General features: G+C 46.8%; 62 protein-coding genes and 1 riboswitch (2 of these 63 only partly in view). Of the genes, 2 read left to right on the top strand and 60 right to left on the bottom strand.

Going from position 1 to position 57671, the window contains the following annotated elements:
- The 44 genes from Q0V21_RS18985 to Q0V21_RS19200 all read right to left on the bottom strand — a co-directional run.
- Positions 1–1702: the 5' portion of an S-layer homology domain-containing protein gene (locus Q0V21_RS18985; protein WP_301880104.1), read on the bottom strand. 2204 nt of this gene lie to the left of the window's left edge; only the first 1702 of its 3906 coding nucleotides appear in the window; its start codon is at positions 1700–1702; its stop codon lies beyond the left edge, outside the window.
- 166 nt (positions 1703–1868) lie between these two features.
- The gene (locus Q0V21_RS18990; RefSeq protein WP_285075797.1) at positions 1869–2996 is read right to left on the bottom strand and encodes a glycosyltransferase family 4 protein; all 1128 of its coding nucleotides are present in this window, start codon (positions 2994–2996) and stop codon (positions 1869–1871) included.
- Between the two features lie 407 nt (positions 2997–3403).
- Positions 3404–4162 carry a WecB/TagA/CpsF family glycosyltransferase gene (locus Q0V21_RS18995; protein WP_079350337.1) on the bottom strand — a complete coding sequence of 253 codons (759 nt, stop codon included), beginning with the start codon at positions 4160–4162 and terminating at the stop codon, positions 3404–3406.
- Between the two features lie 6 nt (positions 4163–4168).
- Complete coding sequence (csaB, locus tag Q0V21_RS19000) at positions 4169–5416, bottom strand: polysaccharide pyruvyl transferase CsaB (RefSeq protein ID WP_301880105.1); 1248 nt, start codon at positions 5414–5416, stop codon at positions 4169–4171.
- The gene (locus Q0V21_RS19005) at positions 5392–7413 is read right to left on the bottom strand and encodes a DUF5693 family protein (RefSeq protein ID WP_301880106.1); all 2022 of its coding nucleotides are present in this window, start codon (positions 7411–7413) and stop codon (positions 5392–5394) included. The genes csaB and Q0V21_RS19005 overlap by 25 nt, the downstream gene beginning before the upstream one ends.
- A 239-nt stretch (positions 7414–7652) precedes the next feature.
- Positions 7653–9374 (bottom strand): phospho-sugar mutase, encoded by a 1722-nt coding sequence (locus Q0V21_RS19010; RefSeq protein ID WP_024632704.1) that lies wholly within the window; start codon positions 9372–9374, stop codon positions 7653–7655.
- A 57-nt stretch (positions 9375–9431) separates the two neighbouring features.
- Entirely contained in the window at positions 9432–9863 is a 432-nt protein-coding gene (fabZ, locus tag Q0V21_RS19015; RefSeq protein WP_024632705.1) for a 3-hydroxyacyl-ACP dehydratase FabZ, read from the bottom strand.
- 483 nt (positions 9864–10346) lie between these two features.
- The gene (locus Q0V21_RS19020) at positions 10347–10568 is read right to left on the bottom strand and encodes a DNA-directed RNA polymerase subunit beta (protein WP_301880107.1); all 222 of its coding nucleotides are present in this window, start codon (positions 10566–10568) and stop codon (positions 10347–10349) included.
- A gap of 12 nt (positions 10569–10580) precedes the next feature.
- On the bottom strand, positions 10581–11420 hold the full coding sequence (locus tag Q0V21_RS19025; protein ID WP_024632707.1) for a flagellar hook-basal body protein: 840 nt from the start codon (positions 11418–11420) through the stop codon (positions 10581–10583).
- A gap of 593 nt (positions 11421–12013) precedes the next feature.
- Entirely contained in the window at positions 12014–12898 is an 885-nt protein-coding gene (locus Q0V21_RS19030; RefSeq protein WP_301880108.1) for a flagellar hook-basal body protein, read from the bottom strand.
- 102 nt (positions 12899–13000) lie between these two features.
- Positions 13001–13999 (bottom strand): rod shape-determining protein, encoded by a 999-nt coding sequence (mreB, locus tag Q0V21_RS19035; protein WP_024632709.1) that lies wholly within the window; start codon positions 13997–13999, stop codon positions 13001–13003.
- 219 nt (positions 14000–14218) lie between these two features.
- Positions 14219–14506 carry a sporulation transcriptional regulator SpoIIID gene (spoIIID, locus tag Q0V21_RS19040; RefSeq protein ID WP_024632710.1) on the bottom strand — a complete coding sequence of 96 codons (288 nt, stop codon included), beginning with the start codon at positions 14504–14506 and terminating at the stop codon, positions 14219–14221.
- Between the two features lie 171 nt (positions 14507–14677).
- Positions 14678–15415, bottom strand: a complete 738-nt coding sequence (locus Q0V21_RS19045) for a M23 family metallopeptidase (protein ID WP_024632711.1) — start codon at positions 15413–15415, stop codon at positions 14678–14680.
- Between the two features lie 890 nt (positions 15416–16305).
- On the bottom strand, positions 16306–17652 hold the full coding sequence (spoIID, locus tag Q0V21_RS19050) for a stage II sporulation protein D (RefSeq protein ID WP_301880114.1): 1347 nt from the start codon (positions 17650–17652) through the stop codon (positions 16306–16308).
- Between the two features lie 467 nt (positions 17653–18119).
- Positions 18120–19466: a UDP-N-acetylglucosamine 1-carboxyvinyltransferase gene (murA, locus tag Q0V21_RS19055; RefSeq protein WP_024632713.1), complete on the bottom strand. Its 1347-nt coding sequence runs from the start codon at positions 19464–19466 to the stop codon at positions 18120–18122.
- A 520-nt stretch (positions 19467–19986) separates the two neighbouring features.
- Complete coding sequence (locus Q0V21_RS19060) at positions 19987–20244, bottom strand: DUF1146 family protein (RefSeq protein ID WP_024632714.1); 258 nt, start codon at positions 20242–20244, stop codon at positions 19987–19989.
- A 603-nt stretch (positions 20245–20847) separates the two neighbouring features.
- Positions 20848–21252, bottom strand: coding sequence for a F0F1 ATP synthase subunit epsilon (locus tag Q0V21_RS19065; protein WP_079350329.1), 405 nt, complete (start codon positions 21250–21252; stop codon positions 20848–20850).
- A 59-nt stretch (positions 21253–21311) separates the two neighbouring features.
- Entirely contained in the window at positions 21312–22715 is a 1404-nt protein-coding gene (atpD, locus tag Q0V21_RS19070; protein WP_024632716.1) for a F0F1 ATP synthase subunit beta, read from the bottom strand.
- A gap of 96 nt (positions 22716–22811) precedes the next feature.
- Complete coding sequence (gene atpG / locus Q0V21_RS19075; RefSeq protein ID WP_024632717.1) at positions 22812–23684, bottom strand: ATP synthase F1 subunit gamma; 873 nt, start codon at positions 23682–23684, stop codon at positions 22812–22814.
- A gap of 170 nt (positions 23685–23854) precedes the next feature.
- Complete coding sequence (gene atpA / locus Q0V21_RS19080; RefSeq protein ID WP_024632718.1) at positions 23855–25369, bottom strand: F0F1 ATP synthase subunit alpha; 1515 nt, start codon at positions 25367–25369, stop codon at positions 23855–23857.
- Positions 25370–25385: 16 nt separating this feature from the next.
- On the bottom strand, positions 25386–25934 hold the full coding sequence (locus Q0V21_RS19085; protein WP_079350327.1) for a F0F1 ATP synthase subunit delta: 549 nt from the start codon (positions 25932–25934) through the stop codon (positions 25386–25388).
- The gene (gene atpF / locus Q0V21_RS19090) at positions 25931–26419 is read right to left on the bottom strand and encodes a F0F1 ATP synthase subunit B (RefSeq protein WP_079350326.1); all 489 of its coding nucleotides are present in this window, start codon (positions 26417–26419) and stop codon (positions 25931–25933) included. The genes Q0V21_RS19085 and atpF overlap by 4 nt, the downstream gene beginning before the upstream one ends.
- A gap of 114 nt (positions 26420–26533) precedes the next feature.
- Entirely contained in the window at positions 26534–26758 is a 225-nt protein-coding gene (gene atpE / locus Q0V21_RS19095) for a F0F1 ATP synthase subunit C (RefSeq protein ID WP_017691934.1), read from the bottom strand.
- A 78-nt stretch (positions 26759–26836) separates the two neighbouring features.
- Positions 26837–27655, bottom strand: coding sequence for a F0F1 ATP synthase subunit A (atpB, locus tag Q0V21_RS19100; protein WP_024632721.1), 819 nt, complete (start codon positions 27653–27655; stop codon positions 26837–26839).
- A gap of 45 nt (positions 27656–27700) precedes the next feature.
- Positions 27701–28078 (bottom strand): ATP synthase subunit I, encoded by a 378-nt coding sequence (locus tag Q0V21_RS19105; protein WP_079350325.1) that lies wholly within the window; start codon positions 28076–28078, stop codon positions 27701–27703.
- Positions 28071–28325, bottom strand: a complete 255-nt coding sequence (locus tag Q0V21_RS19110) for an AtpZ/AtpI family protein (RefSeq protein WP_079350324.1) — start codon at positions 28323–28325, stop codon at positions 28071–28073. Before Q0V21_RS19110 ends, Q0V21_RS19105 begins: the two co-directional genes overlap by 8 nt.
- A gap of 186 nt (positions 28326–28511) precedes the next feature.
- Positions 28512–29669, bottom strand: coding sequence for a non-hydrolyzing UDP-N-acetylglucosamine 2-epimerase (gene wecB, locus Q0V21_RS19115; protein WP_079350323.1), 1158 nt, complete (start codon positions 29667–29669; stop codon positions 28512–28514).
- Between the two features lie 38 nt (positions 29670–29707).
- Positions 29708–30337, bottom strand: coding sequence for a uracil phosphoribosyltransferase (upp, locus tag Q0V21_RS19120; protein WP_024632725.1), 630 nt, complete (start codon positions 30335–30337; stop codon positions 29708–29710).
- A 426-nt stretch (positions 30338–30763) separates the two neighbouring features.
- A complete protein-coding gene (locus tag Q0V21_RS19125) occupies positions 30764–32011 on the bottom strand; it encodes a serine hydroxymethyltransferase (protein ID WP_301880124.1) in 1248 nt (415 codons plus the stop codon).
- A gap of 38 nt (positions 32012–32049) precedes the next feature.
- Positions 32050–32643: a TIGR01440 family protein gene (locus tag Q0V21_RS19130; RefSeq protein WP_301880125.1), complete on the bottom strand. Its 594-nt coding sequence runs from the start codon at positions 32641–32643 to the stop codon at positions 32050–32052.
- Between the two features lie 139 nt (positions 32644–32782).
- Positions 32783–32864, bottom strand: a riboswitch (ZMP/ZTP riboswitch).
- A gap of 84 nt (positions 32865–32948) precedes the next feature.
- Positions 32949–33521, bottom strand: coding sequence for a low molecular weight protein arginine phosphatase (locus tag Q0V21_RS19135; RefSeq protein ID WP_079350321.1), 573 nt, complete (start codon positions 33519–33521; stop codon positions 32949–32951).
- Positions 33522–33644: 123 nt separating this feature from the next.
- Positions 33645–34205: a manganese efflux pump MntP gene (locus Q0V21_RS19140; RefSeq protein ID WP_024632729.1), complete on the bottom strand. Its 561-nt coding sequence runs from the start codon at positions 34203–34205 to the stop codon at positions 33645–33647.
- Between the two features lie 133 nt (positions 34206–34338).
- A complete protein-coding gene (locus Q0V21_RS19145) occupies positions 34339–34851 on the bottom strand; it encodes a hypothetical protein (protein WP_079350320.1) in 513 nt (170 codons plus the stop codon).
- Positions 34823–35299 carry a HipA domain-containing protein gene (locus Q0V21_RS19150; RefSeq protein ID WP_301880128.1) on the bottom strand — a complete coding sequence of 159 codons (477 nt, stop codon included), beginning with the start codon at positions 35297–35299 and terminating at the stop codon, positions 34823–34825. Before Q0V21_RS19150 ends, Q0V21_RS19145 begins: the two co-directional genes overlap by 29 nt.
- 43 nt (positions 35300–35342) lie before the next feature.
- Positions 35343–35633, bottom strand: coding sequence for a hypothetical protein (locus Q0V21_RS19155; RefSeq protein WP_301880129.1), 291 nt, complete (start codon positions 35631–35633; stop codon positions 35343–35345).
- Between the two features lie 126 nt (positions 35634–35759).
- A complete protein-coding gene (locus Q0V21_RS19160) occupies positions 35760–36956 on the bottom strand; it encodes an L-threonylcarbamoyladenylate synthase (RefSeq protein WP_301880130.1) in 1197 nt (398 codons plus the stop codon).
- Between the two features lie 240 nt (positions 36957–37196).
- Complete coding sequence (spoIIR, locus tag Q0V21_RS19165) at positions 37197–37859, bottom strand: stage II sporulation protein R (protein ID WP_094938881.1); 663 nt, start codon at positions 37857–37859, stop codon at positions 37197–37199.
- Positions 37860–38126: 267 nt separating this feature from the next.
- Entirely contained in the window at positions 38127–39686 is a 1560-nt protein-coding gene (locus tag Q0V21_RS19170) for a glycosyl hydrolase family 18 protein (RefSeq protein WP_301880132.1), read from the bottom strand.
- Between the two features lie 781 nt (positions 39687–40467).
- Entirely contained in the window at positions 40468–41688 is a 1221-nt protein-coding gene (locus tag Q0V21_RS19175) for an FtsW/RodA/SpoVE family cell cycle protein (protein ID WP_301880133.1), read from the bottom strand.
- A gap of 217 nt (positions 41689–41905) precedes the next feature.
- Complete coding sequence (locus Q0V21_RS19180) at positions 41906–43126, bottom strand: FtsW/RodA/SpoVE family cell cycle protein (protein ID WP_024632734.1); 1221 nt, start codon at positions 43124–43126, stop codon at positions 41906–41908.
- An 85-nt stretch (positions 43127–43211) separates the two neighbouring features.
- Positions 43212–44096, bottom strand: coding sequence for a peptide chain release factor N(5)-glutamine methyltransferase (prmC, locus tag Q0V21_RS19185; RefSeq protein WP_301880630.1), 885 nt, complete (start codon positions 44094–44096; stop codon positions 43212–43214).
- Positions 44097–44120: 24 nt separating this feature from the next.
- Entirely contained in the window at positions 44121–45188 is a 1068-nt protein-coding gene (prfA, locus tag Q0V21_RS19190; protein WP_024632736.1) for a peptide chain release factor 1, read from the bottom strand.
- 559 nt (positions 45189–45747) lie between these two features.
- Positions 45748–46848 (bottom strand): redox-regulated ATPase YchF, encoded by a 1101-nt coding sequence (ychF, locus tag Q0V21_RS19195; protein ID WP_301880136.1) that lies wholly within the window; start codon positions 46846–46848, stop codon positions 45748–45750.
- 107 nt (positions 46849–46955) lie between these two features.
- Complete coding sequence (locus Q0V21_RS19200; protein WP_301880137.1) at positions 46956–47204, bottom strand: hypothetical protein; 249 nt, start codon at positions 47202–47204, stop codon at positions 46956–46958.
- Positions 47205–47288: 84 nt separating this feature from the next.
- Here Q0V21_RS19200 and Q0V21_RS19205 point away from each other — a divergent pair, with 84 nt between their 5' ends.
- Positions 47289–47471 carry a helix-turn-helix domain-containing protein gene (locus Q0V21_RS19205; protein WP_301880140.1) on the top strand — a complete coding sequence of 61 codons (183 nt, stop codon included), beginning with the start codon at positions 47289–47291 and terminating at the stop codon, positions 47469–47471.
- 240 nt (positions 47472–47711) lie between these two features.
- On the opposite strand, the gene Q0V21_RS19210 is transcribed toward Q0V21_RS19205, so the two are convergent.
- The 7 genes from Q0V21_RS19210 to Q0V21_RS19235 all read right to left on the bottom strand — a co-directional run bounded on the left by Q0V21_RS19210 (position 47712) and on the right by Q0V21_RS19235 (position 51127).
- The gene (locus Q0V21_RS19210) at positions 47712–48131 is read right to left on the bottom strand and encodes a LytTR family transcriptional regulator DNA-binding domain-containing protein (protein WP_301880141.1); all 420 of its coding nucleotides are present in this window, start codon (positions 48129–48131) and stop codon (positions 47712–47714) included.
- 15 nt (positions 48132–48146) lie between these two features.
- Positions 48147–48275 carry a cyclic lactone autoinducer peptide gene (locus Q0V21_RS19215; protein ID WP_101749467.1) on the bottom strand — a complete coding sequence of 43 codons (129 nt, stop codon included), beginning with the start codon at positions 48273–48275 and terminating at the stop codon, positions 48147–48149.
- Positions 48276–48280: 5 nt separating this feature from the next.
- Positions 48281–48733 (bottom strand): accessory gene regulator B family protein, encoded by a 453-nt coding sequence (locus Q0V21_RS32880; protein WP_367620535.1) that lies wholly within the window; start codon positions 48731–48733, stop codon positions 48281–48283.
- Between the two features lie 70 nt (positions 48734–48803).
- Positions 48804–49394, bottom strand: a complete 591-nt coding sequence (locus tag Q0V21_RS19220) for a hypothetical protein (RefSeq protein ID WP_301880145.1) — start codon at positions 49392–49394, stop codon at positions 48804–48806.
- 88 nt (positions 49395–49482) lie between these two features.
- On the bottom strand, positions 49483–49815 hold the full coding sequence (locus Q0V21_RS19225) for a YolD-like family protein (RefSeq protein ID WP_301880146.1): 333 nt from the start codon (positions 49813–49815) through the stop codon (positions 49483–49485).
- A gap of 204 nt (positions 49816–50019) precedes the next feature.
- The gene (locus Q0V21_RS19230) at positions 50020–50637 is read right to left on the bottom strand and encodes a glycoside hydrolase family protein (RefSeq protein ID WP_301880147.1); all 618 of its coding nucleotides are present in this window, start codon (positions 50635–50637) and stop codon (positions 50020–50022) included.
- Between the two features lie 25 nt (positions 50638–50662).
- The gene (locus Q0V21_RS19235) at positions 50663–51127 is read right to left on the bottom strand and encodes a phage holin family protein (RefSeq protein ID WP_301880148.1); all 465 of its coding nucleotides are present in this window, start codon (positions 51125–51127) and stop codon (positions 50663–50665) included.
- 186 nt (positions 51128–51313) lie between these two features.
- Here Q0V21_RS19235 and Q0V21_RS19240 point away from each other — a divergent pair, with 186 nt between their 5' ends.
- Positions 51314–51859, top strand: coding sequence for a stalk domain-containing protein (locus Q0V21_RS19240; RefSeq protein WP_301880149.1), 546 nt, complete (start codon positions 51314–51316; stop codon positions 51857–51859).
- Here Q0V21_RS19240 and Q0V21_RS19245 read toward each other — a convergent pair.
- The 9 genes in view from Q0V21_RS19245 to Q0V21_RS19285 are tightly spaced (at most 54 nt apart) and all read right to left on the bottom strand, a layout consistent with a single transcriptional unit that may run on beyond the window.
- The gene (locus Q0V21_RS19245; RefSeq protein WP_301880152.1) at positions 51856–53751 is read right to left on the bottom strand and encodes a phage tail protein; all 1896 of its coding nucleotides are present in this window, start codon (positions 53749–53751) and stop codon (positions 51856–51858) included. The two genes, Q0V21_RS19240 and Q0V21_RS19245, sit on opposite strands and share 4 nt — an antisense overlap.
- Positions 53748–54335 (bottom strand): macro domain-containing protein, encoded by a 588-nt coding sequence (locus Q0V21_RS19250; protein ID WP_301880631.1) that lies wholly within the window; start codon positions 54333–54335, stop codon positions 53748–53750. Before Q0V21_RS19250 ends, Q0V21_RS19245 begins: the two co-directional genes overlap by 4 nt.
- A gap of 19 nt (positions 54336–54354) precedes the next feature.
- A complete protein-coding gene (locus Q0V21_RS19255; protein WP_301880153.1) occupies positions 54355–54873 on the bottom strand; it encodes a phage distal tail protein in 519 nt (172 codons plus the stop codon).
- A gap of 54 nt (positions 54874–54927) precedes the next feature.
- Positions 54928–55059, bottom strand: a complete 132-nt coding sequence (locus Q0V21_RS19260) for a hypothetical protein (protein ID WP_301880154.1) — start codon at positions 55057–55059, stop codon at positions 54928–54930.
- Between the two features lie 50 nt (positions 55060–55109).
- Positions 55110–55397, bottom strand: coding sequence for a hypothetical protein (locus Q0V21_RS19265; protein WP_301880155.1), 288 nt, complete (start codon positions 55395–55397; stop codon positions 55110–55112).
- An 11-nt stretch (positions 55398–55408) separates the two neighbouring features.
- Positions 55409–56569: a tail fiber protein gene (locus tag Q0V21_RS19270; RefSeq protein WP_301880156.1), complete on the bottom strand. Its 1161-nt coding sequence runs from the start codon at positions 56567–56569 to the stop codon at positions 55409–55411.
- A gap of 13 nt (positions 56570–56582) precedes the next feature.
- Positions 56583–56978, bottom strand: a complete 396-nt coding sequence (locus Q0V21_RS19275; protein ID WP_301880157.1) for a phage tail fiber protein — start codon at positions 56976–56978, stop codon at positions 56583–56585.
- Positions 56979–56983: 5 nt separating this feature from the next.
- Positions 56984–57541 (bottom strand): phage tail domain-containing protein, encoded by a 558-nt coding sequence (locus Q0V21_RS19280; RefSeq protein WP_301880632.1) that lies wholly within the window; start codon positions 57539–57541, stop codon positions 56984–56986.
- Between the two features lie 8 nt (positions 57542–57549).
- On the bottom strand, positions 57550–57671 hold the 3' end of the coding sequence (locus tag Q0V21_RS19285) for a phage tail tape measure protein (RefSeq protein WP_301880159.1). It continues 4333 nt past the right edge of the window; only the last 122 of its 4455 coding nucleotides appear in the window; its start codon lies off the right edge, out of view — the gene reads right to left on this strand; its stop codon occupies positions 57550–57552.

Raw genomic sequence — 57671 nt, forward strand, 5'->3', positions numbered from 1 at the left:
CACCATTGACCAATAACTGGCCAACAAATTGAGGAGATTGCAATGTACTAAATCCTACAAACTCACCATCTACCTTCAATGTTTGCGTTACTTTAGAATTGAATGAATAGGTCTGTCCATCATACAAGTTAGCTACATAAATATAACTTTTAGATGAATATGATACAGTCACATCATACGATGGGTCTGGCGTTGAATAATAAAAACGAATCTTTTGCGTACCATTGGCCAAATTTTTCACCAAATAGACAGCTTGCTTGGATGTCAGCGTAGGGGGAGTTGTAAACACAGGCGCCTCAATGGTTAATTTCGTTGCACCCGTAGGCAAATATTCTCCGATTGGCACTTCTGCTCCAATATCCTGACTGGATTCCACCATAATATAAAAGCTTTCTTTGTCAATCTGTGCATTATTCAAAGCAACTTTATTCGTCACTGCACCACCATTGTAATCCGGAAGGTAGTACATGTTCGTAATCGCTTTTACCCCTGGAGCATAAATGAACTTCCCTTGATAACCGGAACTGAAGTTGCCAAACCCAACAACAGCGTTGACCGTTTGATTCTTGAGAATTACTGCTGGTGTTGCTCCATCTGTTTGTAACGGATATGCATTGGTTGTTGTGAACGTTACTATACGATATTCCGGTGTAGATCCGTCTGGACCTGGAATAATAATTTCTGTTGGATCAATAAAGGTCATGGTCGTTCCGTTCACTGTGAACGAGCCCACGTCCTTGAATGTGCTGTTGCTTGCCGCGTATGGCAACACCACTTGTACTTCAAGTTGTGCTTGTGCAGCTGTTGTAGAGAACGTTGGTATATTATCCAGAACGGACTTACTGTCTGTCGTACTTAACATCACGTTGAGGGTAGAGAACGGCTGATCCTTGTCATAATAATAGACGGCACGCTCGGTAATCACTGAATCTGAGCCATTCGCAATCTTAAATTTCAAATTGTTCAATCCGGCCTTCAGCTTCAATTGTGGTGTGAAAAATGTCCCGTTCTGAAGCAAAGAGGAATCAAGCTCTTCTTCTCCATTCAGAGAAACGGTGACCTTATTCGCATTTTGCACTTTACCTTGAACAGATACGAACTGTGTATTTACAACGGTCTGCGATCCTTCATTTAGACCATACGATGTGTTAGAACCCGTGCTTGGATCAGTGAAAATTTTAAAATCTTGAATAAAAGGAACCTGATCATAGAGTACATAGAACGTATCTGAACGCTCTACTGAACCTTGACTACCGTAGAACGTGATCCGATTGAACCCGGGGAACAGAGTAAGATTGTTGGCGGAAAATTTATTATTACCCGCGGTGCTTGCAGTAACTGTGCTTGTATTGGAACGTGTGGCATCTGGCTCCCATTTTGTCTTATTGCCTTCTACAACGGAGTTTAGTTGCTCCACTTTAACCCGCATCGTATCTTTTGATACAAATGCATAAGCACCTGTTATTGTAATTGTCCCTGAAGTCGTTTGATAAGCCAAAGACCGGGACAGAAATCTCGTATTAGCTGAATCATCCAAATTAAGATCAGATGTGTTACTAATCAGAGTATTGTCTGGTGTAAAATAGGTAGTCTGTGCGTTGGCAGCCGAAGCAACGGAACCACCGAATAGACCTTGTGGGAACAATGAGAATACCATAGCGACCAACATGATCCATGCCAACGGCCGTTTCTTTTGTTGCATTACGTATCATCTCTCCTCTTTTTAAGTCAGTTACCGTTATATATCGGTCGAAAGGTTCCAATTATTTAGTAAAAACAGCAAAATAAACAAAAAAACCCTTGTCCACGAGGGACAAGAGTTGGGTCTGAAAGAATATTCAATAAGATCAGTAAACGAGCGTTTCTATTTAGGATTTCGAGCGGGTTTCCGGGTTCATCTTAACACGCATTCGCATCAGGAAGTTAATAACAGGCCTTCTGGTTTTGCTTACAAGTCCGATGACTTCTGCTCCGACCTGGAGGAAGAACATCATGATACAGATCACGACGAATGTTACCCAGTTGGCTTCGAACATCGCAGCGGAAGATTGGATAATTGCCAGTACACCGAAGAATGCGGCAATACCGTAGATGATCAGCACCGTTTGACGATGACTGAATCCAAGCTCACGCAGGCAGTGATGCAAGTGGCCTTTATCCGGTGAGAAAATCGGTTTCCGTTGTACCGCACGACGAATGATCGCGAAGAAGGTATCCGAGAGCGGCACACCAATAATGATCAGCGGTGTAATAAAGGATACGACAGCAATTTGTTTGAAACCAAGCATGGATAGCATTGCCAGAGAGAAACCAAGGAATAGCGATCCCGTATCCCCCATGAAGATCTTGGCTGGGTGGAAGTTGAAGAACAAGAATCCAACAATACTACCGAGAAGCACAAGGCACATCAAGGCAATCATCATATTACCCATCAGGAAGGACATCACAGCAATGGTACCAATGGCAATACCGGATACACCGGCGGCCAGACCATCCAGACCATCAATCAGGTTAATCGCATTTGTTACACCAACAATCCAGAGGATCGTCAGCGGAATAGACACCCAAGCTTCCAATGAAGAGTATGCATCCTGAAAAGGAATGTTGACGAAGTCTACGCGAATATTGAATCCGAATACGACTACAGCAGCAGCTATAATTTGTCCAAGCAGCTTCACTTTGGCTGACAGTTCAAAACGATCATCCAACGCACCAATCAGTACGATGATCGAGCCACCAATCAGAAAAGCACTGACAAAGCTCATATCTCTTGTAGTAAACCATGATGACACAAAAGGAAGCAACGCAGCAACCGTAATAATAAAGGCCAGGAAAATTCCTAAACCACCAAGACGCGGCATAATCCGAGTGTGCACTTTACGCGCATTCGGCGTATCCATTGCTCCAATTCTGACTGCGAACTTTTTGACAAGTGGTGTCAGGGCAAGAGCCAGTCCCATTGACACGATAAATCCAATGATAAAGATCGCTACCATTTGAACATTCGACCCCCAATTATAATACCTGTAAGAAATTATAAATCCCCTGATCTCTTTTTATATATAAAAATGTTTTGTTAGTCATTTTTGAAAACTTGTTACACGATAACGAAGAGGGCAAGGAAAACCTGTAGAAGCGAAGCGTTCGCCTGAAAGCTTTCTGAAAGAAAGCTACTTCGAAAGCATACGCTATCACCTGATTTCACCCTCATAAAAGGGTAATAAAAGAAATCTGGGGATAACAGCGATCGAAAGGTTGCCTTGCTATCGTAGTTGCTCAGTGTAACGTTTTAATTCAAGCAGTACGACACATGTAATCCGGAATGAATTATACGCTGATCACAGCCGAAATGCCAACCTCAATTTTTAGCAAAAACGTGCATTTTACGCGTAATAGCCTAATTTTAACGGACTTTAGTCACGTTTTCTTTGTCCCGCATCACTTTGATGGCGAATTTCGGAAGTGCAAGCATTCGGCCAGCCCGGCTAGGTTCGCGAAGCAGACGGTAAAACCATTCCAGTCTTAACTTTTGGAACACTTTAGGTGCACGTTTGGTTCTCCCCGATATCACATCAAAGCTGCCTCCAACCCCCATGGTAACGGGAATTTGAAGCACGTCTTTGTACTTGTGAATCCACGGTTCCTGCGTATCTGCCCCACGTGCAACAAACAGAAGATCAGGTGCAGCTTCACGGATGGAAGCGACAACCTGCTCGTCCTCAGCCGGACCAAAATAACCGTCACGATAACCTACAATTCGAATCGCCGGATATTGCTCTTGTAACCGAACTGCCGTTTCTTGAATCACGTCGGGTGTGGAACCGAGCAGATACACGCCCCACCGATAGTTTTCTCCAACACGCAGCAATTCATGTAAAAGCTCAAATCCAGGCACCCGTTCTGCCACAGGCTCCCCACAATAATTGGCAGCCCATACAACGCCTGTTCCATCGGGAACAATCATTTCAGCAGACTGCATAACCTTCATCATTGCCGGATTCTCCAGCGCGGCCATGACCATGATCGGATTAGCTGTGATGACTTGGTGCGGCTGCTTCGTGAGCACTGCTTGGCGTAGAACCTCCACCGTTTCTTTCATCGTTAATTTGGAAAAAGGAATACCATAGATCGAAACGGTAGGTATTGGTCCGGTCTGATTCATCTTATTTCACCCTTTGCGGCCTAAATATTTAATAATTTGCTGTGCAGGCACTCTGGCCTCCTGCTTCAATTCGGTAATGCTTTCTTCATGTTCCTTCAACCACTGTGAACGCTGATCCAACAGGTGAGCCACCGTTTTCGCCAGTTTATCCGCATCCAGCGCTTCTGTACTGCCCACGGATTCACTATCCAAACGCAGCATGAACTGATCGATCTTCGGATCATACGAGATACCAACGGGTGGGACATACTGTGAAGCTGCATAGATCAGACTGTGCAGACGCATGCCGATAACGACATCACAATTACTGACTTCCTGCAGCATTAGCTGTGGATCAGTGAGATCCTTGGTAATGCTAACTTCGCTGCCCTTGTTACCCAAATCACCGAGCATTTCCATGACAAAACGTGAAGCCTGTTCATCATTAGGCAAGTGAAATGGCATAAAGCGCAAGTGAACGGCCTTTTTGGAGCATAGCTTCTTCAAACCAGCAGCAATGGCTGTGAGCTCTTTACGATCCGATTCCCAGAAACGCACGGAAATGCCGATCACCGGGAGTTTAGTATGAACGCTTGCTCCCTTAGCATTAACCACGATCTTCTCGGTAGAAGTTGTTTGCTCAGTAGATTTTTCAGATGATTCTTCAAAAGGAGTTTCAGCTGAGTTTGAAAGTTCGATATTCGGTTTCACAGAACTTGCATCTTCCGTTTTAGCCTCAGGCAGTGGCAGACCCATCACCGGGTCAGGGACCACATGAATCTGATTCCACTGCAATCCGAGCCCACGCAAATATTCAGCGGATTGTTCATCACGCACAGATACATAATTGCAGGCCTTGAAGACCGAACGAATCATTGGATTAAAAATTTTGCGATTTACAGGTCCAATACCCTGCGCATAGATAAATGTTGGCTTTTTCAACCATTGGGCCAGTTTGATGACACCCAAGTAGTAAGGGATGGATTTCAGTCCGGTTGCATCCTGCAGCAGACTTCCTCCTCCGCTAATTAAACCATCACTTTCCTTGATCGCTTCGCGAACCTCCTTCAACTTCATCCGATGTACTGAACGTACACCGTACATTGAAGTGGTCGACTCCGGGTCACCGGAGAGCACAATCGGCTCAATCGTGACGTTCGATCTGTGGCTCTCCTCTTCCAGCGCGGTCAAGATTGACTTAAGTACCGCTTCGTCTCCGCTGTTGTTGAATCCGTAATATCCCGAGATGACTAACTTTTGAGAAGTGGTGACCATTTTTTCCAACATCCTTCCGCTACTTGCCACACACCCACAGCAACGATACCGAAGATTAAGCCAAGTCCCAATCCCATCACTCCACGAATGAGTGACAATACAGCTGGCGTATGGATATGCGCGAACGTATCCACCATGGACAATTGTCCAATTGCTGCAATAATGAGCACAAAGATGACTTTACGATATTTTAAAGCGGCGAACACGCCAACGATAAACAGCGGGTGTCCCAGCATAAATTCTTTGAATCTTGGCCGCACGCCGAATGTATCTTCCAGTGTTGTACGCAGGAACATCTCGAATGGTGTAACCGAACCCGAGTTGCCTGTACGGCTCAAATAATAGTATCCAACCACAGCAGCAACCAATGCCAATACAACCATTAATACGTTAATCGGTGTACGCAGAATCTCCTTAATTTGTTTAATGGAGAACGTACCCGAACCACGGTAAAACAAAATATAAATCGCAACAAGCCCCATCGGTGCAAAGTGTAACAGGCTCACGCCTCGGAACTGGTTGATCACCAGACTGTACGTAATGCTGTTCAGCAATGCGATGACAAAAGGCACCGCCAGGAACGAAAGAATCGACGTTCTTACATATAAGAATATCGTTTGTGCCAATCGACGACCCGCTGAAGCGTCAGGCTGACGCTGTTGCTGATAGTTCACTGTACGAACCGCGAGCACCATCGCAATGGTTGGCGCGCTAATTGCGACCAGCAAGGCAATTCCTTGCTCCAGCAACGTCGGTTTGAGCAAGAATAAACCGGCACTACCCACCAGAGCCAGAGCAAATACCAGCAATGTAAGCAGTGGTACAAAATAGGAAACCATAATCGTAATCATTGCGATTGCACCAATCAGGGCAACCAGCTTGGCATAACGCTGAATGGAAGAATCTTTAACCGTGAACGCTTCAGCTTGTCCCAGTTCGTAGCCATGTTTCCCCATACGTTCAATCGCATGACCAGGTTCACCCAAACTATTGATTAGATTATCAATTGGATTGGTGATCATGGCTTTGGCTGTATTCCGACTTGGCGAAGCATTCATATAGAGCATACGAATGTTGCGGTCTTTGGTAGCCAAAACAAAACGGTCAGCAATAGTGTCTACATCCAGATTGGCGTCCCCGTCACTTAAGGAGTACAGACGAGTTACATTGTAGTCAATTTTATAGGAGAGAGTCTCAAAACCGGATTGTGGTTTCTTCAAATTCTCAATAGCCGCCAGACCAATATGGTGCTTATTCAGCAACTGAGCGAACATATCGAGACTCTTCATCTCTGCATTATCATTGTACCCTTTCACAGCATCGCCATCAAACAAGATGCGCTTTACCCCATTCTCTTCGAAGAAGGTAAGCAGGCGTTCCATGGATTCCTGATTGTAAGGAACGCTGTCTGAAATCCGCGGCAAAATGTAAAATCCTTTATCACGCAGCATCTTCACGGCAACTGGATCTGGCTGCAAAGGCTGCATGTTCGCATTCTCCGGTGGAGTCTGCAATATTAAGCCGCTACGACCTTCATATTCCCATGGAACCACAGGAATCTCCCGATCGGCGAACGTTTGTTCAATGATAGGAGTATACGTTTGTGCATTTTCCTCGTTGGTGAACAGCACATACGTGTAATTATCGTTAGAAGGAATGACATTTTTAGTCATATTCGCAATATCCTGCCCGTTATACACCATCAGACGGCGGGACTTCTTCAACTCATCCAGTGTACTTTCGAACACCGCCATGGTTGTCACTCCGGCATCTTTCAAACGAGTCAGCTGCTCATTCATGAAGTCTTGCGGATGGGCCTGATAAGCCGAAATATCCAATAGACCCCGATAATTGAAGACAAGCTCCACCTTTTTGGCGGAAGATTCCGTCTGCACCCGATCACTGATGACAGGGATGGAAGCAATCAAACCGATAATGACAACAATCCACAGCCACTTCCGGGAAGCGGTATTCCAATAAAGCCATTTTTGACGCACTACATGTACCTCCTCAAGTGTTGGAACCAAATACACGTTCAGCTCATGATTTTCATTGCAATATAGTGAATAAATACCGGATAAACACAGCTTGTGTTAACCAACGTGCATCTATCCGCAATTCATCCAAAATAGACATAGACATTCACCCTTTTTACCTAAAAGAAAAGCCCCTCCGCCAACCAACCTTACGGTGCGGAGAGGCTTTCTCATGTTCTTGCTCAGTACTGCATTCGTATTTATTGTGCGTCTACACGCGTCATCACTGTAGTTGCCAGACGTTCGATACGGCTTTCCGCGTCTTCCAAGCTCTCTCCACGCACGGCGAAGTACACTTTAATCTTCGGTTCTGTTCCCGAAGGACGCAGGCAGAACCATGATCCGTCTGCCAAAATATATTTCAGAACGTTCTCTTTAGGCAAGCCATCCAAGCCAAGGGAGTAATCCAGCACATCTTGTACAGCGATACCGGCTACTTCTTGTGGCGGATTGGAACGCCAGTCGGTCATTTTCGCCTGAATTTGAGCTACGCCATCCTTGCCTTTCAGCGTACGGGACTCCAACTTCTCCAGAAAATATCCGAATTGGCTGTACAGCTCTTGCAGGACATCATAGAGAGTTTTGCCTTGGTTTTTATAATAAGCAGCTGCTTCAGCAATCAGCATCGCCGCCAGGACAGCATCCTTGTCACGTGCGTAGCTGCCTGCCAGGTAGCCATAGCTTTCTTCATAACCGAACAAGAACGTATGACTGCCGGTTGCTTCGAACTGGTTCATTTTTTCACCGATATATTTGAAGCCTGTCAGGGTGTTCATCACTTCTGCACCGTAATGCTCGGCAATGACCGCTCCCATCTCGCTGGTTACAATCGTTTTGACAACCGCGCTGTTTTTAGGTAGTTTACCCGTCTCTTGCAAGCGGCTTAACACATAATGCACCATGATGGCTCCGGATTGGTTACCTGAGAGTACGAAATACTTGCCATCATTATTTTTAACTACCGCACCCATGCGGTCTGCATCCGGATCTGTACCGATCAGAATGTCCGCACCCACGGATTCACCCAGCTTCATTGCGAGTGTGAACGCTTCGCGTTCTTCCGGGTTAGGGGATTTCACAGTTGAAAATTCAGCGTCTGGTTGTTCTTGTTCTGCTACAATGTGAACCTGCTCGAAACCGATTTGTTCCAACACACGTCTTACAGGCACATTTCCTGTTCCGTGCAGAGGAGTGAAGACGATTTTGAAATCACGGCCGACGCCGGATTGAATCAGATCACGACTGAGACTCAGGCTGGCAACTGTATCAACAAATGCCTGATCTTCCTCTTCTCCAAGCCATACGAGCAATCCTTGGGCTTCGGCTTCTTCTTGCGTCAGCTTTTTCACATCCGCGAGGGAAGGAACTTCCTGAATGTATTGGATGACTTTCTCCGCTTCGTGCGGTACCAGTTGGCCACCCTCATGGTTGTACACTTTGTAGCCATTGTATTCAGGAGGATTATGACTTGCCGTCACCACAATACCGCCGGTTGCTTGCAGATGACGTACACTGAAGGAAAGCTGAGGCGTAGGACGCAGGGAAGTAAACAGCTTAGCTACAATGCCATTCCCAGCCAGAACCAGGGCCGCATCCAGTGTGAACTCAGGTGAGAAATGACGGGAGTCATGTGCGATCACTACAGAAGGCTTACCTTCTTTGTCGCCATGTTGCTCCAGCAAATAACGCGCAAACCCTTGCGTTGCACGACCCACGGTATAACGATTCATCCGGTTGCTTCCCGCTCCAATTACACCACGCAATCCACCTGTACCAAACTCCAGATTTCTGTAGAAACGATCTTCCAGCTCTTTCGGCTGATCCTGCAAATCACGAAGCTCCTGTTTCGTCGCTTCATCAATCGAAGCATCCTCCAACCACTGCTGCAATGTTTGTGCTGCTGTTCCGCTTAACTGTTCCATTCCTGCAAACCCCTTCCTTCTATATAAAATTCAATTGAGTTCTGAACTATACAATCATTAGCTTGGGTCAGACAGTGCGAACATGATCTCGCCTTCAGCTACCACTTTGTCGCCCACTCTGGCTGTAGCTTTGCCTTTACCAATGGAACCTTTAAGACGCGTAATTTCCACTTCCAGCATCAACGTATCTCCAGGCACAACTTGTCCACGGAAACGGAAATTATCCAGTCCCGCCAAAAAGCCGATTTTGCCTTTGTTGCCTTCCAGATTAAGAATGGCTACTGCACCAACTTGTGCCAGTGCTTCTGTAATCAACACACCCGGCATAACCGGATACTCTGGAAAATGACCAATGAAGAAAGGTTCGTTAATGGTTACATTTTTTAATCCAACGGCACGTTTGCCATCCTCTAACTCTACAATCTTGTCCACCAGCAAAAATGGGGGACGGTGCGGAATAATTTCTTGAATCTGTTTGATGTCGAGCACAGTGTAATCTCCTCTCAGGGTCATTTATATGAGAATTCTCCATCATGGACTGACGTCAAGCGCAATAGCGGTCGTTACGGTTACGGATCGTTCTTTCGATCGCTGTTGTCCCCGAATTTTCTGATACATTTTAGAGTGGTCTAAAATTCGGTGACAAAGGCGAGCGCTTCGCTTCTTCTGAACGATTCCGTCCCCTCCACTTACTTTAGTGCGGAAGCCGTCAACCCCAACATGATCAAGTCGATGCTCATATAAATGTGGTTTTCATTTAATTGTGTATGAAAAGCATATTTTCAGTTAACACTAGTTATATCCTTCATGACTGCAGTAGTGAAGGTTGAGATAAGGGGTCTCTCTTCGCGATGACGAAAGTCTTTCGCAGGGGAGGCCTCTTTTGCTGTGAAACGTCATCCATCATTATACTGTTTTCAACGCCAAAAAGAAAACTCCTGCCTGCGCAGGAGTTTCGCATATATCGTTCATCTACGGAGCGAACACCAAATCATATACATGTTCCCATGTACTCCACTGCAATACGGAACCGATATCCTGTTTGCCCAGTACCACGTAGCCAGCCACCAATCCGCCAGCGAGGGCAAGAACAAGCAGGACCGGAACCAGAAACCATCTTGCGATGCGCCATCCACTCTTCTTCTTGACTTTCGTCTTATCCGGCTTGCTGTTCTGCTGCTGTGTATCTGTCATCACATTCACCTTTTATGCTCTCATATTGTTGGCGAGACCCGCCATGGAATCACTGGATGTTAACGCACGTGCCGCCAGTTGGTAAGTTCGCTGTCCTTGCATCAGCAAAGCCATCTCCTGGGTCAAGTCCACGTTGGATTGTTCAATGTAGCCTGCACGAATCATAGCTGTCGCTTCACGTGTAGCAGCATTGGCTCCAAATACATCATTTTCGGTTAGACCAGCATCCAGACCAAACAAGTTATCTGCATACTGCACAAGCCCTTCCGGGCGCTCGATATCAACGAGTTGCAGTTGGGCACCAATCGTTGCATTGGCTTCATTGCCACGACGGATCAACAGATTGCCTTTTTCATCAAAAGCAACCTTGCTGTTATTCGGTGCCGTAATGCGATTACCTTGACGATCCAATGCAAAATGGCCTTCCCCATTGACCAATACCATCATGTCTGGTGCATTGGGATTCGTTTTGGGTCTTGTATCAGGGACAAAATGGAATGCGCCTTGACGCGTCCACATTTTCTCACCATTTGCTTCAACGGCAAACATCGCATTGCCTTCAATCGCCAGATCGGTAGGGTTGCCTGTCTCATTGAGCGTACCTTGAGTCATATCCTTTGTCACATCCGCTAAACGTACGCCAAACCCGAGATTATATCCCATTGGGGTTGAGCGTCCATCCAGCTTATACTTATCCGGCTGCTGCTGCACTCGGGTCAGTACATCCTCGAAGGCTGCTTGCTTACTCTTATAGCCTGCCGTATTCACGTTGGCAATATTATCGGAAATGACATCCAGACGCTGCTGTATTCCGGTCATGGAGACCATTGCACTAATCATGGAATTATTCATTCGGTGGTTACCCTCCCCTGGTTCTACCCTCCCAAACACTCCCTGGTAGGGAGGGCCCCAGATGGCGCTGCCCTCTGGACTCCCGAAACAGGCGGAGTAGGTAAGTAAGGTACGATCTTGCTAAGTGACGGTGGTATGTGTGCGCCGCGACTGCCCAGCTATGATTCTCGCCATGGTTTCACATGGCTGAATCACAGCTGGGCACGCTCTTTATGCTGCGGGTAGCTCCGCGTGGTCTCTCCTTGCTTTGCTTCGCAAAGGACTGTCGAGACCGTCGCTGCGCTAAGGGTACTGCTGCGCAATCTCGCATAGGCTCGGCTGCGTTTAGGCTTTACGCTCCGCGTGGTCTCTCCTTGCTTTGCTTCGCAAAGGACTGTCGAGACCGTCGCTACGCTAAGGGTACTGCTGCGCAATCCTCGCATAGGCTCGGCTGCGTTCAGGCTTTGCGCTCCGCGGGTCTCTCCCTGCTTTGCTTCGCAAAGGACTGTCGAGACCGTCGCTGCGCTTGGATTACCGCTTCGCGTGAGCCTCTCTGCTTTGCTGCGCAAAGGGCGTTTGGCTTTTCGCTACGCGGTTATATTGGTATGTCGGCGTTATACACGCCCAACTTCATTAACCGCTTTATCCAGACTACGGTCGTAGAATTGTACGACCTTCTGGTTCGCTTCATATGCACGGAATGCGGCGTTCATATCCACAGTTGCCTGTGATGCATCCACATTGGAGCCTTCCAGGTAGCCCTGACGGATCTGCACATTATCACCGGCAGCCAACATCCGTGCAGTTGCTCCATTCTGATCATTCAGGCTGAAATTACCATCACCTTGACGTACCAGTTGGTTGGGTTGATCGATGACGCTGATTCCCAATGTAACTCCTGTCGGTACACCCGTCTCTGCATTGACAAGACGACCTTGCTCATCCACTTTAAATTGGTCTACTGCACCTGTCAACACAACGGGTTGTCCATTATTATCCAATATCTGTGATCCCGTTGAGCTCAACAGCTGTCCTGTTCCTGTAACCTCGAAGTGACCATCACGCGTATATCTTGTGTTACCTTCTGCATCCTGCACTGTAAAATACGCTTGAGGCTGGTAGGTTACTGTACCATCAGCCCGTACAAATTTGCCTGAACCGTCAAACGAGATAGGTTGTCCTGTCTGTGGATCATTCACGGCCAGATTGGACGAAATGGAAAAATCACTCTTTTGCCCAGTTTCCATAATGGCTCCCTGCAAATTCATGGACAAACTTTCTTCCGCGAACACACCCGTGTTCAGCTTGCCCAGCCGCTTCGTCGGAAGATTGGCATCTCCGCCTACCAACGTAATGAGCATTTCCGGAAAAGAACGGCTTACGCTGTTCACTTGTTTATATCCCGTTGTGTTCATATTTACGATATTCTGCGTTGCGGTGTCATGGCGGCGTTGCTGCGTAATCATTCCCGCCGTAGCGGTGTACAGACCTCTTAACATGTATTAACCCCTCTCCTCAAGCGCTTGTCCTGCATAACAGGATAACTGCTTGTCCGTTCTTCTCCCGAGCCTGGGCGAACCTTTGCTTTTTATATCGGCAGATTAGAACTTTTTCTTAACCACCTGATCCAAATTATTCAACATAATGCCTGTACCTTTGACGACACAATGCATCGGATCCTCTGCAACCCATACCGGTACATGCAATTCATTGGACAACAGTTCATCCAATCCGTTCAGCAAAGCACCCCCGCCTGTCAACACGACACCTCGATCAATAATATCTGCTGACAATTCTGGTGGCGTCCGCTCCAATACCGACTTGGCTGCAACGATGATGGATTGCACGGAATCCCATAGCGCTTCCTGCACTTCATTTCCCGACACCGTTACGGTAACAGGCAACCCGGATACCATATCCCGTCCGCGAATGTCCATCTCCGTCTGACGTCCGCCCGGATGTACCGAACCAATCGCAATTTTGAGGTCTTCGGCTGTACGTTCACCGATCATGAGCTTGTATTTGGCTTTGATAAACTTGGTAATCGCTTCGTCGAACTTGTCCCCTGCGACTTTAATAGAAGAGGCGGTGACTACGTCGCCCATAGACAGGACTGCAACGTCAGTCGTTCCGCCGCCGATATCCACGACCATATTGCCGCTCGGCTGAAAAATATCCATTCCCGCACCGATCGCTGCCGCTTTCGGCTCTTCTTCCAGAAATACTTCTTTGGCACCGCTGCGCTCAGCAGCCTCACGGATAGCCTTCTGCTCCACGGAAGTAATGTTGGTTGGTGCACAGATCAAAATACGCGGGCGGCTGTGCCAGCTTCTTGCTCCCACACGATTAATGAAATGTCTAAGCATTGCTTCCGTAATTTCGAAGTCCGCAATAACACCGTCACGCAGCGGTCTAATGGCAACAATGTTACCTGGAGTACGCCCCACCATACGACGCGCTTCTTCCCCAACAGCAAGGACCCGCTTCGTATCGCTTTCAATGGTCACGACGGAAGGTTCATCGAGGACAACCCCACTTCCTTTCACGTGAATAAGCACGTTCGCCGTGCCAAGATCAATACCGATATCCTTGCTAAACATAAAAGAGCCCCCAAAGTGATATTATTTGGTCAGCGTATCCTGTGAAAAAGAGTCCCTTATCACGTCACCGCTCGTTCGACAAAGTGCAACATATATATGTAAAAATCGGGCTGATAAGATGTCATAATTCGATCCTGTACCAGCTTTTAACATATCATACTTCAGGGGAGGGATTCAATGCATGTGTGAGCTTTTTAGCCTACGTCTTTCCGCAGGTCCTTACGATTTAGCCGAAGCCAGCACCTCGCGTTTTTTACCGCTTGTTTTTTTGTATTTAATTTTGGTCGCTTCACCGCCCCGCAAATGACGGATGGACTTGTGATACTCCAGAATGTGTTTCACCTGGTCAGCAAGATCAGGGTTAATTTCCGGCAGACGCTCCGTCAGATCCTTATGCACAGTACTCTTTGACACGCCGAATTCCTTGGCAATGGTACGGACCGTATTCCTCGTCTCAACAATGCAGCGACCAATTTTTATGGTCCGTTCCTTGATGTAATCGTGCACGCTCCCGCCTCCCTACTGTGTGGATAGTTTGGTACATTATATGAGGAGCATGCCTATATATTCGCGGTTTAAAGGTGTGACAAGCTTCGAAGGTCCCATTATTTTCTGAAAAGCACAAAAAGAGCAGAGGAGAATTCCCTCTGCCCGTCATGTTGCTGCGATAAAAATCATTTATTTTTCCGGAAGATATCCTTGCGGGTTAACCGGTTGTCCGTCTTCGTAAACTTCAAAGTGAAGGTGGTTGCCCAGCGTTTTTTCCAGTTCATTGACGCCAGCCGATGCAATTGCATCTCCTTGCTTCACTTCATCATCCTGTTTTACTTTGACGTCAGCCAAGCTTTGGTACACGGTTTTGAGGTTATCACTATGTGTGATTTCCACAACTTGACCTGTCAGCGGGTTTTGTTCAACCCGGGTCACTTTTCCGCCGAGTGCTGCTTTGACTTCAAACGTTTTGTTATCCCCGCGTGCCAGATCTACACCCGTGTTCGGAATAAATGTGTCATTGTACTGCACCATCGCTGCTTCATGTTCCTCCGTAGACGCTTCGTTGTCATAGAAAGGTTTAACTACCGAAACTTCTGAAGGAACCGCTACCGGCCATACAAAATTCTCCGACTTTGCAACAACTTCCACACTTTCCTGCTCTCCGTTTACCGCTGTTCCTTCTGTGCCCGATGCGCCTGTTTCTACTACCCCACTCGTAGGATCCGAGTTCAGCGTTTTTTCGCCTGTGCCCTGATAGACCCACACTAAGGTTAGTATAATGCCTGCTGCTGCGATGTAGGCTGCCGGGAAGACCCAACGTTTGGACATTGCTCTTCTCCATGAAGAGGGCTGGCTAGCCGGTACTCCTTGAGTTGTTTTAGGAGTTTCTTCTTGGACTGTTTTTTTGTTTTGTTCATTCATCTTGATCACCTCAGTAACAAGTGTTACCGGGTGCAACTCTTTTATACACGCGCGACTCTAATTATTTTCACGAAACTTTCAAAGAGTGCTATATAAGGCGAGATTGGGGTGTTACACTGGACCACTCCGCGTTCAGAACAACCTTTCGACCGCTGTTACTCCCAGATTTCTTCTATCACCTTCTTCAAAGGTGAAATCCGGGAGTAAAGGCGGACGCTTCGCTCCTACAGGTTTTTTCTGAACTCTCCGTTCCGGTGTAACTATGATCAGCCTGATATAGCCAAGTCTTGAAGGCTCCGGAAAGGGGGGCGGTAGAGAAACCTGGATTGGCTGTAATGGCCGATCCTTCTATGAAATGAGTTGATGAAAGCAATTTAACGTGATTATAGGTGGATGAGATTAGCTCTATTTCGCGATATAAGATGTCTGAGAATCGTTAGAGTGTTCCGGTAGAGTAGCAAGAAGCGAAAGAGCAGGGCGGCAGAGGCCGCTCTAATGGTTATTTCTACCGCACAACAATTCGAGAGCAATCTACTACCGGAAACTTCCTAACAACACTGTGCATTTTATTGAAAAAAGAACACTATTCCCAGCAGATTTTACTAAAAGCATCTAACGAACCTGATCAGCGCTATTGCGGCATTTCACGTCCGTTGGGTCATATAACGAATCTCAGAAACGCTATTCTCTGGATTACTGGGATATTTCGATGTAATTGCAGCTTTTCTGCGGAATTAGCTTCTCTGAGATTCGTTAGAATTTCTATTGTTCAACATAAGGCCTAATAAGATGTTTGAGATTCGTTAGCCCTCCAACCGGGAAGAAGGAGAGCCTACATAGATCACTGTTAAACAACTGCTTATCTCCTTATATTCATTCGTTTCAGTTTCCTACTTCGATGCCAGCATCTTGGATGCCTGTCCGAAGGAGATACCGGTGTAGTAGTGTTTGAGAATCTGGGTCGCGGTGTGACCCTCCTGTGCCATGCCGTTGGCTCCCCACTGGCTCATACCCACCCCGTGACCGTATCCATAGGTTGTAAGCTGAACCTCATCCCCGTCCGTCTTCCAACTGAACTGGCTGGATCTCAGCCCAAGCAGCTTTCGAACCTCTGGCCCGCTAAACGTTTTTCCTGCAATCTGTATCTCCTTAATCCGATGGCCCTTTGTAGTAGATAAAACTTCCATCCATGAGCCACTCTGCTGAGCTGTAACCGGGATGGAGCTCGCCCCGAGATTCAACTTCTGGAGAATCTCACTGCGCTTCATTGTAATCGTTTCTTCAAAGCCTGGAGCCAGGTTTTTATCCCACGGACTACTTACACTTTGCAGGTAAGGTACAGGGTTGCCCCATACATCCTCTGCATTTTCCGTATATCCATTACTTGTGGAGAAAAAGGAGGCGGTAATCGCCTTGCCCTGATATGTCATGACGGCATCCTGGCTTTCACGAACAGCCTGCTGCAGCTTCTCCCATTCCTTCGCTTTCCCCAGGCGCGTCCAGTCCGCTTTTACTTGTTCAGGTGGTATAAACACCTGATGACTCACCGTATCCGTCACATCGGCTCCTCCTGAAGGTACACCGCTTGTATCGTTTGCCGCCAGCCTTCTTACGATAAATGTCCTGGCTGCAATGGCCTGCGCCTTTAGAGCTTCCAATCTGAACTCAGCTGGCATCTCGGCAGCGACCACTCCCGTAACATAATCTTCAAGTGGCAGGTTCATCGTCGTACCGGTTGCAGACAGGTACACCCTCACCTTAGGTTCTGGGTAGGTTACTGGCACCGCTGGCGAAGGTGCTGGAGTCGTTATACTGCCTGTACCAGGTGGGACAGGGATCGGTTTAACAGGATCATTCGCCCGCGGCCAGACCAGAATGGCGGGGATCAGCAACGCGAGAGCCAGTACTGCAGAAACAGCCGCTGCCGGCTGCCAGCGAGTGTTGTTCTTGCCCCATCTGCGGCCTCGGCCAAACGTACGCATTCGTCGGCGCTTCACACGACGAAACTGGTCCAATTCAATGACGGGCATGTGTACCCGCATTGCAGCTTGCCCGGCTGACTCCTGTTTCGGGCCAGGCCGTCTAGGAGATGTTCGTATCGTTTCTTCTGGGACAGTTCTGATGTTCGTTGAAGCAAGCTTGTCTTTTTCCACACCGAAACCAGCATTCCCTTCAGGTTCCTTCACTTGTGGACGAGGCACAAGAGGTACCTTAACCTGCACACGGGCTTCTTTCATTTTAATATAACCCTCCGTTGTCCATGGCCGGTCAAAGTGCCGGTCCTTTTGTTCAAATCCATAGTTTAGGGTATGAGCCTGCCCGATCTGATAGAACCTGATTTAAGAGAAACGAAGGCATTCCATATGTGGTTACTTCTAACTTACTCCTGTTATGTATTATTCAAAAACGTTGATCTGTCGCGGTATTCCGTTACATAGGGCACGCCCCCTCCCACTAAAAGCATGCTCTTTCATTCTGTTCAGAATTGGTACAGAATATGATGTTATGCTATATAAGTTAGGACCAGCTATTAATAGAATCAGGTACTGATTCAGTGGATCGTAGAACATAAAAAAAAGCCAAGCCATATGGCTTAGCTTTCGAATTTAAATTAGTTGACGGGAGATGCTCTCGTAACCACAATTCACACTGATTGATGTGTGATTGATCCTACGCAGAGCAACGACCATCGTCCCAGTGGACGTTAAGCCCAGGTCGGTTGTACTTTGAACATCGGTACTTCTTCCCCGACTTTTTCGTTCGATGCTTTAACTGCATCCAGCTTAGGCTCTTCCACCGAAATACGATAAATGTCGGCTCCGAGTCCGTTAAGCTTCTCAGCGAGATGGACGTAGCCACGGTCGATGTGATGAACACCGCCTACTTCTGTTGTACCTTCGGCAACAAGACCCGCAATAATGAGTGCGGCACCCGCACGCAAATCGGTAGCTGTCACTTTGGCACCCTTCAGCTTGGCATTACCCGTGATGATGGACGAACGTCCTTCAACTTTGATCTCCGCATTCATCAACTGGAATTCATCCACATGCATGAAGCGATTTTCAAAAACAGTCTCTGTCACAACACTGGTTCCCTCAGAAGCAAGCAAGAGTGCCATCATCTGGGATTGCATATCGGTAGGGAAGCCTGGGTATGGTAATGTTTTCACATCCACAGCCTTGAGCGGACGATCCGCAATAACGCGAACGCCATTCTCGTCAGGATGAATTGTTACACCCATCTCTTCCATCTTCGCAATAACAGAACCCAAATGGTCTGAAATCGCACCTTCGATATACACATCGCCACCGGAGATTGCAGCAGCAGCCATGTAGGTACCTGCTTCAACCCGATCCGGAATTACCGTGTGCTTCACACCAGACAGTTTCTCCACACCTTCGATGCGGATGACTCCTGTTCCGGCTCCCCGCACTTTGGCACCCATTCCATTCAGGAAATTGGCAAGATCCACAATCTCTGGCTCTTTTGCCGCGTTCTCCAGAACAGTTACACCTTCAGCCAATGTTGCAGCCATCATAATATTTTGAGTGGCACCAACGGAAGCCACATCCAGATAAATTTTCGCGCCACGCAACCGTCCTTGGCTGCGAGCTTCTATATAGCCTTGGCCCAAGCTGATCTCAGCGCCCATGGCTTCAAAACCTTTCAAATGCTGATCAATTGGCCGTGTACCGATGGCACATCCACCAGGAAGTGAAATTCTTGTATGACCCATACGCGTCAACAATGGCCCCATGACCAGAAAAGACGCCCGCATTTTACTTACCCATTCATACGGTGCCTCACAGGAAGTAAGTTTCTCCGCATTTACGGTAATCACTTCGTCCCGGTATGTAACACCCGCTCCCAGCGATTCCAACACCTTGTTAATCGTCATCACATCGTCTAGAGGAGGAGCGTCAATAATAACGCTTTGTCCTTCTTCCCCTAAGAGAGAGGCAGCGATGATCGGAAGAACAGAATTTTTAGCGCCGCTAACTTTGACACTTCCGGTCAACCTTTTGCCACCGCGGACGATAAATTTGCTCATCATGGTTCCCTCCGCGCTTTTATTCCCTTTTCTTCATTCCGGAATACGTGAGCCCTTCTGTAATAGAAAAGACTGTTGCTGTGTGTGGAATTTCGACATAACCTGGCAAATAATGCCCTTGATGTCTATTCAGAAAAGAATTGGTTTATGATCCATATCGATGATACCACGTGCATTGCATGATGCCTTCCGACTTGTAAATATACTGCCTACAGGCCAGCAAGCATCTGAACAGACAGATTGGGATGATTATTAGCCGGATTCAACCGGATATCCCGTTTATAACCACAAAATAAGTGAACAATTGTGAATTCCCTAACTTCCATCATAACATTGTTGAATTGTACGATACAAGCATTTTTACATAAAACATCTCAAATTCATCCAATTACACGTCACACTTTTCACTTAATTTCTTTTGCCGACAACTCATACTCTAATTGTTAACACAATTAATCGATGTTATTCGACATTGAACTGCTTGAAGAACCTAACAGATGATTAACCAACCATCTCGACATTAAAACAAATTGCGCAACATTTGTGTCCATGACAAATAGTCAATGACAAAACCTGAAACAGCGTGCCCCAGTATAATGGCCAACAATAAGTGTAACAGTCTTCCCTGTGCTCCTCGTGGCTGCCTGATAATTAAATCCAGCTTGAGATTCTGCAAAGCCCACCACGCCAACGCTATACATAAAAGAGAGACGATAATTGAGACTAAGCCATTCGTACTTAATGTCTGGTTCAACTGATTCGTCAGGTCAGTATCCATATATTCATTACCTCCACATTTGTTGCAGCGATCAGCATAATTATGCCTGACATTCATAACTTGTTAGAACAATGGAATGACTTGAACACAACATACTGAGTTTACTGTCGGACTTACTCCTGTTATTCAGGAAATCTGGATGCCCAATCACGGAGCAGCAACTACTTGGCTGTGAATGACTATGGAATTCATCAACGCAGCTTCCTGCATCTGCTGACTCTATGGAATATAGGCTCTTTCATCATACATTGTCAATTACATTGATTTCCACTTAGATCATATTTTAAATTCAAAATGCCGGGATTTTGTGACTAAAACGACATAAAAGAGCGCTATTTCGATATCGATCCTGTCATTTCCTCGGAAATAATTTGGAATTTCGTCGTTAAAAATGGTTCCAACAGTGATCATTATCGCCACGACTTTAGTCCTACATTCTATTCAACTGCCCATAAACGGTGAATACAATTAACTTTATTTACCGTTAAATTTCGTGCTTCAGCTGAAGATTGCATCCGTATATTTTACTGTAACTGGAAAAGATAACGCTCTGAAAACTCAAAAAAGCCCGGCAGACTAAGCCGCCAGGCTCCAATGAACAGTCTATTTGCCGTATACGTTGATCCGGTTAACCGCTTTTTGCAGAGCAATCTCTGCCCGGCGGTGATCAAAATGGTCCTGATTGCTTTGGCTACCAAGACGGCGTTCTGCCCGCTCTTTCGCCGCACGCGCACGGTCCACATCGATATGTTCCGGGAATTCGGCACTTTCTGCGAGGACAACAACCTTATCCTTACGGACTTCGATAAACCCGCCGCCAATAGCGACGCGTTTATTCTCTTTACCGTTTTTGATATAGATTGGTGCAATTTGCAAAGGTGTAACCATAGGGATATGACCTGGCAGAATGCCCAGCTCCCCTTCAATGCCACGAGCTGTGATACTATCCACTTGTTCTGAATATACCAGACGCTCAGGCGTTACAATTTCCAACAAAAAGGTGCTCAATTCCATCCCTCCTGAAACTATCCGATAGCTCGCTTCATAAGGACAATCCTGGATTCAGATTATACCAGTGTTTTAGCTTTCTCCACTGCCTCTTCAATCGTACCCACGAAGAGGAAAGCTGCTTCCGGAAGATCGTCGTGCTTGCCTTCGAGAATTTCTTTAAAGCTGCGCACCGTTTCTTTAACCGGAACGTATTTACCCGGAATACCGTTAAATGCTTCAGCAACGTGGAATGGCTGGGACAAGAAACGTTGAATCTTACGAGCACGGTAAACGAGCGCTCTGTCTTCCTCACTCAGCTCGTCCATACCCAGAATCGCAATAATGTCTTGCAATTCATTGTAACGAGCCAAGATGCGTTTAACGCCTTGAGCTACGTTGTAATGTTCTTCGCCTACAACTTCAGGGGACAAGATCCGGGAGCTGGATGCCAGCGGATCTACCGCAGGGTAGATACCCATCTCGGAAATTTTACGTTCCAGGTTCGTCGTTGCATCCAAGTGGGCAAACGTCGTTGCTGGAGCCGGGTCAGTATAGTCATCCGCAGGCACGTAGATGGCCTGGATGGACGTTACAGAACCTTTTTTAGTCGAAGTGATCCGTTCTTGCAGTTGACCCATTTCCGTTGCCAGCGTTGGTTGGTAACCTACCGCGGAAGGCATACGTCCGAGCAAGGCAGATACTTCTGAACCTGCTTGGGTGAAACGGAAGATGTTATCGATAAAGAGCAACACGTCACGGCCTTCTTCATCACGGAAGTATTCCGCCATGGTCAGACCTGTGAGGGCTACACGAAGACGTGCGCCTGGAGGCTCGTTCATTTGTCCGAAGACCATTGCTGTTTTGTTGATAACGCCGGAATCACTCATCTCGTGATACAAGTCATTACCTTCACGTGTACGCTCACCAACACCTGCGAATACGGAGATACCACCGTGCTCTTGTGCGATGTTGTTGATCAATTCCTGAATCGTTACGGTTTTACCTACACCGGCACCACCGAAGAGACCGATTTTACCACCTTTGGCGTAAGGAGCCAGCAAGTCGATAACTTTGATTCCTGTCTCCAGCATTTCAGCCTGGGTAGTCAGTTCATCAAATGCAGGAGCCGAGCGGTGAATCGGATTTTTATGTGCAGCAGCTACAGTGCCGCCAGTATCAATAGCTTCGCCGAGTACGTTAAATACACGACCCAGTGTCGCTTCCCCGACTGGTACAGAGATTGGAGCTCCTGTATCTACGGCTTCCATACCACGAACGAGTCCATCCGTGGAGGACATCGCGATACAACGTACCCGGTTGTCACCCAGATGCTTTGAAGCTTCGAGTGTAAGATTCACACTTACGCCGCTTTCGCTTACTGTAGTGATCGTAATGGCATTGAGGATTTCCGGCAGACCGCCGCGATCAAACTCGACGTCAACAACCGGACCCATGATGCTCACAACGCGTCCTTTGTTCATCTTAACGTTCCCCTCCTACAAGCCTGCTAGTTTTGCAGAAATAATGTTCCGTTCTCTCATATCTCTGCACTGCAAGCCTTCATTAATAAAAAACGGTTAGCCTTGTGCTGCGTTGGCACCTGCCACTATTTCCGTAATCTCCTGCGTAATCGCCGCTTGACGGGCACGGTTATACGTCAATGACAAGTCGTTAATGAGTTTGGATGCATTTTTGGTTGCATTACCCATCGCCGTCATTTTCGCTCCCAGCTCACTCGCCTTACCGTTCAGAAGTGCACCATAGATCAGCGTTTCCGCATAACGAGGTAGCAAAACTTCCAGTACAGCTTCCGCTGAAGGCTCATATTCGTAGCTTGCCGTTGGTCCTTCCGCAGCAGTTACCTCAGGTGTCTCCATCGGAAGAAGGCGCTCTACCGTAGGAATCTGGGTCAACGCATTCACAAAGCGGTTATAACAAATGTACAACTCATCAAATTTAGCCAGCTCAAACCCTTGAACAGCCTCGTGTGCAATGGATTTGATATCTGCAAATGCTGGTGAATCGGATAGATCCGTTGTAACGGATGCCATCGCAATTTCGCGCCGTCTGAAATAATCGCGTCCTTTACGCCCAATGACGAATAATTCGTAATCATCCTGAGAATTGTGGCGCTCTTTGAGCGTCAGATTGACCTGACGCAAAACGTTGGCATTGTATCCGCCCGCAAGTCCGCGGTCCGATGTAATGATCAGATACGCTGTCTTTTTAACCGGACGGCTCTCCAGCATCGGATGCTGAATACCTTGCGTGCTTGAAGCAATACTAGCCACAACTTCTTTCAGTTTCTCCGAATAAGGACGGGCTGCCTCAGCTTTCTCCTGCGCTTTACGCAGTTTAGCGGCAGCTACCATCTCCATTGCTTTGGTGATCTGCTTGGTGCTTTGTACGCTTTTAATTTGCCGCTTTATTTCGCGCATGCCTTTTGCCATGATTTCACCACCTTAAAGTTTTGACGAAGTCAAAACTACATCGTAAGCATAATCTTACTTTGACAACGTCAAAGTTACTTCGTAAACCTATCAAAACTTGGACAGCGTCAAAGTTTTGCATGCAGACATGCGGAATCGGTTAGACAACTCCGCAGCTGCATATCATCTATTTAGACGGAGACAGCAAAGCTCTTTCTGAACTTCTCGATAGCACCCTTCAGCGCATTCTCATTGTCTGCAGTCAATTCTTTGGTATCACGGATGGATTGAAGAATCTCAGGATGGCTGCTCTCCATGAACGCGAGGAATTCGTGCTCAAAACGAGTCACATCACCTGTAGGAATTTCATCCAGGAATCCTTTAACCGCTGTGTACAAGCTGACTACCTGTTGTTCTACAGGCAGAGGCTGGTTCACACCCTGCTTCAGAATTTCCATCATACGAGCACCACGATTCAGGCGGGCCTGAGTCGCTTTGTCCAGATCGGACCCGAACTGGGAGAACGCTTGAAGCTCACGATATTGAGCGAGGTCGAGACGCAGGGAACCTGCAACCTTTTTCATCGCTTTGATCTGAGCAGAACCACCAACCCGGGATACGGAAATACCTACGTTGATCGCAGGACGTTGTCCAGCATTGAACAGGTCAGCTTCAAGGAAGATTTGTCCGTCCGTGATGGAGATTACGTTCGTCGGGATGTATGCAGATACGTCGGAAGCTTGTGTTTCAATAAACGGCAGTGCGGTTAAAGAACCACCACCAAGTTCATCATTCAGCTTCGCAGCACGCTCCAGCAAACGGGAGTGCAGATAGAAAACGTCACCTGGATATGCTTCACGGCCCGGAGGACGACGAAGCAGCAAGGAAAGCTCACGGTATGCGGAAGCTTGTTTGGTCAAGTCATCATAAATGACCAGAACGTGCTCACCTTTGTACATAAAGTACTCACCCATCGAACAACCGGAATACGGTGCGATGTACAAGAGCGGTGATGGGTCGGATGCTGCCGCAGTTACAACAATTGTGTACTCCATAGCGCCTTTACGACGAAGAGTTTCCACAACTTGTGCAACTGTAGATTGTTTTTGACCGATAGCAACATAGATACATTTCATGCCGCTGCCTTTTTGGTTCAGGATGGCATCTATTGCGATCGATGTTTTACCTGTTTGACGGTCACCGATGATCAACTCACGTTGTCCACGACCGATTGGAACCATGGCATCAATCGCTTTGATTCCTGTTTGCATCGGCTCATGAACCGATTTACGATCCATTACGCCTGGTGCTTTACCTTCAACCGGACGGAATTCCGTTGTTGCGATTGGCCCTTTGCCATCCACAGGAATACCGAGTGGATTAACAACGCGTCCAATCAAAGCTTCGCCAACTGGCACTTGCATGATTTGACCGGTACGTTTTACTTGGTCGCCTTCACGAATATCATAGTAAGGTCCCAGGATAACGACACCGACATTGCTCTCTTCCACGTTCATGGCGAGTCCCATAACACCGCTTGGGAATTCAACCAACTCATTGGACATAACGTTCTCAAGTCCGTATACACGAGCGATACCATCACCGACTTCAATAACCGTCCCGACTTCGACTACATCGATATCGGTCTTGTATTGTTCGATTTGGCTCTTAATTAATGTACTGATTTCTTCTGGTTTGATACTCAAGTGTCCTCACCCCAATCTACTGTACTCGTCTGTTAAAAGACTGCTCAAGACGTTCGAGCTTGCCAGCCAAGCTGCCGTCATAGATCGTATCGCCAATGGCGACCTTCAATCCGCCCAGCAGAGTCGGATCAACAATATTCTCGATACGAATCTTTTTATTCACACGGCCACCGAATTCACGGGCTACCGCTTCTTTTTCTTCATCATTCAATGCATAAGTCGAGTAGACGCGCGCATCAGCTATGCCGAGCGACTCGCCTTGGATCTTCAGATAATCATTCAGCAAAGCTTCCAGCAATTCAACGCGTCCGCGCTCAATCAACAGCAGCACGGTGCGAAGGACAGGTTCGGATACCTTGCCATCAAGGCTTGAATGAAGCACATTCTGCTTGGCTTCATCAGAGATGTTCGGAGATACGATAAATTTTTCAATATCAGCATCCCCGGTCAATGCACTAACAACCGCACGCAGTTCCTGTTCAACTTGAAGTACCTGCTGTTGCTGAAGAGCAACTTCGAACAATGCTTTCGCATAACGCTTGGCAACTATCGTATCGCGGCTCATTGTCGGCCTCCTACCTCATTGAGGTATTGGTTCACAAGTTCCTCTTGTGCAGGACCGTTCTCAACTTCTTTTTTGATCAATTTGGAAGCGATTTGAACGGAAGCTGTACCCAGTTCGCTGCGAAGCGCTGCGACCGCTTTGTTCTTCTCACTCTCGATCTCACGTACAGCATCGTCTTTGAGACGATTAGCTTCTGCTTTCGCATCAGCCAGGATCGATTCGGCTTGTTTGCCGCCCGTTTGTTTGGATTGTTCAATAATGTCGTAAGCATCTTTGCGCGCTTGCTCCAGAGCTTGTTTTTGTTCCTCCACATAGGCAATGGCCTGTTCCCGAGTCTGAGCAGCCTCATTCATCTGCGTCATCACGAGTTCACGACGTTTTTCCATAATGGAGAACAAAGGACCGAAAGCATAACGGCTAAGCAGCCAATATAAAATTACAAATGCAATCATCGCAAGAAGCGTATTTTCCCATATGAAACTCAATCTGTTCACTCCTTCCTGGAGGTATCCTTGAAACGTCATCCGTTAGAACGGACATTACCTAAAAAGAAGGCGCGGATGGCTATGGCCTTCCCCGCCAAACCTGTATCGATTTAATTAAGCCATACCATAGAACATGAACGCCAATACCACACCGATGATCGGCAATACCTCGATCAGACCTACACCGATAAACATTGTTGTTTGAAGAGTGGATTTTGCTTCCGGTTGACGGGCAATCCCTTCCACCGTTTTGCTGATTACCATACCGTTACCAATACCTGCGCCAAACGCGCCCAGTCCTGCAACAATTGCTGCTGCGATTAATGCCATTGCTCCCATTTGTATATCCTCCTTAAAATGTTAAATCGAATTTTTTATTGTTCAGCCTGGTGAAGAAATCTTCGTAGGGCTTGAAACTTAATGTTCGTCATGCGTCTCGATGCTTTGTGAAATGTACACCATCATCAAGATTACAAAAACAAATGCCTGGATTGCGCCGATAAAGATACTAAAGCCCTGCCACACCATAAGCAACGGAATCGCTGCAATGGCACCAAACACTTTGAATGTGGTCAGCTTCAGGATCGTTGTAATCAGTACCTCGCCCGCGAAAATATTCGCGAACAAACGCATTCCGTGTGTTAGCAGCTTGGATGCCGTCTCAATCAGGTTGATCGGCAAGAACAAGGCGAACGGTTTAAGATAATGTTGCAGATATCCTCTTGTGTTACGGAACAATCCCAGTCCATGAGACACCAGGAATGCTACGAGTGCCAATCCCATCGTTACAGACAAGTCAGCTGTCGGTGATTTCCACCAGGCCAGCTCAACGTGCGGGTGTGCTTCAGGGTCCTTGGCATGCGCTTCTTCAAACGCGTCTACTGCCGTAACAATCGGTTGACCGAACACCTGCGCATGTTCTGCGCTATCCACCGCGGTTACCGCCTGAAACGGAAGACCGAGCATGTTGCCTACAAAAATGAACATAATCATGGAAAGAGCGAGAGAGATAAAATGTTTCCCTTTCTTCATGTCCATCGTGCTGGAAATCAGATTGCGGACGAATTCTACTGCCCACTCCATAAAATTTTGCAGCTTGCCGGGATTTTCAACGGATAATCTCCGTGTTGCCAGTACAGCAAAAATAAAAACAAGTGCACCTGTTACAACCAGCATCAACAGAACCGATAGATCCAGTCGAAATCCGCCAAGCATAATAATTGGAGCTTCATGCATATTTTTCTCACCCCTTTCTCGACTTGAAAGCTGCAGCACCTAACATCATTCTGCTCTGCGGGAATAGACGATCCCTATAATCAGTAAGGAAAATTGTGCAAGGACCAGACCGCCTGCAACCGCATATGTATTGAAGTACTGCGGAAAGCGCATCGATATGAAGATACCGAGCACTGCGAGTGCCGCTCTTGTCAAAAATCCCAGGTTCACACGCTTCAAGTTACCTTCTGCCGCATCATCCGACATTTTCCTTACTTTGTAGCCCAGGTAAAATGCATTTATCCAGCTAATTCCTGTACCCAGGGCCAGTCCCAAAGCAATTGTCTCCACACGTGGCATAAAGGCCGCAGCGAGAAAACAAATCATAAGAAAGTACATGATGAAAACAGTCATCATTCTGCGGTATCTGGTTAGTTCACTCATCACTTTCCCCCATGAATTTTTTCGCGATAAAGTAGATGCTTACACCGCCCGCCGCCAAGAAAAAGAGAACGCTTACGGCGATCCATATTCCGTTACCTCCGATGGTCTTGTCCAACCAGGAGCCAACGTAATATCCAGCAACAGCGAGAATGGCAATCTCGATTCCAAAAGCTGTCACGAGCCCCATTGCTTTCCACACATTATCATCATGGTTACGGGATGAATTTGGTTTGTTCGAATCGGCCATTTTCCACGCCACCCTTGCAATCCCAGTTAATTTTACTGAATGATGAGAGCCTTTGTCAATTGAATGATTTTAGTGTTTTAAAGGGGAAAACGACGGGATTACAGGCCCTCAGAGCCCATAAACCCGCGTAAACCGTACAGTTTAACTGTATGCTGTACCCTTTATAAATCCGTCAGAAAAAATGAATTATTTTTTGAATTTTCTGTGAAATGATTCCGGACGTTCACTATTCACACCAAAATGATGCAAAATCGCATTGACAATTCTTTCCGAAGCATGTCCATCTCCATAAGGATTGGCCGCTTGACTCATGCTTGCATACAGTGTTTCGTCTGTAAGCAGAGCTCTGGTCCGCTCATATACATGTTCCTCTTCGGTACCCACCAGCTCCAGTGTTCCAGCCTCGATTCCCTCCGGACGCTCCGTTGTGTCCCGCAGAACGAGAACAGGCACACCAAACGAAGGTGCTTCTTCCTGCAAACCGCCTGAATCTGTCAGAATCAAGTGCGTATGCGGGTAAAAGTTATGCAAATCCACCACGTCTAGTGGATCAATAAGTTGAATACGGGGGTGATTCCCCAAAATCGCGTGAGCCGGCTCCTTCACAGCAGGACTTGGATGCACCGGGTACACGATGGCAATATCCTCAAACTCGTCGGCAATCCGTTTGACAGCCTGGAAAATGTTACGGTGAGGCTCGCCTTGGGATTCACGGCGGTGAGCTGTCATCAGCACAAGACGCTTGCCCTGTGCCCAATCGAGTACCGGATGTTTATAATCCTGCCGTACTGTATATTGAAACACATCTGTTACCGTATTGCCTGTGACATACGTACTAGACTCCGGTTTATTTTCTTTGGCAAGGTTGGAAGACGACCAGTCCGTAGGCGCAAAATGCAAATCAGCAAGCACCCCGGTTAACTGACGGTTCATTTCTTCCGGGTATGGAGAGAGCTTGTTCCACGTCCGGAGGCCCGCTTCCACATGCCCCACCTGGATCTGTTGCAGGAACGCAGCATAGCTGGCTACAAACGTTGTCAGCGTATCCCCGTGAACCAATACGATATCCGGCTTTGCTTCACGCAAAACCGGCTCCAGACCTCCCAGCACACGAATCGTAATTTCATTCAGCGTCTGGCGGTCTTTCATCACATCGAGATCGTAGTCCGGATGAATATCGAATACCTCAAGAACCTGATCCAGCATCTGACGATGCTGTGCAGTAACGCAAACGATCGATTCAATAGATTCGGGATGTTTCTGCAGTTCCAAAATAAGCGGAGCCATCTTGATGGCTTCCGGGCGCACCCCGAATATCGTCATGACTTTAATTTTCTTGGACATTGAAGCAAAGCCCCTTTTCTATTCAGCATGCAATATGCTTATTTAGTGCCGTACAGACGGTCTCCTGCATCTCCCAGTCCGGGAACGATATAGCCGTGATCATCCAGACGATCATCCAGCGCAGCAACGTAGATGTCTACATCCGGATGGGCTTCTTGAACGGCTTTTACTCCTTCAGGAGCTGCAACCAGATTCATCATTTTGATTTGTGTGCAGCCGCGTTTTTTGAGCACGTCAATAGCAGCAATGGCAGAACCACCCGTTGCCAGCATCGGATCGATGACAATCAGTTGACGCTCAGTTACGTCTGTAGGCAGCTTGGTGTAATATTCTACCGGTTGCAGTGTTTCCGGGTCACGGAACAGACCAACATGTCCAACTTTTGCAGCTGGCAACAATTTTACAACACCATCCAGCATGCCGAGTCCTGCGCGCAGAATTGGTACCAGTCCGAGCATACGTCCAGAAATAACTTTACCTTGTGTTGCAGCTACAGGAGTCTGTACATCAATCGTCTCCAGCTCAACGTCTCTTGTAATCTCGTAAGCCATCAACGTTGCTACTTCATCCACCAATTCACGAAAATCTTTCGTATTCGTACGCATGTCGCGTATAAACGTCAGTTTGTGTTGAATCAAAGGGTGATCACATATTACTAATTTTCCCATCTAATTTGTCCCTCCGGTATGTTCTTCATGTTCAGCATTACCAAATATGCCTAATCATCATTCATAGGCCCCGATAAATCCTGTATATTATATCATCACCTACACCGAATTACACCATCAAAGGGCACCTAATCATCACAGAAAACCGAATCCTACAAAAATAGGACCGGAAAAATGAGTCTTCCGGTCCTGTTTGCTCGTGATGTTATGTCGTTGAGATGATCAAATGCATGTAAACACAGCAATGCTCCGCAAACAGAATGACCTTTCGATCGCTGTTATCCCCGGATTTTTTTGAACCCCCTTATTAAGGGGAAAATCCGGGGATAAAGGCGAACGCTACGCTTCTCCATCTTCATTCTGTCTGCTCCGTCTGAGTGTTTACATTAAGAACACCTCAAATACAAGCAGCACGTGCAATGTTTTTTAGTATTTAAGGTCAGTGTAGAGTGGGAATTGATCGGTCAGTGCAGTTACTTCCGCACGGGCTTCGTCCAATTTCGCTGCATCTTTAGGGTTTTTCAATGTTTTGGCAATAATCTTACCAATCGCCACCATCGCTTCTTCATTCATACCACGGGAAGTAGCGGCAGGTGTACCGATCCGGATTCCGCTCGTTACAAACGGGCTGGTCGGATCAAACGGAATGGCATTTTTGTTCACGGTAATGCCGATGGAATCAAGTACATGCTCAGCTTCCTTACCTGTGATATTCACGCTGCGTGTGTCGATCAGCATCAAGTGGTTGTCTGTACCACCGGATACGATGTTCAATCCTTCAGCAATCAACGTTTCAGCCAGCACCTGTGCATTTTTCACCACATTTTGTGCATATGTTTTGAACGAAGGTTGCAGTGCTTCACCGAAGGCTACCGCTTTGGAAGCAATCACGTGCATCAGAGGTCCGCCTTGGGAACCCGGGAATACCGCTTTATCAATCGCTGCTGCCCATGCTTTGCGGCACAGAATCATACCACCACGAGGTCCACGAAGCGTTTTGTGTGTTGTTGTTGTTACGAAATGCGCATGTGGAACTGGGCTTGGATGCAATCCTGCAGCTACCAGTCCTGCAATATGAGCCATATCCACCATGAACAAAGCGCCTACATCATTGGCGATGGAAGCAAGCTTTTCAAAATCAATGATACGCGGATATGCACTTGCACCTGCAACGATCAATCGAGGACGATGTTTGAATGCGGCTTTGCGCACTTCATCGTAATCAATCAGGAACGTATCTTCTTGTACACCATAAGCCACGAAATTGTACAGCAAGCCGGAAGCATTAACCGGGCTACCATGTGTGAGGTGTCCGCCATGCGCAAGGTTCATGCCCAGTACAGTGTCACCTGGTTTCAAAGCCGCAAGATATACTGCCATGTTCGCTTGTGCACCGGAGTGAGGTTGAACATTGACATGTTCTGCTCCAAACAGTTCTTTGGCACGGTCACGGGCAATGTCCTCAACGATATCGACATGTTCACAACCACCGTAGTAACGTTTGCCTGGATAGCCTTCAGCGTATTTGTTCGTAAGTACAGATCCAAGAGCCTCGATAACTGCTTCGCTTACGATGTTCTCGGATGCGATCAGCTCGATGTTGTTCTGTTGACGTTTCAGTTCAAAATTCATCGCTTCCAGTACTGCCGGGTCATTCTTGCGCAATTGTTCCATGATTAAATTCCTCCCTAAGTGAATTGGTTGAGTAAAAATTAGTCACAAAATGTCGAATCCGGTTGCTCTTCCATGCGATACACTGCGCGCTCGCCACCAATCAACTTGGGACGGGTCAACGCTGTAGTTACACGGGCATCACCAATGTAGCGGAGGGCTGTACGGAAAGGTACTGCCACATGCCGCAAGTGCATGCCAATCATCGTCTCGCCAATATCCAGTCCCGCATGGGCCTGCACATGTTCTGCCAAGCATGGATCGGTCAGCGAGCCATATGCTGCGGATGCCATGGAACCACCTGCTTTGGGCACAGGTACTGCACCCACTTCAGTCAATCCAAGACGTGTAAGCAGAGAACGCTCCATAACCAGTGCGCGGTTCAGATGCTCACAGCATTGGAATACAACATCAAAACCGAACTCCTGCTGCACCTCGCGTATACCCGCAAGGAGCTGCTGCGCCACTTCAACTGCACCGCTTGTACCAATCCGTTTGCCTGCGACTTCACTTGTACTTGTACCGATCACAACCATCTGTCCAGGTCCAAGCTGTCCGGCAAGCGCCAGTTCACGCAGTATGGATGCAGTCTGTTCATGCAATCCGGGTTGTTCCGAATCTAATTCAATAGTCATCCTATCGCCTCCCGATAAAATCATGCCTGGCTTCCTCTTGGCTGCCCTTCGTATTCTTGCATGGCATTTCAGGTACTATTATAGCGAATAATCAGATGAAAGACGAAAAAAAGAGCAGTCTGCGGGTAACGCAGAATTGCTCTTTTGCCCAGGCGACCGGCCGTTTGTTCCGGTGCTCCATTGTGGTTGTGCCCACTTCGTCGCCAGTTACACCGGATCCCTGTTTTCCCATTCATCATAAAACAACCTGCGTTTAAAATCAACGACTAATTTACATCCCATGTCCGTTTTAATAAGGCTTCCAATTACTCCAACTTGTCCAAAAGTCTGTCGAGCGCGGTCCGAATCTCTGCCGCGGCAATGTTGTAATCGTCGCGACTGCCGCCGAACGGGTCCGAAATGTCAAAGCTCGGAATGCGCTGCCTAATCTCGATCGCCCGCTCACGTTCAGATGCCAAAATCTCCTGACCGAGCGCACGTTTCATCTCCAATGTCGCAAACAGGCTGTCCAGTTCCTGAAGATCATTCAGGACTTGCTCGTCATTTTCCACGTATTCTTTCAAAGTATATGTCTTGTGTACCGAGTCAGGAAAAACCTGCATGACATGCTGTTTATGACTGCGTGTCAATGTGAGAATCAGATCGGCCCAGCCAACCAGGTTCGCGCTTAGAAGCGTCGAATGAGGTGGTCCCTCCACGTTGTGATCCCTTAATACGGCCTCCGCATGACGGGAAATCGGCATGCCCGTTGTTGCGGCTACACCTGCGGAACGAACGTCCACTTGAATGCCACGCTCAGACGCCAGTTTACGTAAAAGTCCCTCCGCCATGGGGCTGCGGCAAGTATTCCCTGTACATACAAACAAAATATGTTTCATTGTGGTTAGCCTCCCCATTTTGCAAATGTTGTCGAATCATGTTGAAACTCCATCTGATCCAATGAACCTCATACCTATATATTGAAGACTGCACTAGGCTGTAATTATAGTTAACGTTATATTTTAAAATATAAACAAAAGTCCAAAAGCGAGCAAGATTGCTCCGCCGACCGCTTCTCCATAATCCCCCATGTTCTGGCTCACACGCCGTCCCAACAGCAGACCCATAACGGACATTAATCCACCGCATACGCCAAAAGCCAACACTGTTAACACCAAATCACTGCTGAACATGCCGAGCGAGACTCCAACGGAGAACGAATCCACACTGACACTCAGAGAGAATAGAATCACACCGAGCAGAGAGCGATGATCCACCAGTTTGGTGTCTCCCTCCCGGAAAGCGTTCAAAATCATATGGGCACCGAGCAGGACCAGCAAACCGCCAGCTGCATACGTCGTAATGTCACCAAGCAGGGAACTGACATATTTGCCCGTATACATGCCGATGAGCGGCATGATGATGTGAAACAGGGCCGTTACGGTACTGATTCGCAATACGTCTCTCAGACGAATGCCCTTCATGCCAATCCCGATGCCGAGTGAGAACGCGTCGAGTCCGAGTGCGACTGCCATGATCAAAATGGTTACCAACTGCCCTACATGGGCAGACACATCCCACATCCCCATACCCCCAAGTCACGTAAAGGTTCTTGTACACCATATGCGGACAAGGACCTAAACATAACCTGAGAATGTCTGTCTTCAGAACACGATAAAATATCGTCAATGATTTATGATTTGCTACAATACCTGCTTACTCAACCCATTTAATAGCCAATTCTTCCCTAGGTTCCTCAAAATCTTCAAAACCTTTAATTTTCTTTACAGGGTCTTGTAGTGTCGACTTCGCAGCCAAATCATTAAAGTTCTCAAAAGAAGCATGATAAGCGTTAATATTTTCGAATGAATCTTCCAGCTTGTCACTCATCCAATAAAAATCGTTTAAACTTATAGCATTAGTCTTCTTCGCAATTTCCCAAGGGTTATACGTGGACAAACCCAGCGATTCAAGTATTTGATTGGCTCCTTGACGTTCTTTCGGGAAAACACGCTCACTTAGCCAGAGTTTAATATCTTCGTAGCTTGGCTGTTTATCTCTGTCAATGTAGAGTTCACCCGAACTGGTGTGAGTGAGTTTATATAGTCCAAAGGGGTATCCCGCATCCCCTAATTTTCCTGCATCAACTGTTGGCGTATATTTTTTTCCATCCAATGAAAAATGTCCAATAACAACATTTTTATACCTGAGAAAATAAACCTTGGACATGTTTATACCTCCTAGCGATAAACTGCTTAATAAATTCTGCTCTGTCAAATGACATCAACGGAGCATATTTGTTAATTACAGCAATGACCTCTTCAATCGAAATATTAAGATTAATTCCTTGTAGGCTATCTTTATCTACTAAATCCAAAGCTCCACTCAAATTGGTAAAGGGTTTACCTATTGAAAATCCCAAAATTTCTTGACCATCGTTAGCAATATCAGAGCTACTAAACTCTGAACAAAAAGCAAGACCATGATCAAACAGCGGTGCAAAAGGAAATTTACCTTCTTTCCTATCCACTATGAATCCAAAATTTTTCTTATGCCGATCTGTGTTATGAATAATGTAATCAAATACAATCATCTGATCTATATTTTTCTTACCATCATCCAGACCCTCTGCCGTTAGTTCCTTATATAACTCTTTCCCCTTTTTGTCCGTAATCACATCACAGCTAGCAAATTCCTGGTGAGGGAGTTTGAAGGACTGACTAACAATGAACCACATTAAAACCTAGTAATTCACCTATTTCGCACGCTATCTTTTCTGAAAGAGGTTGATCTATAGAGAAGAAAGCGCCTCTGCTGTAACCCGATTTTACGTACAGAAGCCCTGATTTATCATGATGTATATTAAACTTTCTTAGTACGCCTAAAGAAGAAGGTGTTGAGGCTTGTATTTGTGTCGTCCTGGACTGCGGTATAGTAACATCAGCAATATGAAAATCATCTAGCTTGTATTCGCCATATTCTCTTATCCCCGAGCTCACTATAGAATCCACACGAATCCCCCTTAACTTTGGATTACAAACGCGTAGAATAGCCCTTTTCAAACCTTCATAAGGGAAAGACAGACTACACTTTATAGAATGATGAGCAACCCGTAAGTTAGGCACCAGTAGTATTAGTTAGTTTTGGTTACCGACCTGTATGAGTCGGTGACCTGCCGCCTTGAGCAGCCGGTTCATGACGGCTGCTCCCAGCCCTTCGCGCGAGCAGGCTTCAGCCACAATATATGTGGCTCCCTGCTCATCGCAGCTGCGCAGCGCAGCGTACAGCCGGCGCGCTGCTTCCTCCAGCTCGCTGGCTTCGCCCAGCGAGAACACGGCATCGGCGCGGTACTGCTCCGCGTGCTCGGCGAACGCCAGCACTGCGGTGTGCTCCCCGCGCTGCGCCGCCTCTGCGAGGGCGGCGCTGATCCAGGCCGCCACCGCTGCGGGCGGCCCCTCCACCACGCACAGCGCACCTGCGGGCGCGTAGTGCGTGTACTTCATGCCCGGCGAGCGCGGCGCCGGGCTGTCATCGCCACCGGGCCCCTCGGCGAGCAGCGCCGGGTCCGTGGCGACACGGGCGGCAACGGCGGACAGCTGTTCCGCCGTAATGCCGCCAGGGCGCAGGATGGTGACGGTACCGTCGTCACCGACCTGCACCACCGTGGACTCGACGCCCACCCCGGTGGGGCCGCCGTCCACGATGCCGCCGATGCGGCCTGCCAGATCCTCGCGCACATGTGCAGCGAGTGTCGGGCTTGGCCGCCCGGAGCGGTTGGCGCTCGGCGCGGCGACCGGGCATTCCGCCGCCGCGATCAACTGCAAGGCCACCGGATGGTCCGGCATACGCACGGCCACCGTATCCAAACCGGCGGTAACCCGCGGGGATACCGCCCCTGGCCTAACCGGCAGCACGAGCGTAAGCGGCCCCGGCCAGAAGGCCGCCATGAGGGCCTCCGCTGTGCTATTCACTTCCGTGACCAGTGAATCCAGCTGGTCACGCTGTGCAATATGCACAATCAGCGGATTGTCTGAAGGCCGCCCCTTGGCTGCAAATACAGCTTCCACCGCTGCTGTGCTGCGAGCGTCAGCGCCCAGACCGTATACCGTCTCGGTCGGGAAGGCTACGGTCTGCCCTTGACGAAGACAGGCTGCGGCATCCTGCAAGTCAGCGAGGGCCTTTTTATACACACTTCCTTTGGCCGCATCTTCAGTATTCTCATTGGTTACCAATACATTGACGTCCCACATGCTCGTAACCATTTTCTCTATACTTCCATCTTTCTCCATGTCATTCATGAAAGACTGATGCAATCGTTCGTTCTCTCTAGTCATATATCCATCATTCCTAAACTTCAGTAAGGTAGTTTATGCAAGAAAACGCGCTTGCGCGCTGCCTTCTTCGCTTATATTTGCTGATTCCTGTAATTATAACATATCTGCTCTTTCCAAGGATGCGGTCAGAATTCTATCTAGCGATTAACATCACGGGGACTTTGACTCCAATCCAGAATAAGACAAAGGGGCACTTCCCTGAATCGAAGCCCCCTGATAAAGCCTATGTCTAGCAGCATGTTATGCAAACAATCCCGTTACCCAGTCCCACAATTTGACGGCCATATCCCACAGGAAGAAACGCGCTTCCGGTGTTGCTGCCTGTACAGATGCTTGTGCATCCCCAGGCTCAGAAGCAGCAGCAGCAGATGCTGTTGCAGGCTTCGCAAGTGCATCACCTGTGCCTGCATCTATGAAGCATAACGGTGGAAACAGCACACACCACCAGTTTTGCCCTTCACCTTTCCCCAGTGTTATCCGTACTGCTTCGTAATCTCCAGCAGGATATACGGTACCCCCATATAATTTGGTTGGAAAAGGAACAACCCCGAGTTCCACCTGATACGAATAGGTTAAGCCACGATTGGCAAGCTCTTCTCCCACACGATCCTCAATTTCAGATAAATGCTGACGAATGACCCCACGTGCTTCATCCAGGCTTTGCGGATTCTCCAGTTGAGTTACCCACTCACCCATCTGAGCAACGACCGCGTCACGAATCTCGCGTTTGACCAGCTGATCTCCCGCTGCATCCGAGTTTGCGAGAATACGCAAGCGAATGGATTGTTCCGGAATTGCTGTGGCCGCCACAGCTGCATCGGTTTTCTGACCTTCCCACATCATTATGATCATCATAAGACATACAATAATAAGTCCAATTTGTTTCACGATTCTTCTGCTCATTCCGTTCTCCCCCTCGGCCCCTGTAACTCTCTCATGTCTATCAGTATGCCCGGAAGAGACCGAAGTAAACCTGCTAGATTACAAATCTACTAAAATTTAAATAGGATGGACAGACTTAAAACGAAAGGACCGTTAGCATGCCTTATGTCTGACGAAAATCAAAGAAGCGCCTGCCCATGGAACACTTGTCGGCTGGCACTTCCTTGATCCATCTCAATTCTAGCCTACCCTCTTGTTATCAAGCTGCATGGAGCTCTTGCTTCTCAGTTACTTATTCACCCGAAAAGCTTCCCATGCCCCGCCAACCGAATTGCGGCTTGCTACAAGCTTACCGCCATTATTCAGATCACAGGTCACATACAAGTTATTGGCGAGGGCTTGCAATGCAATTGTTCCATCACCCAAATCCACACGATTGAACTTCTCCCATTGCTGAATGGTTGTGGCTTTGGCGATCAGAGCACCACCCACGTTAACATCTGCTGTGACATATTTATTATTGATTTTGGACTTGAGGGACACCGTTCCATCGGAGTTAGTGATCCATTCAAAAAGCTCCCAGTCTCCTGCCGTTGTCCGATTGGCGACAAGCTGGTCATTGCCCTTATTCTCGGCGGAGACAATTTGCTGATTCGCTTGTGCAACCAAATACGCGTACCCGCTTGGATTTGGCGGCTGCACCGAACCACCACCTGTAACCTCTGAATATACGGCCTGAAGCAGCGCACCAGATCGGTCATTGCTGTACTCCCAGAACATGATACCACCCAGATTGCTGTTTTTCACATATTGTACCTTCAGGCTGAGCGATTGCGGGTCGTCATAGGAGATAAAGGTATTCCCATTAAACAGATATGGAGCTTGGGCACTGCTGTCCCAATACCGTGTATATCCGTTTTTATTCAAATATTGGCTGACAATCGTGTTGTAATCGGGTTCAAATCCACCGGAACCAGGTCTGTCCAGACCATTATTTGAATTCTGGACACCAGTCCAGGCCCGGCCGTAAAAGGCTCCACCAATGACCAGCTTGTTCGCGGGAACACCGCTGTTTCTGAATAGATTGACCGCAGACGTTACACTTATATCTCTACCGGACAAGTTCGTATGATGACCTGTGGTTGCGTCCCAGGTTCCATGAAAATCGTAAGTCATCAGATTGATCCAATCCAGCAATGGCGTGATATTATTGATTTCCACACCGTTCAGATAACTACTGCTCGCTCCTGCGGCAATAGTCAGCAGATATTGCTTTCCATTAATTTGTCCTTGAGCATTCAGCTTCTCACGAACCTTCGAGAGCAGTTGTGTGAAATTTTGTTTATCCTGCGGTCGTGCAGTTGTACCGGCAGCAGGGTTAGTAGGATATTCCCAATCCAGATCGACGCCATCCAGATTATTGGAGGTTACCAGTTGCACAATACTGTCGGCAAACGTTGTACGTGAGGCGTCTGTTAGCGCGGCGTCAGAGAAACCGTTAGCTCCCCAGCCACCGACAGACAATAACACCTTCAGGTCAGGGTTTCTGGATTTTAATCCAACCATGAGCTGCAGTTTGGTACGATCTGTATTGGTAATCGTCGCTTTGCCGTTGGAGATGAGCGCGAAGGAGTAATTGATATGAGAGAGCTGCTCTGCCTTGATATCATTCGCGGTCCAATTGGCCCACCCCGCCACATAAGCAATGATTTTCTTCGGGAGTGGAGCAGCCCCTGCCTTCTTGGCAGGACCAATGACAATCGTTGAAGCTATTAATGCTAAAGATAAAAACAAGAGCATGAACACTTTTACGATCGATGGGGCCTTACCAACTCGATTAATATTCATTTTCGAACGCTCCTTCGGGGTTTAAATTTTTAAATTCAGCAGCGTGGCCTATGACTGTATCCCACTTCACAGGAGGGCCGCGCCCTGCAATTCTCACCTCTTCCTTCATCAACGCCGCTGTGCATCCATACCTGTACGTGTTAACGCACATAGCTTCTCATCCTTTCTGCTTCAAATCAGAGAGAACCAAAATATAAGTAAGCGTTTACAATAAAATTGAAATCGATTTCACTTTTGAAGAATAAACAAGCCATCGACGTTCTGCACAGAACCAATAGATGATTTTATAGAATAGCAAACAAGCTATGATAAGAATGAATTATTGAACGTTGAACATTGACCTGGGAGGTATAAAGAATACAGGAATCTCCAATTTAGCTGACTTATTCTGATGATTTAGGGAAGAGTACACCAACGAATGACGAATACATTCGACTTAGCATGACTGAGTGCTGGGAGGGGGAGTTGTTTGATACTCATAGTTGACGTATTTATTACTGTCTGTCGTGCAGGGTTAAGGGTCTGTTAAAATACGTTTTAAATCTAGTTAAAATTAGGATAATACAGAATTGAAATATTTGTCAATAAAAATTAAATTTGGTATCCATCCAAGATTCAAAGATTACTTTACTTTTAAAACAAAAAAAAAGATCTTCACCTAGCTGCGCAGGCAAAGATCGGATAGCAAATAAATCATATACGGCTCCATTACATACTCCAACATCCTCTGAATGGGATGATGGATGTCCATGGCAGAATTGAATCATACCAAAGTTCAAAGTTACGCTGTTGTCTTTTCCTTTTTGACTATACTCCATAAGCGTTCCAGTAAGGTAGGTCTTTGTTCTCCCATAAAAAGCTCGTCCTCGTCTTCCTGACCATACAATTTAATGCTCATCACAAGCCCGATACATGCCATATTAATGAGCAACGAGGTTCCTCCGTAGCTTATAAACGGCAGTGTAATGCCCGTAAGCGGCATCAGTCCGAGGAAAGCACCAATATTTTCAAACACCTGATATAACAGCATGCCGATAATACCTACAATCACGACAGGTCCTGCCCGGTCTCTACAGTGGAAGGCGATTAACACCATACGATGGATGAGGATAAAATACAGTAAGAGCAGAACAGAGCCGCCTACAAAACCAAACTCCTCAGCAATAACCACAAAAATGGAATCCGAATACGTATACGGTACACGCCCCGATTGAACGGAAGTTCCCTGCATGTAACCTTTGCCTGTTATGCCTCCCGATCCTATGGCAAGACCGGCGTTTTTCGTATGCCACGAGGCCTTCGATGTGGCTTTATCCGGTACAAGCCAGGGATCAATTCGCTCGGCCCAATGCTCCCGGTTCGCCTTTTCCAGAAAGGTAAAAATCTCATCGTGATACGACGTATATGCTTTGACGAATCCAAAAAAGGATATTCCCACTATGGCAAGAGCAATTAATGCGTGCGACAGCTTGATATTCCCAATCCATAACACAGCAACCAGAATCACGATGTATCCGAGGGCGTTGCCCAGGTCATTCTGAATCATTACAAGTGCAAAGGGAACGAACGTCCATAAACCAATAGGCACGATGTCTTTCCAGAAACGAAGCGTAGAATTTTTTCTTTTGACCAATACATGCGCCAGAAACAGAATCAGGATCATTTTGAACAATTCTGCCGGTTGAAAAGAAAGATATTCATTAATCTTTATCCAGCCATTCGCATTATTGATAGGTCCGCCAACAAAATTGACAAGAATCAGCAGCACGATCCCGACTCCGTAAATATAAAATGCATATTGGATATACAGTTTATAATTGACCAATCCAATACCAATGATAGCTACGAATCCAATCCCGTAAAACAGCAAGGTTTTGATATGATGATTCCCAAGTTTCGGATCGGACTGAATGGCACTGTACACCGTAAACACACTCATAACCATAAGCAGCAGCAACACAAACAAAATAACCCCGTCCATCTTCTTCAGCATTCTCAGCATGTTCGCACCACATATCCTCCTGAGGCTCAACAACCCATTAATTTTTTCCAGTAGTCTTCAATATTACCATTGTATAGAATTGGAAGACAAATTGGAAACCTGCCAAACAAAATAACGAAAAACCCTGAAACCCACAGATCTATCTTGCTCCGATCTGTTGATTCCAGGGTTAACATATATCGTATTCTCTTGGAAAAGGTTCTTCCTTGAATAAAAATTACTGCTCCTGCTGTGTTGATTTGCGTCTAAATAGCTTCATGACCATTTCTGTAATGCCAGGTTGTTCAGCGGAACCCAGAATATCCTCGTTCTCTTCCGTGTGCACCTTGATACTCATCACAATCCCCATACTAATCATGTTGATCATAATTGAGGTACCACCTGAACTGATAAACGGCAACGTAATCCCTGTCAATGGCATCAGACCAATGAACGGACCAATGTTGACAAAGATCTGGTAGAGCAGCATCGCTATAATGCCGACAATTAGATATGGCCCTGCCCTGTCCTTACATTCCAGCGCAATCAGCACCAGCCTGTGAATAAGAATAAAGTACAGTAGCAGCAACACGGAGGCACCTATAAACCCAAATTCCTCCCCGATCTGTACAAAAATCGAATCGGCATATGCCAATGGCACCCGATTGGACTGAATCGTTGTTCCTTCCAAATACCCTTTGCCTGTAATGCCGCCAGAACCGATCGCAAGCTTCGCGTTATACGTCTGCCAGAGCACATCTCTTGAGGTCAGTTCCGGCACGAGCCATGGGTCGAAACGATCGGCCCAGTGCGAACGACCAACATCCTTCAGAAATTTCACAATCTCATCATGATAATGAATATAAGCCTGTATACCACCGATAAATGCAGCCACAGCAATAATAAAACCGATAAGGGCATGAGTAAATTTAATATTACCAATCCATAATAGTCCCACGAGAATGACCACATAACTTAACGCATTCCCCAAGTCATTTTGGAGTAATACGAGTAGTAATGGCGGCAGTACACAGAGTGAGATTGGAATGACATCACGTCCGAAATAAAGCGGACGATTCTTCTTGCGGGCCAAAAAGGCCGATAAAAACACAATCAGGCATAGCTTGAACAATTCAGCAGGCTGCAAACTGACTCCGAATATGGATAGCCAACCTTTCGCTCCGTAATATTCTTTACCAAAGAACATAACGAAAATGAGAAGCAGCATACCCACGCCATAGATATACAAATAATTTTTGATAATGAATTTGTAATTGATCATCGTCATCCCAAAAAAGACCACGAAGCCTAAAATATAATACAACACTGCACTTTTCGTGAGTCCCTCCAGCTTCGGTCTGCCAAAGGTGGTACTATAGATCGACAAAATACTGATGACCATCAGAATGAGCAATATAAAAACAATGGAATAGTCTATTTTTTTGAATTTATGCAGCATGTAGTTATGTTCCTCCAAGCATTCAGCAATCTTCGGTATATCTCATTGTAGAGGATTTCACGGCAAAAAGAAAACCCGTGGAACCTTACATTTTCGTCACCTGTTCCGAAGTGCGAACACCCAATACATGCCGTTCAATGCCTGCAAGGTCTGGGACGACGATAATTTCCGGCCAATATCCAGCTGATTCAAGCAGAGCTGCGATGTCCCCGGCCTGTCCCTGACCCAGCTCAAAACCAATGATCTGCGGCGGCGCAGGCAGCAGCGCAAGCTGCTCCACCATGATGCGGTACGGCCCCAGTCCATCCGGGCCGCCGTCCAGTGCCGTGCGCGGCTCATGATCGCGCACCTCGGGCTGCAACCCGGCGATATCTGCCGCCGGGATGTAGGGCGGGTTGGACACCAGGATGTCCACCCGTGCCCCGGCGAACGGGGCCAGCAGATCGCCTTCGCGGAAGTCGATCTGTACTCCGTTCGCGGCCGCGTTCCGCGCGGCCACTTGCAGGGCTGCCGCCGAGATATCTCCGGCGCCTACCTGCCAGCGCGGGCGCTGCGAAGCCATCGTCACTGCGATGGCTCCGCTGCCCGTGCCAATGTCGACGGCGAGCGGAGCGCCGCCGGGAAACACGCGGTCGGCTTCGCGCAGCACAGCCTCGACCAGTAGCTCGGTCTCCGGCCGCGGAATCAGCACGGCCGGCGTGACCTCGAACGGCAGCCCGTAGAATTCCTGGCTGCCGATAATGTACTGCGCCGGCTCACCCGCAGCCTTGCGCGTGATGGCGTCTTCCCAGCGGCTGCGAAGCTCGCTGGGAAAGGGCTCCGGCTGCATCATGTAATACTCGGCCCCTTCGCGGCCGAGTACATGTTCCAGCAGCAGCCGGGCATTGTTGTGCGGCTCGTACACGCCGCACTTCTCCAAAAAAGAGGAAGCCTCCACGAAGGCTTCCCGACAGCTCTGTTCCGGCGTCATGACAAACTGCGCGCGGGTCACAGATTATTCTCCTCTATCCATCATATCCGTCTGCTCGGCAATCGTCAGTGCAGACACGATATCCGCAATCTCACCATTCATAATTTGATCCAGCTTGTGCATCGTCAATCCGATCCGGTGATCCGTAACACGGCTCTGTGGGAAGTTATAGGTACGAATCCGCTCACTGCGATCACCTGTACCTACTTTGCTCTTCCGCTCACTCGAAATTTTCGCTTCTTCTTCCTGACGCATCATATCGAAGATACGCGTACGCAGAACCTGCAATGCTTTTTCCTTATTCGAGTTCTGGGACTTACCATCCTGACACGTCGCCACAATACCTGTTGGAACGTGAGTTACCCGTACAGCCGATTTCGTCGTATTAACCGATTGTCCACCGGCACCACTGGAACAGAACGTATCTACACGGATATCTTTATCGTGAATTTCAATATCGAAATCTTCGGCTTCAGGCATAACCGCTACTGTCGAAGTAGACGTATGAATCCGTCCGCCCGATTCGGTTGTAGGAATACGTTGCACACGGTGTGCACCACTTTCGTATTTCAGTTTGCTGTATGCACCACGTCCATTGATGAGGAAAACAACCTCTTTAAAGCCACCCAAGTCGTTCGTATTCACGTCCATCAGCTCCACACGCCAGCCTTGCGTATCAGCAAAACGTGTGTACATCCGGTACAAATCCGCTGCAAACAGCGCCGCTTCATCTCCACCAGCCGCTCCGCGAATTTCAACGATGACGTTTTTATCATCATTCGGGTCTTTTGGCAGCATGAGAACACGAATCAGATCGTCCAGTTCTTTCTGGCGAGTGCTCAGTTCATCGATTTCCATTTTGACCATTTCACGCATCTCGTCGTCCAGCTTCTCGCCCTGCATTTCTTTTGCAGCTTCGAGATCCTGGCTTACCTGTTTGTACTCATTGTACGCTTCATAGGTAGGCTGGAGATCCGATTGTTCTTTGGAATATTCCCGCAGCTTCTTGTTGTCACTTGCTACATCCGGGTCACACAGCAATTCGCTGAGTTTCTCGTAACGGTCGGCTAACGCCTGTAATTTATCAAACATATATAGTCACCTCACGCATTATTTTCGTTCCAGCATTCATCATTCATTCGATCCTGATAGGCATTCATTTCATGCATCATCAGACCATTTATATTTCACAAGGCACGGAATTCACAGAAATCCCTGACTGAAAGATTCATTTTATGATCGACGTATAACATCGCTACAACGTCATCAAATCCTTTACTTTTAAGTTATATAAAAGAAATCGCGTACCCGGTTGAAAACCCGCTTCAACTCATTAAGCCGAGCGTGAAATTTAACATAGGTATACGACTCTTAATTATAGCATATTCTTATGCTTCTGGATAGCAATAGTTCACCGGGCAGACAACCATATTACTTTTATAACTAAGGCGAAACATAATGAATTCCCGTTATAATGTCTCATTTCCGCCTCCCTTGGCTTGCCTCATTTTTATTATATCCACCAATGACAAACAATCCAGCATAAGTAACGATCTGCAGCAGGATTAGAATATAAAAAAGCCCTGCGATCTTCACGGGAAGACAACAGGGCTTTTGGTAACGTTATATCTGATTGTAGATTGAATATGAATTAAACGTTGAAGCGGAAGTGCATAACATCGCCGTCGTTGACAACATACTCTTTACCTTCAAGGCGAAGTTGTCCACGCTCTTTGGCACCGTTCATGGAACCGGCTGCAACCAGATCGTCGTAGGAAACGACTTCTGCCCGGATGAATCCGCGCTCAAAGTCTGTGTGAATAACACCCGCTGCCCCTGGTGCTTTCGTACCCTTGCGAATCGTCCATGCACGAACTTCCTGTACGCCTGCTGTGAAGTACGTGTACAGACCCAGCAATTTGTAAGCGGCTTTGATCAACAGGTTCAGACCGGAATCCTCGATACCGAGTTCTTCCAGGAACATTTGTTTATCTTCGCCTTCCAGCTCGGAGATCTCTTCTTCCACTTTTGCACTGATCGGCACAACTTCTGCATTTTCAGCAGCTGCAAATTCTCTTACTTTTTGCACATAGGCATTGTTCGCCACATCGCCGATTTCGTCCTCAGCTACATTGGCTGCGTACAGAACAGGCTTCAGGGTAAGTAGGTGCAGATCGCGCACGATCAGACGCTCGTCATCGGTAAGCTCCATGCTGCGTGCTGGCTTGTCTTCGTACAGAACAGCCTTCACTTTCTCCAGTACTTCCACTTCCTGAGCAGCTGATTTGTTGCCGCCCTTCATGTTTTTCTTGGAGCGATCGATTTTTTTCTCGACACTCTCGATATCGGCCAGGATCAGCTCCAGATTGATCGTCTGGATGTCGCTTACCGGGTCGATTTTGCCATCGACGTGTGTGATGTTCTCGTCTACAAAGCAGCGTACCACGTGTACAATCGCGTCTACTTCACGAATGTGGGCAAGGAACTTGTTACCAAGACCTTCGCCTTTGCTCGCACCACGAACAAGACCTGCAATATCTACAAATTCAAACGCCGTCGGTACCGTTTTTTTCGGTACAACGAGTTCTGTCAATTTGTCCAAACGCTCATCCGGTACTTCAACGATCCCCACGTTAGGGTCAATCGTACAGAACGGATAGTTTGCCGATTCGGCACCAGCTTGTGTAATTGCGTTAAACAGTGTGGATTTACCAACATTAGGCAGACCCACGATTCCAACAGAGAGAGACATTTATATAACCATCCTTTACTTGTGAATTCAGTCAGGTTTCATTTTACAACACATTCACAAAATAATAAATGAGCGGCCCTGTTTACATGCAGGGCCGCTCATTTATGTTATACCATCATGTTTCTGAATGTTAACGCTTCTTGTACTCCGACCCTGTATGATCGTTCAACTATCGCCTTTGTATGTACAATTAATAAATTTTCAAGTTCAAAGTTGAATTCATCGACACTCATCTGGTCCCTTTTCGCAATCAACTCCAAAAGGATATCATGACTTGAACCATCCGAACTTAGAATACTATCTGCAATTTCTTCAGACCTTGTTTTAATGACGGGCTCTAGCCATTGTATATTCATGTTGCTACCCCCTATAATAGTTAAGTGGAATAATTTAGGCATATGAGGTGTGAATGGATGCATCCCGAACCTGGGAGGAGCCGTTTGCCATACCTTTTAGCCAAACGCAAGATCAAAGCGACTGATCTTGCTAAAGAATTGAACCTTTCTGACGGTTTCATATCTCAAGTCATCTCTGGGAAAAAGTTTTTCTCATATCAAAACGCAGCCCATGCAGCGAGAATACTCAACTGCACTATGGAAGAACTGCACGAATGGGATGACTAGGCGAACGGCGGAGGCGAAAGCCCCTCCCCGGGATAAAAGTTAACCCTGGGTAAAAATAAACCAGCAAACATACATCAATCCCAAAATCTTCATACCTCACATCTCTATTAAATCCCATTATTACCCTTGTGTAAACATAAATTGGGCGGCTGAATTCTTTGCATTCGACACCACCATTCGACAACATATTTGTTCGTGTTTATGATATAATATTTCATTAAAAAAATGGGGCAGCCATTGCTATGATGGCAGCCCCTCTTTGTATTGATATACTGGCATAAACTGTGATTTAGCCTCTTCTCGAATCATGCTCATTTCTTTCAAGAGATCAGCATGACCTCTTTTAGACAACCAACATCTCTTCTCACCTATCCGGCGAAACTTTTCGAAATAGGCGTAATGCGGATCTTCTTCCGTCCGGGCAACCTTCTCAGCGTTGACCGAGCTGGTACGATCCACACCAACGAAGCGAGCCCCGCTGTTGTTTAGTACATCAGTCCAGTATTCTTTGCTTCCAGTAAAGTAATACGTCGCATCCGCAGTATAGAATGCAACCTTTCTGTACCCGCTAATATAAGACAGGTACAGTATGTCAGTGATCTTAACGGCAGTAACACCTTTCTTGCCCTTTGGATCAACCAGCAATGATATAGGTTCCATATATGTGGTCCTCCATTATTTTTTAAGCAGTCGTTTGGATGGTCGCGGATTGTTCACGAATACCAAACTTGCAGGCAGTACTGTAATTGCAGCAATAACGCCAAGGCTTGAAGCGATTGCTGAATACATAGCTACTTTGAACATGTGTGTCACCCCCTCTTCATGAAATGCTCATTTATAACCAACGTCAACGCTTGTACAAAAAATGCTATTGCAGCCATAGACGATAAAAACCATAGATTTGATGCAACAATGATGAAAGATATTACTGGAAGGAGAGGATAAAATCTCTCAGGTATGCGAGATTGATTTTCGATTCCTGATGGAGCATATTTCAGGACAATCAACATGCTGATTGCCGTTAGAGAAATTGTCCAAGTGGTATTGGCATTTATTATAGAGAGCAACGTCGCTGTTCCTGCCGTTACAATTGCACAGCCCATACTTGATTCAAGGTGTAGACCGCCTGAGACCAGCCGAAGTAACGCAAAGCATTTGAGTAGCATTATGACCTCTGATCCCCTGTCCGTAAACAACACCCCGATTAACGTAAAAAGAACAACAGCGGCCGTGTTCATGATAATTATTAGCGTGTGCTGCATGTCCTCTTCGTGGACTGGGTGATTTGGTACTACTGATTTAATATGTCGAGCCACTCGACCGGCTGCATTCTCAATCACTTGTTTGTTCCCTTTCTTTACGAATTGCGTAGTAAAGGAATAATACTGACGCAGCACCGAAGAATATAATGTTAATCCATACTGAATTTTGATACATCGTGATAGCTGTAAGAGCAAACGAACCCAGTACCACGAGCACGACCAATACCTTTTCCCATCGGAATCTCAAAAGGTGGTAAGGAGCTTCGAATCCTAATCCAAAACGGTACAGTATGTACGCCAGTGTCATAAAAAGAATACTGGTTATCAACTGGAGTAGTTCTCCTTGGAAAAATTCGAAGAGAGCAGCTTGGGCGAAAGCGTATGGGAAGAATCCCACGCATGCTATAATAGCTGACCAAATTACTGGTAACTTAACCACCGCTGCCAGCAAGAGCACGTAAAACAAAATATTGATAACTACTGCTACAAACCCCAGATCAATTCCTCGTAAGTAGTAACTTTGAAGACCCATAATAACCGCAACAACAGCTGCTTGCCAGATGTATTCTCTTGGGTTTTCTCTAAACAGGAGCATCATAAACAAAAATGCCCCGAACATCTCTATCATAGAAAAAAGCAGAAACCAAACTAGCTCCCACACCCTACATTTCTCCTTTATCGGCAGTATAAAGCGTATACTTTAATTATACCGGAAGGAGTGGCAATTCCATAGCCAAATTCATACAATTTCAGACGTTTGCAGAGATTATTTCCGCAATCGGTATTTGGCGTTCATCATCTTCTAACAACAGGTTGACCTTACCTCTGCTTTGATTAATACCAATTACAACTCCACTATAATGTTCGTCGTCAAACGGGCTAAACACAACCAGATCGACCTTTGTTTTTTCGTGGAAAGATTCAGCTAAAGTACGAACAATTTCTTCGATAGCTTGCTCATCCAAAATTGGTTTTCCTTTACGCCGTTGTTCCCTCTCTTGCTGTAACATTGCTTCGAGATGTTCGGGCATAATAAACCTCGACCCTTCATAGACTCCGTTACCGGAAAGTTTCTTACTCATGCTTCCGCCTCCAATTGATAAGAACGTACGTTTGTTTGTATTATATGCGAACATACGTTCTTTATCAATAACAAAATAGACGCCGCCAGTATTAAGCCCAGTGGCGCCATGTGTTCTTCCCAACTTGTTGGGAATTATATATGTCGAAGGTTTGCGGTTGCAAAAATCACGAAAATCTAGTGAGGTAGTTGCGGTAATGAATTGTCAAGGAGTATCAAGCGTGGCTGTTTTTGTTACTTGGTCCCATCCGATCCTTGAACCTGGAATATTGTCGCCAGCAGCTCGTAAGGGAATCAGAACTGTACCATCCTTTAAAACTGCGCCCTTGATTTGATTACCATTAACGATTGCTGTTACTTTGTCATCCGCATCGGCCTTCTTCACATCAGGCGAGTTGAATAGGTCGAGCTCGGCCTGTCTGCGCTTCACCAGACCATTCAGGACATTTTCCCCTGCCTTGTTATACTTGGTGATGCTCGCGGCAATCTGGGCTAGTGTGCGACCGTTACATAGCTGCTTTAAGTTTCCCGGGCCAGTGTTGTAGCAAAAGCTTGTGAGCGCATCGAATTGATTCTGTGTGAGCTTATCCGTAACTGGCACGTAAGACGGATTATTGACATAAGCTTCATATTTAGCCAGGTCAGTAATTAGCATAGCGTCAGCCTGCGCCTGTGTGATCTTCTGTCCTTGTTTTACATCCTCCCCATAGTGCCCCCAACCGATTGTCCAGTACTTTTCAGTTGGTACTGGCTTGTACGCTGTGAGTTTGCATCCTTCAAACGATTTAATCAGAGCAATTCCTGCATTTGATATTTTACGCATGATTTAAAACACCCCATTCTTTATATTAGACTGCTGGTTTTTGAGTAGTTTCATCTTGCGGCGGATCTGGAAGGTTCGGGTTTGTCGGAACTGAAGATTTGGATTCGAATATTTTCACCGCGTTCCGGAGTGCATCCGGCATAGGCAAACCCATACGACCAGCATTTTCAATAACAGACAATAGCTCATTTGCAATATAAAAGAAAACAACCGCGTCCTGGATGTATCCAGTACTTCCCCATGCCGCATCTATATAGTGGGCAATTGTTACGATAAGGAAAATGGCCGCCTTTCGTGCAATACCTTCAAAACCTACACGGCTGCGCAACTCATGCTTGATCCAAGCAGCTGCCCATCCCGTCAACCAATCCACTACCACCAAAATTAAAAGTAAATGTATCAAGATATTCCACCCTCCAAAGAGGTATCCCGCGCCAGCCCCCAAAACTGCGGATACCATTTTAATGACATTAGACATCCCCTCTTGCATACCGAACCCCCGCTTTCTCTCTCTAATAATTTAGAAATACAAATAGCCCCCAACCACTCCGGGAGCAAACTAAGATTTTCAGTTATACAAGCATGGTCACCACCACCTTATTTTGATATACTATAAAACTTTTACCAGTGATTACCGTAATAGATGTTATAGTCTATTTAAAAGGAGATATGCCCCTTGAAGAAGTCTTTGGTAAAAACTGTCGTAACTCTTGGTGTTGGTATGATGATCGGATCGGCAACCTTGGCTGCAGCAGCTCCATCCACAATCCAAGCTGTTATTTCAAATTTCAAAGTCATTGTAAACAATGAGCAAGCAAACCTAAAAAACGCGCCTATCGTCAGTGATGGTGTAACCTATTTACCTGTGCGCGAAGTGGCAAGTCTGCTTGATGCAGATGTAAAATATGATGCCAAGAACAAACAAATCAGCCTTAACTCGAAAGGAGACGTTTCAGTGATTACAGAAACTGAGCAAGAATGGGTATTCCTACGTGATATCGCTTCAAAATACACACTCAAGGTGCAGCAACAAAAGAGCGGATCACATGATCTCTTTGATGTAAAGTCAGGCGACTCTGTACTGTTCACCGTTGATTCCACAAAACTTGAACAAGGTTACACTGCTTATACTGAAGACGGGCACCCTATTTCATTGAAAATAAACAAAGGCAACCAAATCCTCATTAGCGAATCCGACCTGAAAGCAGCTGGAATAATTTAATAATCCCCGCCGCCTCTGCTTTGCGCGAATATCTGCGTGAAGACTGACGCCACGACACGCCCCAGTGAATTAACTGGGGTTATTGTGATTTCGTGATAATCTCCCCGGTTTATTTTTCCGCTATTATCTTTTGAAAGGAATGGGATAATATCTATTTCTTCGCCAGATGTATTCAATCCCGGTACCAAAACGCCATCTACCCTCACCTGAACCGATTCAGGTATAGGCCCCTCCCAAATCCCGAACTCAATCTCATGAGAATGCGCAGGTATGGTATGTGTATGGTCCATATTGTGAGTGTGTGGCGCTATGGAAACCGTATGATTATGTGATGGTATTGTTACGCTGTGCCGATGATCGGTAGTCAATGAATGGCCGTGCCCGCCAGATGGGACGAATGTGATTGGTGTTCCATCCGCTTTCATGAGCGAAGTACCAGCAGGAATGCCGTGATTATGATCCAGAACACTGTTTACGTATTCCGGAATGTTGATGGCGAAAAGATCCCAATCATCCAACGTGGATGACGATTCAATCCGAGACGGCTGAGTTGAAGTCGTTGGCGTTTCTCCGCCGCCATTCGCTGTTGTATTTCTGGTACTTGGACCCGATGACACTGAAGGCGCTGATTCAATAGCTCGGCTATATCCTCGGAATGGCTCTACTCGGAACGACAACGCTACTTTGTTCACCCTGGCTGTCTCTGCCGGGAGCCAAAACCGTAGTACAGCCGGATGTGTAGGATCACAGTTATCTGCAAAATCGTGACTATCGTAGTTGGTAGCACCTTGGGCATATACCTCACTGATATGCATCCGGTTCCGCAGCTCCGCTATGCTCCCCGCAATGTCCTGGGACTTGTTCGCAATCTCAAGCGTTACCGCTCCTGGATCACCAATCAAATTGCCTTTGCTTACTTTAACCACACGAGACTTGATATCAATACCCAAGTCAGCATCCTGCACCCGAACCATAGCCCCGGAAACGAATCGGTCAATCGGATCATTGGTGAGTGCGTATATCTCCGCTGCATCTACCGTATACTGCACACTTGGTTCTTTCAGTTCGTCCAGTAACGTTTGACATCGTGCCAGAAGCGTTTCAGGATATTCAAACCTCCGGTCCACAAAGATAGTCTGTACGATCCCGTATTTTTGGATGTACTCCGACTCCGCTTCGATATACGGCTTGCCGCCATTGATATCCGCGAATGTGAGCTGATTTACGCCTTCCCCATATCCAAGTCCATAAATTCGAGTAGACACCTTAGACGGGTCCACAGTGCGTGTGATGCCCTGTAAGTTAACCCCGTACCTGATATATGCATCTTCCTGTTCGGACGGCTTTATCAGATTCAGTTTCCATGGGTAAACGGTTGTATCAAACGTCCACATATATTCATCTGGAAAAGGTTGAGGAATGGAGAACAATGCCCCCAGTAGGTTTTCATTCTCCCAGTTGTATTCAAACTGACGATCAAACTGGATTGTACCCAGCTGCCAACGCTTTACAAGCTGTTTGGACAAGATGTACTGAATCACATCTCGTGTATACACGCCCAGATTCCCAACCGTGTGATACAAAAAAAGCACGTCATCCAGCAAAGTAGCCAGAACGTGCTCGCATGTGTATGTGATTGTCGCCCCATCAGATCCGCGCCGTGTTTGGCTCGGTAAGATCCGAAATAACTCCAATCTCTCATCCCCGTCATGGATCTCCACAAAGTAAAGTGGTTGACACTCACTGTTCTTGGCATCATCAGCCGGAAGAGTGAAAGACGCGCTCCATAAGGCATTCATGGGTGCGTCATAACTTACATCAAACGCATTTTCCAGATACGCCACCTTGCGCATTTGCAAGTCATATACTGTTACATATGCTGGTCTTCTCATAAGCCCCCATGAAACCTCCCTTCAATTTCTCTGACTACATCCCATGTCATTCTCTTTGGTGGATTGAAAACCATGTCATAGGCCAATCTCATTTGATAAGCCGCTGCATTACTATCCATTCCACCAGCACACGTCCCGATACCTGGACATAACACAGTGTCAATAATTTCACCTCTGACGTTATCGTTATGGTCTTGGACAGCCTCCATGGCTGCTTTCATAGCCAAAAACACATTGATGGTTCCTTGAATGCTCATGGGATAACGCATTGTCGGTGTGTGGGCAACAAACGGATGTTTTTCGTTCCCGGTCTCTACAATCATTGAAGTCCCTACTGGCTGGACTCCTGAATAATGAACATAAAGCCCGGATCGGACAGAACGCTGTAGTTCCGGACCGAAGTACTCCGCCAAATAGTAATCAAACCCGCCATCCATAATGCCGTAGCTATTTGCAGGAGTGACTACGCAGTCCCATTCCTGAACATCTTGGAACCGAGCATTGATTACACTTACTTGATCCATCCCACTAAAATGCTTTTCGAATTTGCTGCACAAATCAGCTTGAGTATCGACCAGTATCATCTTGAACACGTTAACCCTCCTATACGAATCGATCCTGGAATGTAATCCGCATTAACACAGATCGGCCAGTATCCGGGTCCGTATACGTGATTGTATTGTTGCCGAGATTCAAATCGAAGAAATTCCCATCCATATTGAACAAGGCATTATTTCCGTTATGTGTAACCTTCAGGTTCTTGGAATCAATGATGATCCGGTCGCCTGGGTTTATCGGTCCAACGTAATCTATATAGTCAACATGGAACCGGCTACCGTTTGCTTTCAGTGTACCGACCCCATGCATGATTGCTTTTTGTAGTCGTTCACGGATGAAGGTAGCAGAAAGGCCGCCTTCACCGTCCAACTTCGCCGCATTGGATATTTCACGGACGAAATCCGCATGCAGTTCGCCCACACCGTCCATAATCACGGTTCCTGTCATTTCGGCACTGGAAGAAGCGGTTAACCCTCCCACTCCGTTCAGTACCGCTCGACCGAAGACGAATACGGATATCTGCCGATTGAATGCCATTCGGTTAAATGCTCCCCGGTTAAACACGGCCTTCCCTCCTTCTGGACAAAATAAAAACACGCTCCATAATTGGCGTGCCGGTTACTCCGTAATTAAGAATTCAACTCCACTGTCAATTAGGATCTCGTTTACTTGATCGCGAAGAGTTGGAGGGATTGTTCTGTATTCGGTTTTACCCAGAATCACACGCTGTGCAAAGAACATAGCTACCATGGTATCACCTCCTTCCAAGCTTAAAAGAAGCCAGAATAAGAAACGCCGGATCACTTGTATAACTCCAACGCCATTTCTGCGATTACTTCATCTGTGAATTCGGCACGGTCAGACAATGCTTTGCTCTGTGCTTTCAGGAGTGTGCTATCTTGCTTGATTGATTCAAACTCCTCTTGCGGTACAGTCACATATACTATAGGGACAGGTGGGGTTTCATCTGCAAAAACCAAGAAATTCCCATCAATGATATTGCGTTCTTCCACGAGAAATTTATGTGCATTCTCTGCAATGAGTCGTTCGCGTTCAGCTTGAGTTTTATATTCCAAAACTATTTTCATCCGTCAACCTCCTACTCTTGCGTTATTGTCAAAAGATTAGTACCATAAATTATCTTTTCTATCGACGCAGATGATCCAAGTGCCCATAAATAAACAGAAATTTTATCACCAGCAATAAAGGTTATATCCTGTACATATGTTGTTGGTGTTGATGAGCTTGAGCTTCGGAGTGTGCCGAAAGCAACCCCATTTTTATATATTTGGGCGCGAGCATTAGTAGATGATGTGTACAAGTCAAACGAGATTCGTATTGTCCCTGGCAAGTTAAATACAATGCCAACCACCTCGTACGGTGTACTAGAATTGTTATTCGCGTAATTAGTTCGTCTGAAAATCGGGCCGCTTCCTGCAGAAATCGAACCAGTAAACGTACCAGGCACCCCGCCAACGGACACGCCGGACCTGATATTTCCTGCGGCTAAATTTGTTATGATTGCCTGTACTATACCAGCCCCGTTATGATAACCTTCGGGGACTGTGTACGCTTCGTTTTGATTAGTGATGTTTTTTGTAATAGCCCCATTATCGGCCATGGTTCCAGCGCGGTTATTCCCTGTTCCATTCGAGAACGTAACTCCGGTCAAAACTTGTGCTGATGTAGCTGAACCCGTTGCACGAATAACCGCAGCTATTTTAGAAATAAGTTGATCCCACGTTTCTGATGTGGATGCCGATACACCTATGGAGTTAAGCGCGGCAACCACTTCCGCTTTCCGCTCAACTCCAGCTTGAAAAGCCAGTCCAACAGCTTTCTCCGTTGCTGCAACATCGCTCCGAGAACCATCAGTAGCATCAGACAATTGCACAATCCCTTTTTCGGTCAGGGAAGCATCAGGTATTACAATATTGTTTAATCGTTGATCCAGGTCAGTGATGTTTCCTCGGAATGTATCGTGATCATATGCCGTAAAGAATCTTGCTATTTTCGTTCCCGCAACCCAAGATTTAGTCGAACCCTCAAACCCCCTAGTTACACCTGTTAGGTCGTTTCCGGTCTTTCCGGTGTAAAGTATCGTTTCTGCTGCTTCGTCCGTCCCAATCGTCAATTGGTTGGGCGCTGGAGGTAATACAGATCCATCTAATACCGTGATACTGGTTTGGCTATCGTTAATGTCTGCCGCTAGCTCGGTCTGCCTGCTATTGACCGCAGCTGGGTACATGATTTCAAGCATTGGTCATTCCTCCTTAACTAAGTGTCTGTACAATGTTTCCGGTCAATAGTTTGAAAACGTCATTTGCCAGTATACTACGCGGTGATTCTAAAGGACCGAAGTACAAAAGATTGCCTCCTGTTAAGGCGTCTCGTGTGCCAATATGAGAAACCGTTCCCCACGATGCAGTGGCAATTGCATAAGCAATGTCTGCCGCATTCTTGATGGTTGGTTTCCCTCCCTCAGTAGCAGGTGGACCGAAAACAACTTTCAGCCTCGTATATCCACCGCCTGATACTTCTTGGCCTGTGTCGGCCGCTGTTGGGTTTGTAGTGTATAAGGCTACATAAATATTCTCTGGACTTGTATAAGGAATGTTTCTGAAAACGTGGTTAAGTATAGCATTTGCCAAGTATAAGGATATGTTCATGCGTGTCACCCCTCTAATAAATATTCATTCGTTATACGTAAATGGCTCAAAGGTACGGTTCCTTGGTTCGTGATTACAATCAATGGTGCCGTTCGGACATTCCCTTGACTGACAATCTGCTGCTTGTGCGGTGATGTCGTGATTAAAGTCTCTTCAATCTGTTCCAAGCCATAAGCAAATGGATCATGGGCAATCAAAGAGAGTGAGAACATCCCGAGTCCCATAATTCTGTCAGGATCAAAACCACCCGTCAGTTGCACCGCGAACGCCTGATTTGGCCTCTCTCGCTGTCTCAGTTCGAGTTTGCGAGGTTTTCCGTAGCTGTCCACTAAATGAGAAGACAAACCCATAACGGCCTGCTGTAGAGCCATATAGTCCTTGGTAATCATTGCACAATCGTAAACGAACGTCCTTGCCCCGATATCAGCCCCGAAATTGTATTGTCCATTACGTCCAGGGATGTTCAGTGTTCGATCCACCGTATCAGGTAGACCCGGGCGCTTGGACGTGCCACGCACCAAGAAGCCCAACTCTATGTTGGACTTCCCGCCAAGCCATATCATTTCATGCACTATCTTGCACCTCCTGTTCCTCTCGTTGCCTGCTGAGCCATCATAAACATTTCTGCAGCCAGTTCCTTGGCGATTGCCCGGATATCTTCATCCCTTCGAACGTTAAAGATTGTCCCGGCAA

Origin of the sequence: Paenibacillus sp. 11B, from assembly GCF_030487755.1 — a bacterium.
GTDB lineage: Bacteria > Bacillota > Bacilli > Paenibacillales > Paenibacillaceae > Paenibacillus > Paenibacillus vandeheii.

Excerpts from the sequence above, each read along its gene's own strand:
- Q0V21_RS18990 (WP_285075797.1), bottom strand. The coding sequence starts at position 2,996 with ATGGTAGCGATCTTTATCATTGGATTTATCGTGTCAATGGGACTGGCT.
- Q0V21_RS18995 (WP_079350337.1), bottom strand. The coding sequence starts at position 4,162 with ATGAATCAGACCGGACCAATACCTACCGTTTCGATCTATGGTATTCCT.
- csaB (WP_301880105.1), bottom strand. The coding sequence starts at position 5,416 with ATGGTCACCACTTCTCAAAAGTTAGTCATCTCGGGATATTACGGATTC.
- Q0V21_RS19010 (WP_024632704.1), bottom strand. The coding sequence starts at position 9,374 with ATGGAACAGTTAAGCGGAACAGCAGCACAAACATTGCAGCAGTGGTTG.
- Q0V21_RS19020 (WP_301880107.1), bottom strand. The coding sequence starts at position 10,568 with ATGACAGATACACAGCAGCAGAACAGCAAGCCGGATAAGACGAAAGTC.
- Q0V21_RS19025 (WP_024632707.1), bottom strand. The coding sequence starts at position 11,420 with ATGAATAATTCCATGATTAGTGCAATGGTCTCCATGACCGGAATACAG.
- Q0V21_RS19030 (WP_301880108.1), bottom strand. The coding sequence starts at position 12,898 with ATGTTAAGAGGTCTGTACACCGCTACGGCGGGAATGATTACGCAGCAA.
- mreB (WP_024632709.1), bottom strand. The coding sequence starts at position 13,999 with ATGTTTAGCAAGGATATCGGTATTGATCTTGGCACGGCGAACGTGCTT.
- Q0V21_RS19045 (WP_024632711.1), bottom strand. The coding sequence starts at position 15,415 with ATGAATGAACAAAACAAAAAAACAGTCCAAGAAGAAACTCCTAAAACA.
- spoIID (WP_301880114.1), bottom strand. The coding sequence starts at position 17,652 with ATGAAAGAAGCCCGTGTGCAGGTTAAGGTACCTCTTGTGCCTCGTCCA.
- murA (WP_024632713.1), bottom strand. The coding sequence starts at position 19,466 with ATGAGCAAATTTATCGTCCGCGGTGGCAAAAGGTTGACCGGAAGTGTC.
- Q0V21_RS19060 (WP_024632714.1), bottom strand. The coding sequence starts at position 20,244 with ATGGATACTGACCTGACGAATCAGTTGAACCAGACATTAAGTACGAAT.
- atpD (WP_024632716.1), bottom strand. The coding sequence starts at position 22,715 with ATGAACAAAGGACGCGTTGTGAGCATCATGGGTCCGGTTGTTGACGTC.
- atpG (WP_024632717.1), bottom strand. The coding sequence starts at position 23,684 with ATGGCAAAAGGCATGCGCGAAATAAAGCGGCAAATTAAAAGCGTACAA.
- Q0V21_RS19085 (WP_079350327.1), bottom strand. The coding sequence starts at position 25,934 with ATGAGCCGCGATACGATAGTTGCCAAGCGTTATGCGAAAGCATTGTTC.
- atpE (WP_017691934.1), bottom strand. The coding sequence starts at position 26,758 with ATGGGAGCAATGGCATTAATCGCAGCAGCAATTGTTGCAGGACTGGGC.
- atpB (WP_024632721.1), bottom strand. The coding sequence starts at position 27,655 with ATGCATGAAGCTCCAATTATTATGCTTGGCGGATTTCGACTGGATCTA.
- Q0V21_RS19105 (WP_079350325.1), bottom strand. The coding sequence starts at position 28,078 with ATGAGTGAACTAACCAGATACCGCAGAATGATGACTGTTTTCATCATG.
- Q0V21_RS19110 (WP_079350324.1), bottom strand. The coding sequence starts at position 28,325 with ATGGCCGATTCGAACAAACCAAATTCATCCCGTAACCATGATGATAAT.
- wecB (WP_079350323.1), bottom strand. The coding sequence starts at position 29,669 with ATGTCCAAGAAAATTAAAGTCATGACGATATTCGGGGTGCGCCCGGAA.
- upp (WP_024632725.1), bottom strand. The coding sequence starts at position 30,337 with ATGGGAAAATTAGTAATATGTGATCACCCTTTGATTCAACACAAACTG.
- Q0V21_RS19125 (WP_301880124.1), bottom strand. The coding sequence starts at position 32,011 with ATGGAACAATTGCGCAAGAATGACCCGGCAGTACTGGAAGCGATGAAT.
- Q0V21_RS19130 (WP_301880125.1), bottom strand. The coding sequence starts at position 32,643 with ATGACTATTGAATTAGATTCGGAACAACCCGGATTGCATGAACAGACT.
- Q0V21_RS19135 (WP_079350321.1), bottom strand. The coding sequence starts at position 33,521 with ATGAAACATATTTTGTTTGTATGTACAGGGAATACTTGCCGCAGCCCC.
- Q0V21_RS19140 (WP_024632729.1), bottom strand. The coding sequence starts at position 34,205 with ATGTGGGATGTGTCTGCCCATGTAGGGCAGTTGGTAACCATTTTGATC.
- Q0V21_RS19145 (WP_079350320.1), bottom strand. The coding sequence starts at position 34,851 with ATGTCCAAGGTTTATTTTCTCAGGTATAAAAATGTTGTTATTGGACAT.
- Q0V21_RS19160 (WP_301880130.1), bottom strand. The coding sequence starts at position 36,956 with ATGACTAGAGAGAACGAACGATTGCATCAGTCTTTCATGAATGACATG.
- spoIIR (WP_094938881.1), bottom strand. The coding sequence starts at position 37,859 with ATGAGCAGAAGAATCGTGAAACAAATTGGACTTATTATTGTATGTCTT.
- Q0V21_RS19170 (WP_301880132.1), bottom strand. The coding sequence starts at position 39,686 with ATGAATATTAATCGAGTTGGTAAGGCCCCATCGATCGTAAAAGTGTTC.
- Q0V21_RS19175 (WP_301880133.1), bottom strand. The coding sequence starts at position 41,688 with ATGCTGAGAATGCTGAAGAAGATGGACGGGGTTATTTTGTTTGTGTTG.
- Q0V21_RS19180 (WP_024632734.1), bottom strand. The coding sequence starts at position 43,126 with ATGCTGCATAAATTCAAAAAAATAGACTATTCCATTGTTTTTATATTG.
- prmC (WP_301880630.1), bottom strand. The coding sequence starts at position 44,096 with ATGACGCCGGAACAGAGCTGTCGGGAAGCCTTCGTGGAGGCTTCCTCT.
- prfA (WP_024632736.1), bottom strand. The coding sequence starts at position 45,188 with ATGTTTGATAAATTACAGGCGTTAGCCGACCGTTACGAGAAACTCAGC.
- ychF (WP_301880136.1), bottom strand. The coding sequence starts at position 46,848 with ATGTCTCTCTCTGTTGGAATCGTGGGTCTGCCTAATGTTGGTAAATCC.
- Q0V21_RS19200 (WP_301880137.1), bottom strand. The coding sequence starts at position 47,204 with ATGAATATACAATGGCTAGAGCCCGTCATTAAAACAAGGTCTGAAGAA.
- Q0V21_RS19210 (WP_301880141.1), bottom strand. The coding sequence starts at position 48,131 with ATGGAACCTATATCATTGCTGGTTGATCCAAAGGGCAAGAAAGGTGTT.
- Q0V21_RS19215 (WP_101749467.1), bottom strand. The coding sequence starts at position 48,275 with ATGTTCAAAGTAGCTATGTATTCAGCAATCGCTTCAAGCCTTGGCGTT.
- Q0V21_RS32880 (WP_367620535.1), bottom strand. The coding sequence starts at position 48,733 with ATGCAGCACACGCTAATAATTATCATGAACACGGCCGCTGTTGTTCTT.
- Q0V21_RS19225 (WP_301880146.1), bottom strand. The coding sequence starts at position 49,815 with ATGAGTAAGAAACTTTCCGGTAACGGAGTCTATGAAGGGTCGAGGTTT.
- Q0V21_RS19230 (WP_301880147.1), bottom strand. The coding sequence starts at position 50,637 with ATGCGTAAAATATCAAATGCAGGAATTGCTCTGATTAAATCGTTTGAA.
- Q0V21_RS19235 (WP_301880148.1), bottom strand. The coding sequence starts at position 51,127 with ATGCAAGAGGGGATGTCTAATGTCATTAAAATGGTATCCGCAGTTTTG.
- Q0V21_RS19245 (WP_301880152.1), bottom strand. The coding sequence starts at position 53,751 with ATGAGAAGACCAGCATATGTAACAGTATATGACTTGCAAATGCGCAAG.
- Q0V21_RS19250 (WP_301880631.1), bottom strand. The coding sequence starts at position 54,335 with ATGATACTGGTCGATACTCAAGCTGATTTGTGCAGCAAATTCGAAAAG.
- Q0V21_RS19260 (WP_301880154.1), bottom strand. The coding sequence starts at position 55,059 with ATGGTAGCTATGTTCTTTGCACAGCGTGTGATTCTGGGTAAAACCGAA.
- Q0V21_RS19265 (WP_301880155.1), bottom strand. The coding sequence starts at position 55,397 with ATGAAAATAGTTTTGGAATATAAAACTCAAGCTGAACGCGAACGACTC.
- Q0V21_RS19270 (WP_301880156.1), bottom strand. The coding sequence starts at position 56,569 with ATGCTTGAAATCATGTACCCAGCTGCGGTCAATAGCAGGCAGACCGAG.
- Q0V21_RS19275 (WP_301880157.1), bottom strand. The coding sequence starts at position 56,978 with ATGAACATATCCTTATACTTGGCAAATGCTATACTTAACCACGTTTTC.
- Q0V21_RS19280 (WP_301880632.1), bottom strand. The coding sequence starts at position 57,541 with ATGATATGGCTTGGCGGGAAGTCCAACATAGAGTTGGGCTTCTTGGTG.